The sequence below is a fragment of the Mesorhizobium sp. SP-1A genome, assembly GCF_032460275.1.
In the GTDB taxonomy this organism is placed as follows: Bacteria; Pseudomonadota; Alphaproteobacteria; order Rhizobiales; family Rhizobiaceae; genus Mesorhizobium.
The window spans coordinates 1,464,801-1,519,182 of sequence record NZ_JAVXZD010000001.1 but is presented as its reverse complement, the minus strand read 5'-3'; the positions used below and the strand labels follow the sequence as shown (position 1 = coordinate 1,519,182).

58 protein-coding genes, 3 tRNA genes and 1 pseudogene (1 of these 62 running past the window's edge) are annotated in these 54,382 nt (G+C 63.1%); 21 read left to right on the top strand and 41 right to left on the bottom strand.

The window, feature by feature from the left end:
- Positions 1 to 123: the 5' end (the start) of a metal-dependent hydrolase gene (locus QU595_RS07410; protein WP_315920216.1), read on the bottom strand. It extends 585 nt beyond the left edge of the window; 123 of the gene's 708 nt are visible here — the first part of the coding sequence; the start codon lies at positions 121 to 123; its stop codon lies beyond the left edge, outside the window.
- A 63-nt stretch (positions 124 to 186) separates the two neighbouring features.
- Here QU595_RS07410 and ruvX point away from each other — a divergent pair, with 63 nt between their 5' ends.
- The gene (gene ruvX / locus QU595_RS07405; protein WP_315920215.1) at positions 187 to 675 is read left to right on the top strand and encodes a Holliday junction resolvase RuvX; all 489 of its coding nucleotides are present in this window, start codon (positions 187 to 189) and stop codon (positions 673 to 675) included.
- On the opposite strand, the gene QU595_RS07400 is transcribed toward ruvX, so the two are convergent.
- Positions 611 to 934: a DUF6105 family protein gene (locus QU595_RS07400; protein ID WP_315920756.1), complete on the bottom strand. Its 324-nt coding sequence runs from the start codon at positions 932 to 934 to the stop codon at positions 611 to 613. The two genes, ruvX and QU595_RS07400, sit on opposite strands and share 65 nt — an antisense overlap.
- A 215-nt stretch (positions 935 to 1,149) precedes the next feature.
- Positions 1,150 to 2,781 (bottom strand): DNA alkylation response protein, encoded by a 1,632-nt coding sequence (locus tag QU595_RS07395; protein WP_315920213.1) that lies wholly within the window; start codon positions 2,779 to 2,781, stop codon positions 1,150 to 1,152.
- 161 nt (positions 2,782 to 2,942) lie between these two features.
- Here QU595_RS07395 and QU595_RS07390 point away from each other — a divergent pair, with 161 nt between their 5' ends.
- From QU595_RS07390 to dprA, 4 genes are read left to right on the top strand one after another with little or no spacing between them, the layout of a single operon-like run.
- Entirely contained in the window at positions 2,943 to 3,908 is a 966-nt protein-coding gene (locus tag QU595_RS07390) for an aspartate carbamoyltransferase catalytic subunit (RefSeq protein WP_315920211.1), read from the top strand.
- Complete coding sequence (locus QU595_RS07385; protein WP_315920210.1) at positions 3,905 to 5,191, top strand: dihydroorotase; 1,287 nt, start codon at positions 3,905 to 3,907, stop codon at positions 5,189 to 5,191. Before QU595_RS07390 ends, QU595_RS07385 begins: the two co-directional genes overlap by 4 nt.
- A 34-nt stretch (positions 5,192 to 5,225) precedes the next feature.
- The gene (gene plsY / locus QU595_RS07380) at positions 5,226 to 5,813 is read left to right on the top strand and encodes a glycerol-3-phosphate 1-O-acyltransferase PlsY (RefSeq protein ID WP_315920208.1); all 588 of its coding nucleotides are present in this window, start codon (positions 5,226 to 5,228) and stop codon (positions 5,811 to 5,813) included.
- Entirely contained in the window at positions 5,810 to 6,940 is a 1,131-nt protein-coding gene (gene dprA, locus QU595_RS07375; protein ID WP_315920206.1) for a DNA-processing protein DprA, read from the top strand. The genes plsY and dprA overlap by 4 nt, the downstream gene beginning before the upstream one ends.
- A gap of 14 nt (positions 6,941 to 6,954) precedes the next feature.
- On the opposite strand, the gene QU595_RS07370 is transcribed toward dprA, so the two are convergent.
- A tRNA-Lys gene (locus QU595_RS07370) sits at positions 6,955 to 7,029 on the bottom strand.
- A gap of 14 nt (positions 7,030 to 7,043) precedes the next feature.
- Here QU595_RS07370 and QU595_RS07365 point away from each other — a divergent pair.
- Both QU595_RS07365 and QU595_RS07360 read left to right on the top strand, forming a co-directional pair.
- Positions 7,044 to 7,367: a hypothetical protein gene (locus QU595_RS07365; RefSeq protein ID WP_315920205.1), complete on the top strand. Its 324-nt coding sequence runs from the start codon at positions 7,044 to 7,046 to the stop codon at positions 7,365 to 7,367.
- Positions 7,364 to 7,810 (top strand): BA14K family protein, encoded by a 447-nt coding sequence (locus tag QU595_RS07360; RefSeq protein ID WP_315920204.1) that lies wholly within the window; start codon positions 7,364 to 7,366, stop codon positions 7,808 to 7,810. The genes QU595_RS07365 and QU595_RS07360 overlap by 4 nt, the downstream gene beginning before the upstream one ends.
- A gap of 60 nt (positions 7,811 to 7,870) precedes the next feature.
- On the opposite strand, the gene glpK is transcribed toward QU595_RS07360, so the two are convergent.
- The 6 genes from glpK to queA form a co-directional block, all read right to left on the bottom strand.
- Positions 7,871 to 9,361: a glycerol kinase GlpK gene (gene glpK, locus QU595_RS07355; RefSeq protein ID WP_315920203.1), complete on the bottom strand. Its 1,491-nt coding sequence runs from the start codon at positions 9,359 to 9,361 to the stop codon at positions 7,871 to 7,873.
- Between the two features lie 101 nt (positions 9,362 to 9,462).
- The gene (gene glpD, locus QU595_RS07350) at positions 9,463 to 10,989 is read right to left on the bottom strand and encodes a glycerol-3-phosphate dehydrogenase (RefSeq protein WP_315920202.1); all 1,527 of its coding nucleotides are present in this window, start codon (positions 10,987 to 10,989) and stop codon (positions 9,463 to 9,465) included.
- 123 nt (positions 10,990 to 11,112) lie between these two features.
- Positions 11,113 to 11,880: a DeoR/GlpR family DNA-binding transcription regulator gene (locus QU595_RS07345; RefSeq protein WP_315920201.1), complete on the bottom strand. Its 768-nt coding sequence runs from the start codon at positions 11,878 to 11,880 to the stop codon at positions 11,113 to 11,115.
- Between the two features lie 110 nt (positions 11,881 to 11,990).
- Positions 11,991 to 12,227 (bottom strand): Lrp/AsnC ligand binding domain-containing protein, encoded by a 237-nt coding sequence (locus QU595_RS07340; protein WP_315920199.1) that lies wholly within the window; start codon positions 12,225 to 12,227, stop codon positions 11,991 to 11,993.
- 88 nt (positions 12,228 to 12,315) lie between these two features.
- Positions 12,316 to 13,446, bottom strand: coding sequence for a tRNA guanosine(34) transglycosylase Tgt (gene tgt / locus QU595_RS07335; protein ID WP_315920198.1), 1,131 nt, complete (start codon positions 13,444 to 13,446; stop codon positions 12,316 to 12,318).
- Positions 13,443 to 14,519, bottom strand: a complete 1,077-nt coding sequence (queA, locus tag QU595_RS07330) for a tRNA preQ1(34) S-adenosylmethionine ribosyltransferase-isomerase QueA (RefSeq protein WP_315920197.1) — start codon at positions 14,517 to 14,519, stop codon at positions 13,443 to 13,445. The genes tgt and queA overlap by 4 nt, the downstream gene beginning before the upstream one ends.
- 145 nt (positions 14,520 to 14,664) lie before the next feature.
- Between queA and QU595_RS07325 the strand changes: the two genes are divergently transcribed.
- Positions 14,665 to 15,309, top strand: a complete 645-nt coding sequence (locus QU595_RS07325) for a dihydrofolate reductase family protein (RefSeq protein ID WP_315920196.1) — start codon at positions 14,665 to 14,667, stop codon at positions 15,307 to 15,309.
- 12 nt (positions 15,310 to 15,321) lie between these two features.
- Here QU595_RS07325 and QU595_RS07320 read toward each other — a convergent pair whose 3' ends face one another.
- The 4 genes from QU595_RS07320 to coaD are packed head-to-tail and all read right to left on the bottom strand — an operon-like array spanning position 15,322 to position 17,429.
- On the bottom strand, positions 15,322 to 15,771 hold the full coding sequence (locus QU595_RS07320; protein WP_315920195.1) for a DMT family transporter: 450 nt from the start codon (positions 15,769 to 15,771) through the stop codon (positions 15,322 to 15,324).
- 14 nt (positions 15,772 to 15,785) lie between these two features.
- Positions 15,786 to 16,301 (bottom strand): peptidylprolyl isomerase, encoded by a 516-nt coding sequence (locus tag QU595_RS07315; RefSeq protein WP_315920194.1) that lies wholly within the window; start codon positions 16,299 to 16,301, stop codon positions 15,786 to 15,788.
- A 24-nt stretch (positions 16,302 to 16,325) separates the two neighbouring features.
- On the bottom strand, positions 16,326 to 16,913 hold the full coding sequence (locus tag QU595_RS07310; protein WP_315920193.1) for a peptidylprolyl isomerase: 588 nt from the start codon (positions 16,911 to 16,913) through the stop codon (positions 16,326 to 16,328).
- A gap of 15 nt (positions 16,914 to 16,928) precedes the next feature.
- On the bottom strand, positions 16,929 to 17,429 hold the full coding sequence (coaD, locus tag QU595_RS07305; protein WP_315920192.1) for a pantetheine-phosphate adenylyltransferase: 501 nt from the start codon (positions 17,427 to 17,429) through the stop codon (positions 16,929 to 16,931).
- A 191-nt stretch (positions 17,430 to 17,620) separates the two neighbouring features.
- On the opposite strand from coaD, the gene QU595_RS07300 reads away from it, so the two are divergent.
- Entirely contained in the window at positions 17,621 to 17,755 is a 135-nt protein-coding gene (locus QU595_RS07300; protein WP_315920191.1) for a hypothetical protein, read from the top strand.
- 61 nt (positions 17,756 to 17,816) lie between these two features.
- Here QU595_RS07300 and QU595_RS07295 read toward each other — a convergent pair whose 3' ends face one another.
- The gene (locus QU595_RS07295) at positions 17,817 to 18,284 is read right to left on the bottom strand and encodes a GNAT family N-acetyltransferase (RefSeq protein WP_315920189.1); all 468 of its coding nucleotides are present in this window, start codon (positions 18,282 to 18,284) and stop codon (positions 17,817 to 17,819) included.
- A 249-nt stretch (positions 18,285 to 18,533) separates the two neighbouring features.
- Between QU595_RS07295 and QU595_RS07290 the strand changes: the two genes are divergently transcribed.
- Positions 18,534 to 20,156 carry a GMC family oxidoreductase gene (locus tag QU595_RS07290; protein ID WP_315920188.1) on the top strand — a complete coding sequence of 541 codons (1,623 nt, stop codon included), beginning with the start codon at positions 18,534 to 18,536 and terminating at the stop codon, positions 20,154 to 20,156.
- Between the two features lie 163 nt (positions 20,157 to 20,319).
- Here the strand turns inward: QU595_RS07290 and gyrA are convergent, their stop codons facing one another.
- Positions 20,320 to 23,112 (bottom strand): DNA gyrase subunit A, encoded by a 2,793-nt coding sequence (gyrA, locus tag QU595_RS07285; protein WP_315920186.1) that lies wholly within the window; start codon positions 23,110 to 23,112, stop codon positions 20,320 to 20,322.
- A 309-nt stretch (positions 23,113 to 23,421) separates the two neighbouring features.
- On the opposite strand from gyrA, the gene QU595_RS07280 reads away from it, so the two are divergent.
- Positions 23,422 to 24,051, top strand: coding sequence for a MarC family protein (locus tag QU595_RS07280; protein WP_315920184.1), 630 nt, complete (start codon positions 23,422 to 23,424; stop codon positions 24,049 to 24,051).
- A gap of 145 nt (positions 24,052 to 24,196) precedes the next feature.
- Here QU595_RS07280 and QU595_RS07275 read toward each other — a convergent pair whose 3' ends face one another.
- Together QU595_RS07275 and ssb are read right to left on the bottom strand one after the other, a co-directional pair.
- Positions 24,197 to 24,616, bottom strand: a complete 420-nt coding sequence (locus QU595_RS07275) for an OsmC family protein (protein ID WP_315920183.1) — start codon at positions 24,614 to 24,616, stop codon at positions 24,197 to 24,199.
- A 97-nt stretch (positions 24,617 to 24,713) separates the two neighbouring features.
- Positions 24,714 to 25,217: a single-stranded DNA-binding protein gene (ssb, locus tag QU595_RS07270; RefSeq protein WP_315920181.1), complete on the bottom strand. Its 504-nt coding sequence runs from the start codon at positions 25,215 to 25,217 to the stop codon at positions 24,714 to 24,716.
- A 180-nt stretch (positions 25,218 to 25,397) separates the two neighbouring features.
- On the opposite strand from ssb, the gene QU595_RS07265 reads away from it, so the two are divergent.
- Entirely contained in the window at positions 25,398 to 25,676 is a 279-nt protein-coding gene (locus tag QU595_RS07265) for a hypothetical protein (RefSeq protein WP_315920180.1), read from the top strand.
- A 475-nt stretch (positions 25,677 to 26,151) separates the two neighbouring features.
- Here the strand turns inward: QU595_RS07265 and QU595_RS07260 are convergent, their stop codons facing one another.
- Both QU595_RS07260 and opgC read right to left on the bottom strand, forming a co-directional pair.
- Complete coding sequence (locus QU595_RS07260; protein WP_315920178.1) at positions 26,152 to 27,018, bottom strand: OpgC family protein; 867 nt, start codon at positions 27,016 to 27,018, stop codon at positions 26,152 to 26,154.
- Positions 27,019 to 27,151: 133 nt separating this feature from the next.
- Positions 27,152 to 27,280, bottom strand: a pseudogene (opgC, locus tag QU595_RS30185) (OpgC domain-containing protein); the annotation flags it as partial.
- A 192-nt stretch (positions 27,281 to 27,472) separates the two neighbouring features.
- Between opgC and QU595_RS07250 the strand changes: the two are divergent.
- The 3 genes from QU595_RS07250 (at position 27,473) to QU595_RS07240 (ending at position 32,435) form a co-directional block, all read left to right on the top strand.
- Positions 27,473 to 28,132 carry an alpha/beta hydrolase gene (locus QU595_RS07250; protein WP_315920175.1) on the top strand — a complete coding sequence of 220 codons (660 nt, stop codon included), beginning with the start codon at positions 27,473 to 27,475 and terminating at the stop codon, positions 28,130 to 28,132.
- A 184-nt stretch (positions 28,133 to 28,316) separates the two neighbouring features.
- Positions 28,317 to 31,241, top strand: a complete 2,925-nt coding sequence (uvrA, locus tag QU595_RS07245) for an excinuclease ABC subunit UvrA (RefSeq protein ID WP_315920174.1) — start codon at positions 28,317 to 28,319, stop codon at positions 31,239 to 31,241.
- 381 nt (positions 31,242 to 31,622) lie between these two features.
- On the top strand, positions 31,623 to 32,435 hold the full coding sequence (locus QU595_RS07240) for a DUF72 domain-containing protein (protein WP_315920173.1): 813 nt from the start codon (positions 31,623 to 31,625) through the stop codon (positions 32,433 to 32,435).
- Positions 32,436 to 32,525: 90 nt separating this feature from the next.
- Here the strand turns inward: QU595_RS07240 and QU595_RS07235 are convergent, their stop codons facing one another.
- From QU595_RS07235 to QU595_RS07215, 5 genes are all read right to left on the bottom strand, one after another.
- Positions 32,526 to 33,341: a PopZ family protein gene (locus QU595_RS07235; RefSeq protein WP_315920171.1), complete on the bottom strand. Its 816-nt coding sequence runs from the start codon at positions 33,339 to 33,341 to the stop codon at positions 32,526 to 32,528.
- 279 nt (positions 33,342 to 33,620) lie between these two features.
- The gene (locus QU595_RS07230; protein ID WP_315920170.1) at positions 33,621 to 35,003 is read right to left on the bottom strand and encodes a TolC family outer membrane protein; all 1,383 of its coding nucleotides are present in this window, start codon (positions 35,001 to 35,003) and stop codon (positions 33,621 to 33,623) included.
- Between the two features lie 176 nt (positions 35,004 to 35,179).
- Positions 35,180 to 35,848: a protein-L-isoaspartate O-methyltransferase gene (locus QU595_RS07225; protein WP_315920168.1), complete on the bottom strand. Its 669-nt coding sequence runs from the start codon at positions 35,846 to 35,848 to the stop codon at positions 35,180 to 35,182.
- Positions 35,849 to 35,930: 82 nt separating this feature from the next.
- Positions 35,931 to 36,004: transfer RNA gene (locus QU595_RS07220), tRNA-Cys, on the bottom strand.
- Between the two features lie 123 nt (positions 36,005 to 36,127).
- Positions 36,128 to 36,397: a hypothetical protein gene (locus tag QU595_RS07215; protein ID WP_315920166.1), complete on the bottom strand. Its 270-nt coding sequence runs from the start codon at positions 36,395 to 36,397 to the stop codon at positions 36,128 to 36,130.
- Between the two features lie 258 nt (positions 36,398 to 36,655).
- On the opposite strand from QU595_RS07215, the gene QU595_RS07210 reads away from it, so the two are divergent.
- Both QU595_RS07210 and QU595_RS07205 read left to right on the top strand, forming a co-directional pair.
- Positions 36,656 to 36,730, top strand: a tRNA-Asn gene (locus tag QU595_RS07210).
- Between the two features lie 147 nt (positions 36,731 to 36,877).
- Positions 36,878 to 37,315, top strand: coding sequence for a hypothetical protein (locus QU595_RS07205; protein ID WP_315920164.1), 438 nt, complete (start codon positions 36,878 to 36,880; stop codon positions 37,313 to 37,315).
- Between the two features lie 893 nt (positions 37,316 to 38,208).
- On the opposite strand, the gene QU595_RS07200 is transcribed toward QU595_RS07205, so the two are convergent.
- The 11 genes from QU595_RS07200 to QU595_RS07150 form a co-directional block, all read right to left on the bottom strand.
- A complete protein-coding gene (locus QU595_RS07200; protein ID WP_315920163.1) occupies positions 38,209 to 38,712 on the bottom strand; it encodes a DUF4760 domain-containing protein in 504 nt (167 codons plus the stop codon).
- Positions 38,713 to 39,195: 483 nt separating this feature from the next.
- Positions 39,196 to 40,326, bottom strand: a complete 1,131-nt coding sequence (locus tag QU595_RS07195; protein WP_315920162.1) for a phage major capsid protein — start codon at positions 40,324 to 40,326, stop codon at positions 39,196 to 39,198.
- Complete coding sequence (locus tag QU595_RS07190; protein WP_315920160.1) at positions 40,326 to 40,658, bottom strand: hypothetical protein; 333 nt, start codon at positions 40,656 to 40,658, stop codon at positions 40,326 to 40,328. Before QU595_RS07190 ends, QU595_RS07195 begins: the two co-directional genes overlap by 1 nt.
- A complete protein-coding gene (locus tag QU595_RS07185; RefSeq protein WP_315920158.1) occupies positions 40,655 to 41,146 on the bottom strand; it encodes a hypothetical protein in 492 nt (163 codons plus the stop codon). The genes QU595_RS07190 and QU595_RS07185 overlap by 4 nt, the downstream gene beginning before the upstream one ends.
- A gap of 163 nt (positions 41,147 to 41,309) precedes the next feature.
- Positions 41,310 to 42,218, bottom strand: coding sequence for a hypothetical protein (locus tag QU595_RS07180; protein WP_315920156.1), 909 nt, complete (start codon positions 42,216 to 42,218; stop codon positions 41,310 to 41,312).
- 435 nt (positions 42,219 to 42,653) lie between these two features.
- Positions 42,654 to 42,938, bottom strand: a complete 285-nt coding sequence (locus QU595_RS07175) for a hypothetical protein (RefSeq protein ID WP_315920155.1) — start codon at positions 42,936 to 42,938, stop codon at positions 42,654 to 42,656.
- Between the two features lie 119 nt (positions 42,939 to 43,057).
- Positions 43,058 to 44,224, bottom strand: a complete 1,167-nt coding sequence (locus QU595_RS07170; RefSeq protein WP_315920154.1) for an AAA family ATPase — start codon at positions 44,222 to 44,224, stop codon at positions 43,058 to 43,060.
- Positions 44,221 to 44,940: a toprim domain-containing protein gene (locus QU595_RS07165; RefSeq protein ID WP_315920153.1), complete on the bottom strand. Its 720-nt coding sequence runs from the start codon at positions 44,938 to 44,940 to the stop codon at positions 44,221 to 44,223. Before QU595_RS07165 ends, QU595_RS07170 begins: the two co-directional genes overlap by 4 nt.
- A 92-nt stretch (positions 44,941 to 45,032) precedes the next feature.
- A complete protein-coding gene (locus QU595_RS07160; protein ID WP_315920152.1) occupies positions 45,033 to 45,254 on the bottom strand; it encodes a helix-turn-helix transcriptional regulator in 222 nt (73 codons plus the stop codon).
- Between the two features lie 145 nt (positions 45,255 to 45,399).
- Positions 45,400 to 46,572 (bottom strand): tyrosine-type recombinase/integrase, encoded by a 1,173-nt coding sequence (locus tag QU595_RS07155; RefSeq protein ID WP_315920150.1) that lies wholly within the window; start codon positions 46,570 to 46,572, stop codon positions 45,400 to 45,402.
- A 267-nt stretch (positions 46,573 to 46,839) separates the two neighbouring features.
- Positions 46,840 to 47,682, bottom strand: a complete 843-nt coding sequence (locus tag QU595_RS07150; RefSeq protein ID WP_315920148.1) for an arginase family protein — start codon at positions 47,680 to 47,682, stop codon at positions 46,840 to 46,842.
- A 325-nt stretch (positions 47,683 to 48,007) separates the two neighbouring features.
- Here QU595_RS07150 and QU595_RS07145 point away from each other — a divergent pair, with 325 nt between their 5' ends.
- Both QU595_RS07145 and QU595_RS07140 read left to right on the top strand, forming a co-directional pair.
- The gene (locus QU595_RS07145; RefSeq protein ID WP_315920147.1) at positions 48,008 to 48,952 is read left to right on the top strand and encodes a DMT family transporter; all 945 of its coding nucleotides are present in this window, start codon (positions 48,008 to 48,010) and stop codon (positions 48,950 to 48,952) included.
- Positions 48,953 to 49,045: 93 nt separating this feature from the next.
- The gene (locus QU595_RS07140; RefSeq protein ID WP_315920146.1) at positions 49,046 to 49,369 is read left to right on the top strand and encodes a protamine-2 (modular protein); all 324 of its coding nucleotides are present in this window, start codon (positions 49,046 to 49,048) and stop codon (positions 49,367 to 49,369) included.
- Between the two features lie 107 nt (positions 49,370 to 49,476).
- On the opposite strand, the gene QU595_RS07135 is transcribed toward QU595_RS07140, so the two are convergent.
- Both QU595_RS07135 and QU595_RS07130 read right to left on the bottom strand, forming a co-directional pair.
- Positions 49,477 to 49,767, bottom strand: a complete 291-nt coding sequence (locus QU595_RS07135; RefSeq protein WP_315920145.1) for a Dabb family protein — start codon at positions 49,765 to 49,767, stop codon at positions 49,477 to 49,479.
- Positions 49,768 to 49,907: 140 nt separating this feature from the next.
- Positions 49,908 to 50,036: a hypothetical protein gene (locus tag QU595_RS07130; protein WP_315920144.1), complete on the bottom strand. Its 129-nt coding sequence runs from the start codon at positions 50,034 to 50,036 to the stop codon at positions 49,908 to 49,910.
- Between the two features lie 200 nt (positions 50,037 to 50,236).
- Between QU595_RS07130 and QU595_RS07125 the strand changes: the two genes are divergently transcribed.
- Positions 50,237 to 50,833: a 5-formyltetrahydrofolate cyclo-ligase gene (locus tag QU595_RS07125; protein ID WP_315920142.1), complete on the top strand. Its 597-nt coding sequence runs from the start codon at positions 50,237 to 50,239 to the stop codon at positions 50,831 to 50,833.
- 6 nt (positions 50,834 to 50,839) lie between these two features.
- Here the strand turns inward: QU595_RS07125 and QU595_RS07120 are convergent, their stop codons facing one another.
- A complete protein-coding gene (locus QU595_RS07120; protein ID WP_315920141.1) occupies positions 50,840 to 51,313 on the bottom strand; it encodes an Lrp/AsnC family transcriptional regulator in 474 nt (157 codons plus the stop codon).
- A gap of 154 nt (positions 51,314 to 51,467) precedes the next feature.
- On the opposite strand from QU595_RS07120, the gene ald reads away from it, so the two are divergent.
- A complete protein-coding gene (ald, locus tag QU595_RS07115) occupies positions 51,468 to 52,583 on the top strand; it encodes an alanine dehydrogenase (RefSeq protein ID WP_315920140.1) in 1,116 nt (371 codons plus the stop codon).
- Between the two features lie 241 nt (positions 52,584 to 52,824).
- Here the strand turns inward: ald and dapB are convergent, their stop codons facing one another.
- Positions 52,825 to 53,631 (bottom strand): 4-hydroxy-tetrahydrodipicolinate reductase, encoded by an 807-nt coding sequence (dapB, locus tag QU595_RS07110; RefSeq protein WP_315920138.1) that lies wholly within the window; start codon positions 53,629 to 53,631, stop codon positions 52,825 to 52,827.
- 103 nt (positions 53,632 to 53,734) lie between these two features.
- Entirely contained in the window at positions 53,735 to 54,292 is a 558-nt protein-coding gene (locus QU595_RS07105) for an OmpA family protein (RefSeq protein WP_315920137.1), read from the bottom strand.
- Between the last annotated feature and the right edge of the window lie 90 nt (positions 54,293 to 54,382).

Genomic DNA, 54,382 nt, shown 5'->3' with positions numbered 1-54,382 from the left:
TTCGGCCGGGCCTTCCCAGCCCCCGCTCCAGGAGGGATTGCCGACGAGGTACGGGTCGATCAGGATGGTTGCGTCTTGCGTCTCGACGCGGAACGCGGAATGACCGTACCAGGTGAGTTTCATCGTCGTTTCTCCATATGCCGGCAGGGAAAATAGACCGCCGGCGAGTCAAGTCAAAGGAAAGCCGTGGCTGTCGCTGCAATAGAAGACCTGCCCTCCCTCCTTGCCGGCGGCAAGGCGCTGGCGGGACTGGACCTCGGCGACAAGACGCTCGGCGTCGCCGTTTCCGACCGCGGCCTTTCCTTCGCGCATCCGCGTCCGGTCATCCCGCGCAAGAAGTTCTCGCTCGACGCGCAGGCCCTGCTGGCCCTGCTCGAAAAAGAAAATGTCGGCGCCGCCGTCATCGGCCTGCCGGTCAACATGGATGGGTCGGAAGGGCCGCGCGCGCAGAAATCACGCGCCTTCGTGCGTAACATGGCGCCGCTCACCGACCTGCCGTTCGTCTTCTGGGACGAACGGCTTTCGACCGTGGCCGCGGAGCGGACATTGATCGAAATGGATTTCTCGCGCCGCAAGCGCGCGGAAAAGATCGATTCGGCGGCGGCCGCCTTTATTCTGCAGGGAGTGCTGGATCGTCTCCATGCATTGCGGAGCGACGGTCCGCCATACGCCTGATCCAGCCGGCGATGGCGCGCCGGCGCCGGAACGCCCAGATGGCCAGCACCAGCACGGAATCGAAGGCGCAGGCCCTGGCGATCATGCCGGGGATGATGGCCGGGTCGATGCCCAGCATCTCGCCATAGAGCTGGAAAACGAGGTCGTGCAGCGGGCGGCTCAGCATGACGTAGCCGAAATTGATGTCGTTCAGCGACAGGAAGAACCAGCCCCAGAACAGAACGAGCGGTGCGGCCCAAAGCAAGAGCAACGTGCGCATCATGGCAGCGTCCTCGGGCGGTGCCGTGTCCGACGTGGAATCGGGAAATATGTAGATGGCTGCCGCATGGCGTTCCTGCTTCGGTGGAACGACAGTGGGCCTTACCGCTGCGCGCCGCAACGGAAACCATTTGTTAAGGTTAACAGCCGTTCATACGCGCAAGTCGAACCGGTGCCGCCCCCCAGGACAGGCGAACCGGCGCTTGCCGCGGCGGCTCAGTTCGTCGCCGGATAGAGGGTGTCCAGGATCATGCGCGCGTCGTGGCGCGAATCGAGCATTCCGTAAGTTGTGCGCCACTGGCCGCCGAGCCGCGTCTCCACGAAGGCGTCGGCGATGCGCCCTGCCCCCAGGCGCCGCAGTTCCGCCGCCGCGGCCGCAAGCGCCAACTGTTCGGTGAGCAGCCGGGCCGATCCCTCGTCGGCCGACGCGACCTGCATGGCCGCCTTGAGAACGCTCATCGTGCCGCGCCCGCCGGTGCCGAGATCGCGGTCGATGCCGGCCAGCACGTCCTCGAACAGGTTCGGCGCGCGCGAAAGCACGCGCAGCACGTCCAGCGCCATGACGTTGCCGGACCCTTCCCAGATCGCATTGACCGGCGCCTCGCGATAGTAGCGGGCGAGCGGCGCCTCCTCGACATAGCCGTTGCCACCCAGGCACTCCATCGCCTCGTAGATCAGCGGCGGCGCGAGCTTGCACACCCAATATTTGACCACCGGCGTCATGGCGCGCGCAAACGCCGCTTCGCCGCGGTCGCTCGCCGCCTCGTCGAAGGAACGCGCCAGCCGGAACGACAAGGCGGTTGCCGCTGCCACGTCAAGCGCCATATCGGCCAGCACGCGCTGCATCAGGGGCTGGTCGACCAGATTGGTCCCGAACACCTTGCGGAACCGCGTGTGGTGCACGGCCTCCGCAAGCGCGGCGCGCATGAGAGCCGAAGAGGCCACCGCGCAGTCCAGCCGGGTCAGTGTCACCATATCCATGATGGTGCGGACGCCGGCGCCGGGATCGCCGATCATCTCGCCGATGGCGTTGTCGAACTCGACCTCGGAGGACGCGTTGGAACGGTTGCCGAGCTTGTCCTTCAGGCGCTGGAAGCGGAAACCGTTGCCGGTGCCGTCGCCCAGCACACGCGGCACGAGGAAGCACGAAAGCCCTTCCGGCACCTGCGCGAGCACCAGGAAGGCGTCCGACATCGGCGCCGACATGAACCATTTATGGCCCGAGAGCCGGTAGAAGCCGCTGGAGCCGGCGCGCTCGGCCTTCGTGACGTTGGCGCGCACGTCGGTGCCGCCCTGCTTCTCGGTCATGCCCATGCCGAGCGTCAGTCCGGCCTTCTCGACCGGCGGCTTCTGCGAGTGGTCGTATTTGCGCGTGGTCACGCGCGGCGCCCATTCGCGGAACAGCTTCGGATTGGCCATCAACGCGGCCAGGGACGCGCTGGTCATGGTGATGGGGCACAGGTGCCCCGTCTCGAGTTGCGCCGTCAGGAAGAAGCGGGCGGCGCGCACCTGATGGCGGCGGCCGATCTCGGCCTCGCCGTTTTCCCAGACGGACGAATGCAGACCGCTCGCCACCGCGCGCCGCATCAGGGCATGATAGGCCGGATGGTATTCCACCAGGTCGATACGGCGGCCCTGCCGGTCGAAGGGCCTCAGCTTCGGCGTCTCGATATTGGCGAGGCGCGCAAGGTCCTGGGCCTCCTGCGTCAGCACGAAGCGGCCGAGCCCGTCCAGATCCTTGCGCACCGGTTCGGAAAAGCGTTCCGCGAGCTGGATCAGCAGCGGATCGCTCCGCCACGCATTGCCGCCCGTCAGCGGCGGGGACTGGTTCGCTACCTCTTCTGTCACGCCTCTTCCTTCACATCGGCGGCACTACGAATCCGCCATCGTCGCCCGGTTTATAACGAAGGCCGGCCCCGCGCGCGATGAAGAAAATGCAGGGGAAAAACCGCCGATCCGATGCGGGCGCTTGCGGCATACGCCCCCCGGCCCTATAGCAGCGGCTTGAGATGACCGATCCCGCCCCCCTGCCGATCTTTCCCCACCGCCACCTGCTCGGCATCCGCGATCTTTCCCCCGAAGACATCGGGTTGCTGCTGGAGCGCGCCGACCGCGCCGTGGCCATTTCGCGCCAGCCGCAGAAGAAGACCTCGACACTGCGCGGGCGCACCCAGATCAACCTTTTCTACGAAGCGTCCACCCGCACGCAATCGTCGTTCGAGCTGGCCGGCAAGCGCCTCGGCGCCGACGTCATGAACATGTCGGTGGCCAGTTCTTCGGTGAAGAAAGGCGAGACGCTGATCGACACGGCGATCACGCTCAACGCCATGCGGCCGGACATCCTCATCATCCGCCACCAGTCGGCGGGCGCGGCAGCGCTTCTGGCGCAGAAAGTGGGCTGCTCGGTGGTCAATGCCGGTGACGGCACGCACGAACATCCCACGCAGGCGCTGCTGGACGCGCTGACCATCCGCCGCGCGAAAGGCGACATTTCCAAGCTGATCGTCACGATCTGCGGCGATATCCTGCATTCGCGCGTGGCGCGCTCCAACATCATCCTGCTCAACGCGCTCGGCGCGCAGGTGCGCGTCGTCGCGCCCTCCACGCTGCTGCCCACGGGCATAGAGCAGATGGGCGTGATCGTGCACCGCTCCATGGCGGAGGGCCTGAAGGACGCCGACGTGGTGATGATGCTGCGGCTGCAACGCGAGCGCATGGAAGGCGCCTTCGTGCCTTCGGTGCGGGAGTATTTCCGCTATTTCGGCCTCGATGCCGACAAGCTGAAGGCGGCCAAGCCCGACGCGCTGGTGATGCATCCCGGCCCGATGAACCGCGGCGTGGAGATCGCATCGTCGATCGCGGATGGGCCGCAGAGCGTCATCCAGGAACAGGTGGAGATGGGCGTGGCCGTGCGCATGGCGGTTATGGAAGCGCTGCTCGACCCGCGCCGCAACCCGGAGGGGCACGGCGCATGACCATCACCGTCTTCAACCGGGCCCGCATCGTCGATCCCTCGCGCGGCAAGGACGAGATCGGCTCCGTCGTCGTTGACGGGCGCAAGGTCGCCGCGGCCGGAGCGGAAGCGCTGAACCAGGGCGTGCCGGAGGGCGCGACCGTCATCGATTGCGCCGGCAAGGTCATAATCCCGGGACTGGTCGATTCCCGGGTGTTCATCGGCGAGCCGGGTGGCGAACATCGCGAAACCATCGCCTCGGCCAGCGTCGCAGCCGCCGCCGGGGGCGTCACCTCCCTGGTGATGATGCCGGACACCGACCCGGCCATCGACAATGTGGCACTGGTGGAATTCGTGCTGCGCACCGCGCGCGACACCGCCATAGTCAACGTCTTTCCCGCTGCCGCGATCACCAAGGGTCTGGACGGCCGGGAGATGACCGAGTTCGGCCTGCTGCGCGAGGCCGGCGCCGTTGCCTTCACGGACGGGCGGCACACGGTTTCCAACTCGCTGGTGATGCGCCGGGCGCTGACCTATGCGCGCGACTTCGGCGCAGTGATCGCCCATGAGACGCAGGACGCGGACCTCGCGGCGTCCGGCGTGATGAACGAGGGGCTTTATGCAAGCTGGCTAGGCCTTCCCGGCATTCCGCGCGAGGCCGAGACCATTCCGCTGGAACGCGACCTGGCGCTCGCACGGCTGACAGGCGGCGCCTATCACGCAGCCAAGATCTCCACCGAAATGTCGGCGCAGGCGATCCGCCGCGCCAAGCAGGACGGAGCGCAGGTGACGGCCGGCGTGGCGATCCACAATCTCGCGCTGAACGAGAACGACGTCGGCGAATACCGCACCTTCTTCCGGCTCACCCCGCCGCTGCGCGCGGAGCAGGACCGGCTGGCGATGATCGAGGCGCTGCGCGACGGCACGATCGACCTCATCGCCTCCTCGCACGATCCGCAGGACGTGGACACCAAGCGCCTGCCCTTCGCGGACGCGGCGGCCGGCGCAATCGGGCTGGAAACGCTGCTTTCGGTGGCGCTCAGGCTTTTCCACAACGGCGAAATTTCGCTATCCAGGCTGGTGGAGGTGCTTTCCACCGCCCCTGCCCGGCTGTTCGGCCTGCCCGGCGGCACGCTGAAGCCCGGCGCCCCGGCCGATCTCGCCCTGGTTGATCTCGACGAGCCCTGGATCGTCAGCGAGGACGGCATCCGTTCGCGCTCGAAAAACACCTGTTTCGAAGGCGCGCGCCTGCAGGGCAAGGTCTTGCAAACCATGGTGGCGGGCCGCACAGTGTTTACCGCCTAGCCGCCACCCAGAAGCCGCAGGCGACGGGGGACATATGACGCTTTCCATGCTTTATGCGCTGATCGCCGGCTATCTGTGCGGCTCGATTCCGTTCGGCCTGATTTTGACGCGCGCCGCCGGGCTCGGGGACGTGCGGCAGATCGGCTCCGGAAATATCGGCGCGACCAACGTGCTGCGCACCGGCAACAAGGGCCTCGCCGCCGCGACGCTGATCCTGGATGCCCTGAAAGGCTTTCTGCCGGCCTTCCTAGCCGCCCGCCATGCCCCGGAACTCGGCGCGCTCGCGGGTTTAGGCGCTTTCGTCGGCCATATTTTCCCTGTTTGGCTCGGCTTCAGGGGTGGCAAGGGCGTCGCCACCTATATCGGCGTGCTGATCGGGCTGGCCTGGAACGTCGCGCTGATCTTCGCCGCCGTGTGGCTGCTGATGGCGCTGCTGTTCCGCTATTCCTCGCTCGCGGCCCTGACGGCCTGCGTTGCGGTGCCGGTCGCGCTGGTCGCGTTCGGGCGTTATGAATACGCGGTCACCTTTGCCGTGATGAGCCTCATCGTCTTCTTCAAGCACGGCGCCAACATCTCACGACTGCGCGCGGGCACGGAAAGCAAGATCGGAGCCAAGGGTTGAGCGGCCCGGCCGCCGGCCGGCAGCTGACAGATCGGCAGCGGCTCAACTGGCTGCGCCTGATCCGCACGCCCAATGTCGGGCCGATCACCTTTCGCCACCTCATCAACCGGTACGGCTCGGCCGAGAACGCTATCGGCATGCTGCCGGAACTGCGGCTGAACGGCGGCGCCATGCAGCGCGTCCGCATTCCGTCGGTCGACGAGACGGAAACCGAGATGGATGTCGCCGCGCGGCACGGGGCGCGTTTCGTCTGCATCGGCGAGCCGGACTACCCGCCGATCCTCAAGACGGTCGACCACCCGCCGCCGGTGCTCGCCGTCAAAGGCAACGCCAAGGTGTTCGGCCTGCCGGCCCTGTCCATCGTCGGCGCCCGCAACGCCTCGCTGGCCGGCATCAAGCTGGCACGAAGCTTCGCCACCGAACTCGGCCGAGACGGATATTGCGTCGTTTCGGGACTTGCGCGCGGCATCGACACCGCCGCGCACCAGGGCAGTCTCGCGACAGGCACCGTCGCCGTTCTGGCCGGTGGGCTGGACAGGCCCTACCCGCCGGAAAATACCGCCCTGATAGAGGAGATCGCCGAGCGCGGCGCCGTCGTCTCCGAAATGCCGTTCGGGTGGCAGCCGCGCGCACAGGATTTCCCGCGCCGCAACCGCATCGTCGCCGGCCTCGGCCTGGGGCTGCTGGTCGTCGAAGCGGCGAAACGCTCCGGCTCGTTGATCAGCGCGCGGCTGGCCGGCGAAATGGGCCGCCTGGTCTTTGCCGTGCCCGGCTCGCCGCTCGACCCGCGCGCCGGCGGCACCAATGCGTTGCTGAAGGACGGCGCCATATTGACCACCGAGCCGGCGGATATCGTCCAGGCCCTCACACCGCTTACCGGCGCGGTGATGCCGTCGCCGCGGACGTTCGAGGAGCCGGCGGATTTCGCGGCGACGCCGCCGCCCGGCGACGACGAAAGGGCGCGCGTGATCGAGGCGCTGGGCCCGGTGCCTGTGGGCGTGGACGAGATCATCCGCCATACGGACATGCATCCCGCGCAGGTTTTCATGGTGCTTCTGGAACTCGACCTCGCCGGCAGGCTCGAGCGCCACGCCGGCGGGCATGTCTCCCTGCTTTTTCCGGATTGAGGATCAAGCAGGGATGGTGAGCCGGGAGGGGATCGAACCCTCGACCACATGATTAAAAGTCACGTGCTCTACCGCTGAGCTACCGGCCCATCCTGGCGTCTGGTTGCAAGCCAGCAACCATGACCTTGCGGCAAGGCCGCTTTCCACCGCGCCCGATGTGGCTCTGGCCGTGGCATTCCGGGACGCCAAACGCCCCGAAATTGCGGCGGAACATAGGGAGAGCGCCCTCCCCGGTCAACCGGAAAAACCGCCTTGCGACAAGAGTTTCGACCCCATGCCCATTGCCGGAGTTTGGGCGACAAAGGCGCTGGAGAAACGTTTCGAATATTACAAAGCGGTAAGCTGTGGTTTCCTTTGGAACAAACTACAACCTTTCGTCGTTGCCGCCCCAAGGGACACGTTGTTTGCATTAAGGAGAAGATCATGAAAAAGCTCATGTCCGGTCTGTTGGCGGCCGCTGTGGGCCTTTCCATCGTCGGCGGCGAAGTCGTCGCCGCCAACGCGCAGCCTCTTTATGTGCCGCAGAAGCCGCTGGTTTCCACGGATATCCAGAACGTCCAGTATCGCGGGCGGGAACGGGTGATGTATCGCCACGGCGGCTATTATTGGCGCGGTCATCGTGGTTATCGTCACTACAGGCCCGGATATCGTCGGCATGGCGACTACTGGTTCCCGCTGGCGGCCTTTGCCGCCGGGGCGATAATTTCCGGGGCGATCGCCAACGACCGTCCGCCGCCCCCGCCTCCGGCAGCCTATGGCAATTCCCATGTGCGCTGGTGTTCGGAGCGGTATCGCAGCTACAGGGCCTACGACAACAGCTGGCAGCCTTATAACGGGCCGCGTCGCCAGTGCGTGTCGCCTTACGGCTAAGGTTCTTCGGGCTCCGTCCCAGGCAAACGGAGGCCGCGCCAGCAATGGCGCGGCTCTTTGCTATGCGCTCAAGGTCCGGCGCACGGCATCGCGCCAGCCTTTGAGCCTGGCGTCACGGGTGGCGGCATCCATTGTCGGTTCGAAGCGCCGGTCCAGCGCCCAGCTTCGGGCGAATTCGGCGGCCTGGGGCCACGCGCCCGCCCTGGACCCGGCGAGCCACGCAGCGCCCAGCGCTGTCGTTTCCAGGATCGTCGGCCGATCCACGGGGGCATCCAGAATGTCGGCAAGGCGCTGCATGGTCCAGTCCGACGCCACCATGCCGCCATCGACGCGCAAGACCGTTTGCGCCGAAGCGCCCTTCCAGTCCTTCTTCATCGCGTCCAGCAGATCGCGGCTCTGATAGGCGACCGATTCCAGCGCGGCGCGGGCGAACTCCGCCGGTCCTGAATTCCTGGTGAGCCCGAAGATGGCGCCGCGCGCGTCGGCGTCCCAATGCGGCGCGCCCAGTCCGACGAAGGCCGGCACCAGATAGACATTCTGCGTTTCGTCCGCCTTGGCCGCCAGTTCGCCGCTGTGCGCGGCCTTGCCGATGATCTTCAGACCGTCGCGCAGCCATTGCACGGCCGCGCCCGCCACGAAGATCGAGCCCTCCAGCGCATAGGTGGTCTTGCCGTCGAGCCGGTAGGCGATGGTGGTGAGAAGGCGGTTTTTCGAGCGCACCATGTCGGCGCCGGTGTTGAGCAGAGCGAAGCAGCCGGTGCCGTAGGTTGATTTCATCATGCCCGGCTCGAAACAGGCCTGGCCGATGGTCGCGGCCTGCTGGTCGCCCGCTACACCGAGGATTCTTATCTCCGACCCGAACAGCTTTTTTTCAGTGATTCCAAAATCGTCCGAGCAATCCTTGACCTCAGGCAACAGCCGGGCGGGAATGCCCAATATGCCGAGCAGTTCCTCGTCCCAGGCGTTCCTGGCAATGTCGTAAACCAATGTGCGGGAGGCGTTGGTGGCATCCGTCGCGTGGACCTTGCCGCCCGTCAGTCGCCAGATCAGGAAACTGTCGATGGTTCCAGCCAGAAGTTCGCCGCGTTCGGCGCGTTTGCGGGCGCCTTTCACCTTGTCCAATATCCAGGCGATCTTGGTGCCGGAGAAATAGGGGTCGAGCAGCAGGCCCGTCTTGCGGGTGAATTTCGGCTCCAGGCCCTGCTTCTTGAGCCTTGCGCAAAGCGGCGCCGTGCGGCGATCCTGCCAGACGATGGCATTGTGGATCGGCTTGCCGGTCTGCCTGTCCCACACGACGACGGTTTCGCGCTGGTTGGTGATGCCGATGGCGGCCACTTCGGCGGCCGTGCGCCCCGCTTTCCGCAGCGCGGTCCTTGCCGTCGAAACCACGCTCGACCAGATCTCCTCCGGGTCATGCTCGACCCAGCCGGAAGCCGGATAATATTGCGCGAATTCCTTCTGGCCCGTTCCCACCACCTTCATGGCGCCGTCGAACAGGATCGCGCGGCTGGAGGTGGTACCCTGGTCTATGGCCAGGACCAGACCGGTCATGTCGCCTCCCGTTCCATGCAGATCCGGCAGCACACGGCCGCGGATGCCCCTTCGCAATTCCTAACCGAGCGATCCGGCTTGCGCCAGTCTCTGGCGGGCAACTACGCCGTGGCCGTCTTGCGGCCGTCCCCCGGCGATTGCAGATAGGCTTCGAGCCGGGCGACCTGCTCCTTGCCGAAATGCAGACCGCGCTTGGTCCGGCGCCAAAGAATGTCGGCCGCGGTCTGCGCCCATTCATGCTCGACCAGATAGCGCACTTCGGCCTCATAAAGATCGGCGCCGAAATCGAGGCCAAGATCGGCGCAGGATTTCGCGGACCCGAGCAGGATACGGGCACGGGTGCCATAGAGCCGCGTCAGCCGCCAGGCATGGCGTCGTTCGAGAAAGGGATAGTCAGCCCTGAGCCGCGCCACCTCGGCGTCGAAACCCGTGGCCGGAAAATCGCCGCCGGGCAGCGGCGCATCGGCCGTCCACGGCTTGCCGCGCGCGCCGAGAAACCCCTCGATCTTCTCCAGCATGGCCTCGGAAAGACGCCGGTAGGTGGTGATCTTGCCGCCGAACGCGTTGACCAGCGGCGCCCGCCCCTCGCCGCCATCGGCCTTCAGCACGTAATCGCGCGTCGCCTCCTGCGCCTTCGACGCGCCGTCGTCGAACAGCGGCCGTACCGCAGAGTAGGTCCAGACGATGTCGTCGCGCCTCACGGGCTCGGCGAAATACTCGCTTGCCGCAGCGCACAGATAGTCGATCTCGTCCTCGCTGATTCTCACATCATGGGGGTCGCCCGGAAAATCGCGGTCGGTGGTGCCGATCAGCGTGAACTCTTCCTCGTAAGGGATGGCGAAGATGATGCGGCCATCCCGATTCTGGAAGAAATAGGCGCGCGGGTCGTCGAATTTCTTGCGTACGACGATGTGGCTGCCTTGCACGAGCCGGACATTGTGCGCCTTGGGGTGATCGATCGCGGTCGCCAGCACATGATCCACCCACGGCCCGGCGGCATTGACCAGCAGCCGCGCGCGAACCTGATCGCGCTGGCCGGTGCGCATGTCCTGAAGCGTGACTGTCCACAGGCCCTCTTCCCGCAGCGCCGAAACGACTTTCGTGCGCGTGCGGATGACAGCACCGCGATCGGCTGCGTCACGGGCGTTGAGCGCGACGAGGCGCGCATCGTTCACCCAGCCGTCGGAATATTCGAATGCCTTTGAAAACAAAGGCTTCAATGGCTTTCCTGCCGGATCGCGCCGCATGTTCAGCGTGCGGGTGGGCGGCAGCAGCTTGCGGCCGCCGATATGGTCGTAGAGGAACAGGCCGAGCCTGAGCAGCCAGGCGGGGCGAAGGCCCTTGGCGTAGGGCAGCACGAAGCGCATCGGCCAGATGATGTGAGGCGCGTTTCTCCACAGCACCTCGCGTTCCATCAGCGCCTCGCGCACCAGGCGGAACTCGTAGAACTCCAGATAGCGCAACCCGCCATGGATCAGCTTGGTGGAACCGGACGAGGTGCCGCTCGCCAGGTCGTCCATCTCGGCCAGAAAGACCGAAAAGCCGCGTCCCGCCGCATCGCGCGCGATGCCGCAGCCATTTATGCCGCCGCCGATGACGAAAACGTCGTAGATCGGGGTTGAGTCCAACAAGCCCTCCCGCGATCTGGAACCGCGACGTTGCAAGATCCGCTTTGCGCCCGAGAGGAATTATTTCGAACTGATAACGAATGTCAAACGAAAAGCGGGCGATGTTCCAGTGCCAGATGCGGTTCAGGACGCCGTGGTTTCAATGAGTTGCACGTCCGATTCCTGGCAGATGCGCCGGACGGAGGGAATGTCGCAGCGGTCGGTGATGAAGGTATCGACCTGGCTGAGATGGCCGATGCGCACCGGCGCGGTTCGCTCGAACTTGGTCCGGTCCGAAACGAGGATGACGTGGCGCGTATTGGCGATGATCGCCTGGGCCACCTTGACCTCGCGGAAATCGAAATCGAGCAGCGCGCCGTCGTGGTCGATGGCCGAAGCGCCGATCACCGCGTAGTCGACCTTGAACTGCTTGATGAAATCGACCGCCGCCTCGCCCACCACGCCGCCGTCGGACCCGCGCACCACACCGCCCGCGATCACAACCTCTATGGAAGGATAGACGCGCATCCTGTTGGCAACATTGATGTTGTTGGTGATGACCATCAACCCCGTATGGTCGAGGAGCGCATTGCTGACGGCTTCGGTCGTGGTGCCGATATTGATGAACAGCGAGGCGTTGTCGGGGATGATGCGCGCCGCGGCCCGCCCGATCGCCTCCTTCTCCTCGGCGGCAATCTTGCGCCGCGCCTCGTACTCCATGTTTTCGATGCCAGACGGGAACAGCGCGCCGCCGTGGATGCGCGTCAGCAGGCGCTGGTCGCAGAGATCGTTGAGGTCCTTGCGGATGGTCTGGGGCGTGACGTTGAAATGCGCCGCCAATTCGTCCACGAGCACGCGGCCATGGTCCTTTGCCATCTGCACGATTTCGGAATGGCGCGGAGAGAGATACATCAACTGCTCCCGTTTTCGTTTCACTGAGGCATAAACGAAAACGAAAGCGCTGGAAAGTCAGCAGAAGGAGCGATGCGCCGGCTTCCTGCCGCCAGCGCCGCGATGCGGGATCAGAAAGCCCGGAACGTCACGGTGGTGAAGGTGTCCTTGATACCGGGAATCACCTGCACCTTCTCGTTGACGAAGTGGCCGATATCCTGCGTGTCATCGACGTAGAACTTGGCCATCAGGTCGTAATTGCCGGCGGTGGAATAGATTTCGGAGGCGATTTCGGCGTCCGCCAGCGCGCTGGCAACCTCGTAGGACTTGCCGAGTTCGCATTTGATCTGCACGAAAAACGTCCGCATGGCTCAATCCTGTCCATCTGCCGTGGTGCGGCCCTTGTCGCAGACCTGCGCCTGCCTTTCAAGCAACGGACGCAGTTGGGACCCGGTCCTAAAGCGCCGGAATGTCCCCGCGCGCCCATCCTTCAGATATCTCCGCCGCGCTTTCGGCGAAATTACCGGCCTCGATCGACGCCCGGATATCCTGCATCAGCTTCTGGTAATAGGAAAGATTGTTCCAGGTCAGCAGCATGGCGCCCAGCGCCTCCTGCGACCGCACCAGATGGTGCAGATAGGCGCGGCTGTAGTCGCGCGCGGCCGGGCAGTCGCTTTCCTCGTCCAGCGGCCGGTGATCGTCCGCATGGCGGGCGTTGCGCAGGTTGACCTTGCCGCGGCGCGTATAGGCGAGGCCGTGCCGCCCCGCCCGAGTCGGCATCACGCAATCGAACATGTCGATGCCGCGCGCCACGGATTTGAGGATGTCGTCGGGCGTACCGACGCCCATCAGGTAACGGGGCTTGTCGGCCGGCAGTTCGGGACAGGTGACGTCGAGCATGTCCAGCATCACCGCCTGCGGCTCGCCGACCGCGAGACCGCCGACCGCGTACCCCTTCAGTCCCATCGCGGCCAGCGCCTGCGCCGACCTCACGCGCAGGTCCGCCGCGTCGCCACCCTGCACGATGCCGAACATGGCCTTGCCGGGCTGGTCGCCGAAAGCCGCCTTGCAGCGCTCGGCCCAGCGCAGCGACAGGTCCATTGCCCGCTCGATCTCCTTGCGCGGCGCCGGCAGCGCCGTGCACTCGTCGAGCTGCATCTGGATGTCGGAATCGAGCAGGCCCTGTATTTCGATGGAGCGTTCCGGCGTCATCTCGTAAGGCGCGCCATCGATATGGGAGCGGAAGGTGACGCCCTTTTCGGTGAGCTTTCTCAGCTTCGACAAGGACATGACCTGGAAACCGCCGCTGTCGGTCAGGATCGGCCAGGGCCAGCGGGCGAATTCGTGCAGGCCGCCGAGCTTCGCCACCCGCTCGGCGCCCGGCCGCAGCATCAGATGATAGGTGTTGCCGAGGATGATGTCGGCACCCAGCTCGCGCACCTGGTCCATATACATGGTCTTGACCGTGCCGCCTGTGCCCACCGGCATGAAGGCAGGCGTGCGGATGGTGCCGCGCGGCATGGAAACTTCGCCGCGCCGCGCCTTTCCGTCGGTGGCCAGGATTTTGAAGGAAAATTCCGCGGTCATTCTTCGGTCCTGAAAAGCAGACTGGCATCGCCGTAGGAGTAGAACCGATAGCGGTTCTCGATGGCGTGCGCATAGGCCGCGCGCATCGTCTCGAGGCCGGAAAAGGCGGAAACCAGCATGAACAGCGTCGAGCGCGGCAGGTGGAAGTTGGTCATCAGCATGTCGGCGGTCCTGAAGCGATAGCCGGGCGTGATGAAGATATCGGTCGCGCCCGACCATGCCGCAATCGTGCCGTCTTCGCGGGCCGCGCTTTCCAGAAGCCGTAGCGAGGTGGTGCCGACGCAGACGATGCGCCCGCCCCTCGCCCTGGCAGCGTTCAGCGCATCCGCCACATCTTGCGGTACATGGCCGATCTCGGCATGCATCTTGTGGTCGGCGGTATCGTCGGCCTTGACCGGCAGGAAGGTGCCTGCGCCGACATGCAGCGTCACGAAACGGCGCTCGATGCCGGCACTATCCAGCGCGTCGAACAGTTCCGGCGTAAAATGCAGGCCTGCGGTGGGGGCCGCCACCGCGCCGTCCTCGCGCGCATAGACGGTCTGGTAGTCGGCACGGTCGCGCTCGTCGTCGTCGCGCTTGGAGCCGATATAGGGCGGCAGCGGGATATGGCCGACCTCCCGCAACGCCTCGTCCAGAAACGGGCCGGAAAGGTCGAAGCCGAGCAGCACCTCGCCGCCCTCGCGCTTCTCCAGCACGGTTGCGTCGAGCCGCCCGAGAAAGCAGGCGTTCTGGTCGTGCCCGAACTGGATGCGGTCGCCTTTTGCGATGCGCTTTCCAGGCCGCATGAACGCCAGCCAGCTGTCGGGCGACACGCGCATGTGCAGCGTCGCCTCGACCTGGGCCGCTGCCTCGCCGCGATGGCGGATGCCCCGGAGTTGCGCCGGAATGACCCTGGTATCGTTGAACACCATGACGTCGCCGGCGCGAAGCAGGGACGGCAGGTCGCGGACCGTGCGATCCTGCGGTTCCTCGCCGGGATGAACGACCAGCAGGCGCGCGGCGTCGCGCGGTTCGGCAGGACGCAGGGCGATGCGATCCTCCGGCAGGTCGAAATCGAACAAATCCACTTTCATGCCTGCGCAATAGCCTGATCTGGCGCGTACCGCTACAGCCCATTCGGTCGCGTCCGAGCTGCTCTTCAATTCTGCTTGCATTTCACAATCAGTTTAATTATGCAAATTGTCGGCTCCCGAAAACAAGCCGGTCAAGGAGGCTCTTATGCCGAAGGTCAGAGTACGTGGCTTCTCGATCTCGCTCGACGGCTTCGGCGCCGGTCCGGAGCAGACCCTCCAGGATCCGCTCGGAAAGCGCGGCAGGGAACTGCACCAATGGTTCTTCGGCACGAAGACATTTCGCGCCATGATCGGCCAGGAAGGCGGATCGTCGGGCACCGACGAGCAATTTGCCGCCGCGGCGATGGACGGGTTCGGCGCCTTCATCCTCGGTCGAAACATGTTCGGACCGATCCGCGGCGAATGGCCGGACGACAAATGGAAGGGCTGGTGGGGCGACAACCCGCCCTATCACGCGCCCACTTTCGTGCTGACACACTATCCGCGCGCGCCGATCGAGATGGAAGGCGGCACGACCTTCCATTTCGTCACCGGCGGGATAGAGGCGGCGTTGGAGCAGGCCAAGGCCGCCGCAGGCGACCTCGACGTCAAGATCGGCGGTGGGGTTTCAACCGTGCGCCAATATCTTCTCGCCGGCCACATCGACGAGATGCACCTGGCGGTCGCGCCCGTGGTGCTGGGACGGGGCGAGGCACTGTTCGCCGGGATCGACCTCCCGGCGCTGGGCTTCAAGGTGAAGGAAAAAGCGGCAACCGACTTCGCCACGCATGTGGTGCTGACGAAAGATTGAGGGCTCGGCGCCTCAGTAGAAGCGGACCAGCAGCGCGCCGACCAGCAAAAGCGCCGCGCCGGCAACACGGCCGAGCGACAGTTCCCGCACGGCCACGCCGAGGAAGCCGATGCGGTCGAGCAGCATGCCCATGACAAGCTGTCCCGCGACGAGGAAGGCCATGAGCGCGGCGGCCCCGATGCGCGGGGTGAGGATGGTGGAAAGCGTGACATAGAACGCGCCCAGCATGCCGCCCACGATGAACATCCACGGCGCTGGCGCCTTCCAGTCGAGCGAAACGCCGTCCAGCCGCATCACGACGACCGTCACGATGCCGAGGATGATCGCGCCCGACAGGAACGAGAAGGCCGCCGCGGCAACGGGCAGACCCAGCCCTTTCGCCAATTGCGCGTTGATCGGCGCCTGTATGGCGATGAAAGCGCCGGAAAGAATGCCGAGCAGCGACCAGACAAGCCCCATCATCGCCAGAAGACCGGTCAGGCCGGAACGTCGGCCGCGACCTTCAGCGACACGATCTTGTCCGGGTCCTGGACAGGTTCGCCGCGCTTGATCTTGTCGACGTTCTCCATGCCCTCGATGACCTGGCCCCAGACCGAGTACTGGCGATTAAGGAAGGAGGCGTCGTCGAAGCAGATGAAGAACTGCGAATTCGCCGAGTTCGGGTTCTGGGCACGCGCCATGGAGCAGGTGCCGCGGCCGTGATTGGCGTTGGAGAACTCGGCCTTGAGGTCGGGCTTGTCGGAGCCGCCCATGCCGGCGCGGGACGGCGCGAAAGTGGGCTTGGAGGAATTGCCGAACTTCACGTCGCCGGTCTGCGCCATGAAGCCGTCGATGACGCGGTGGAAGACCACGCCGTCATAAGCGCCCTCGCGCGCCAGTTCCTTGATGCGGGCGACGTGGCCAGGCGCCAGGTCGGGGAGCATTTCGATGACCACCCTGCCCTTGGTGGTTTCCATGATGAGCGCGTTCTCGCGGTCCTTGATCTCAGCCATGTCCTTGTCCTTCTCTCCAGGAAATCACTTCTTGTCGGCGGCGACGCGCACCTTGATCATGCGGTCCGGATCGTCGACCGAGCCGTTCTGCGCCTCGTCGCCCTTCTTGATCTTATCGACCAGTTCCATGCCCTTCTCGACATTGCCGACGATCGTATATTGCCCGTCCAGCGAAGGGGCCGGCGCGAACATGATGAAGAATTGCGAGTTCGCCGAGTTCGGGTCCTGCGAGCGGGCCATGCCGACCACGCCGCGCACGAAATGCTCCTTGGAGAATTCGGCCGGCAGGTCGGGAAGCTTCGAGCCGCCGGTGCCCACGGCGTTGGGGTCATAGCCCTTTTTGGCGTTACCGTACTGCACATCGCCGGTCTGCGCCATGAAGCCGTCGATGACGCGGTGGAAGACGACGTTGTCATAGGCGCCTTCGCGCACGAGCTTCTTGATCTGCGCGACATGCTTGGGCGCAAGGTCGGGGCGCAGCGCGACCGTGACGTCGCCGTCCTTCAACGTGATGACCATCGTGTTCTCGGGATCGGCGGCGGATGCCGGCAGGGATCCGGCGAACAATGCCGCGAGCACCACGAAAAAGGCGGCGAGCTTGCTGAACTGCATGGATTGTCTCCGAAACTATTTCGCGAATTTGGCAGCGAGCGCGCCCGCAACCGATGCCGGCACGAAAGGACGGATGTCGCCGCCCATCGAAGCGATCTGGCGCACAAGTGTGGCGGTTATGGTGCGCACGGAAGGACTGGCCGGCAGGAACACCGTTTGCAATTCGGGCGCCATGGTCTCGTTCATGCCGGCCATCTGCATTTCATAGTCCAGATCGGTGCCGTCGCGCAGGCCGCGGATCATGATCGAGGCGCCGTTCTCGCGGGCGGCGTCGATGACGAGCCCGTCGAAGGCGACGACCTTGATGCGCGCGCCCTCCGCGCCCAGTTCTTCCGCCGCGGCCTGTTCTATCAAACGCACCCGCTCCTCGAAGGAAAACAGCGGCTTCTTGCCCGGATGAACGCCGATGGCCGCGTAGACGACGTCCGCGACCGCGAGCGACGCCTTCAGAACGTCGAGATGGCCGTTGGTCAGCGGATCGAAGGAGCCGGCATAAATGGCGACGCGTTGTGTCATGGCTTCCAGCTTCTAGCGGCGGCGCCTTCGGAACGCAAATGCCGTCTTCCGCAAGCCGTGAACCAATCGGAAACCATGAACAGCAAATGAACCCAACGGTCAGGACCGGTTAAATCCCGTTCACGTAGAGATGATGGCGTGGGTGAAACCAATTCGCGGCCCGTTCGTTTTCGGACCAGGAGGACCAAGCCATGATGATCTTCATGCTCGCCGCCGCAATGACAATCGCCATGCTGATCGCCACCGTGTTCGGTTTGCATCAGGAGGCCGAGAGGGTGCGTCTGGATACGCGCGACCGCCGCTATCATTTCGGCCGCCGCAATTAACCTCGCCCGGTGCGGCTCTTGGTTCAGCGCTCGTTTTCGAGCAGATGGCCTTAGCTGCCGGTCAAAGACGTTTTTCCATAAAGACCACGGTCCAACCGTCCCGTTTCGGATGAAAACGCCGCTCCACTTCCTCGTAACCGTATGATGAATAGAGCGAGATGTTGCGCACCAGCTTTTCGTTGGTGAAGAGGCGTAGCCGGTCCAGCCCTGCGTCGAGCGCCCTCTGCTCCGCCCAATCCAGAAGCCTGATTCCCAGCCTGCGTCCCTGAAAGGCCGGCGCGACGACCACGCTGTAGATCAGCATGTGGTCGGCATGGGTTTCCAGCACGATCAGGCCCGCCGGCTCGCCTGCCAATTGCAACAACCAGACCTCGCCGCCAGCGATGCGCGGTGCGTAATCTTCGCCGACCGGCAGCGGCGCGGCTCCCAGCAGTTCCACATAAGGCAGGTAGGCCTCCTCGGTCAGCCGGACGACCGTGGCCAGATCATCGGCTTGCGCCAGACGCAAAATCGGTTCGGTTCCGCTCATCGACACCCGCCGGCTTGTCTGTCCATCCTGGAAAAAAGATAGCGCGTTCAACCTTCGCGTCCTTCGACCAGTTCGGATATCGCGCAAGGCCAACGCCGATGTAAAACAAGTATAACTAATTTAACAGTTCATAAGTTTAGAACGTTTTGTTCCTGACAGACAGTTAAAACAATTTACTAAGGCAATATTAAAATGACAGAATCAACATAAATACATATTCACCTGACCTGTAGCGGGAAGGTGTATATTATGTATGACTATATTATAGTTGGCGCAGGAACCGCAGGATGTATTCTAGCTAACAAACTAAGTGCAAATCCTGCGAACCGGATTTTACTTCTAGAATCCGGCTACCCGGACAACTCACCGCTGATCCGAATTCCCGGTGAGGCCGGCAAGATCATGCGCAGCAAGCTGATTCGGGTTCACCAGACGGTCGCCCAGCGGGAACTTAACGGCCGGCATTGCCCGATTCCCCAGGCCAACGTCGTGGGCGGCGGAAGTTCCGTGAACGGAATGATCTATATTCGCGGCAATCCCGAAGACTATCGCCGCTGGCATGCCCTGGGCAACGAAGGCTGGGACTGGCCCGACGTGCTCGCCTATTTCATCGCCGAAGAGAACAACGCCGTCCATGGCGCGCCCTATCACGGAAAAAGCGGGGCGGTGCATGTGCGGGATATTCCTAGCCCTAATCCCCTGACGCGGATTTTCGTCCGCGCCGCAGCTGAATGCGGCATCGCGCCCAATCCCGATTTCAACGGATCGCATCAGGACGGCGCGGGCATCTTCCAGGTCACCAATTTCGGCGGATATCGCTGGAGCGCGGCGAACGCCTATCTGCGGCCGGCCGAATCGCGAAGGAACCTCGAAATCATAACGCAGGCACAAGTGCTTGGAATTATTGTCAAGGATCGTCGCGCCGAAGCCGTCGAAGTGCAGCTTGCCGATGGAACAAGACGGTCTTTCCACGCCAAACGGGAAATCATCCTGTCCGCCGGAGCGGTCAGTTCGCCGTCACTGCTCCTGCGCTCGGGCATCGGACCCGGCGACGAGCTACGAGCCATCGGCATCGACATCGTTCACGACCTGCCGGGCGTGGGCAAGAACTTTCACGACCATCTTCATGTCAGCGTCGCCGGCCGGTGCAGCCGTCCTCTCTCCTATGACGGCATGGACAAGTGGTGGCCTTCTTTTCGGCACAAGCTGGAAATGGCCGTGACCGGCCGGGGACCCGCGACATCGACCTGGTGCGAGGCGAGCGCCTACATGCGGACCCGCCCCTCCAAGCCGCAACCGGACCTCGCCGTGCATTTCCTGCCCGTCTACGCGATGAGCAATATGGACGACTGGCCGAAAGGGCATGGCGTGACCCTGAACGCGACCTTCCTCCAGCCGAAAAGCCGGGGCGAAATCCGGTTGGCGTCGCCGGATCCGGCGGACGCGCCGCTGATCGATCCGAATTATCTCGGCGCCTCGGAAGACATGCCGATGATGTTCGAGGCGGCGAAACTGGCGAGGCGCATCCTGCAAGCGGAAGCCTTCCGGCCTTATTGCAGCGAGGAGTTTTCGCCAGGATCCGGCGTCCGGAGCGACGCCGATCTCGAGCGATTCGTTCGCGCCCATGCCGTCACCGACTTCCATCCCGTCGGCTCGTGCAAGATGGGCAAGGATGCAATGGCCGTGGTCGATGACAGGCTGCGGGTGCGTGGCCTGGAAGGGCTACGGGTGATCGACGCGTCGATCATGCCCGTCGTGGTCAGCGGCAACACCAACGCGCCGACGATGATGATCGCCGCCAAGGGTGCGGACATGATCCTGTCAGGCGAAAACCGGCAAGGCCTCGTGGAGAAGGCGTCGGCCCTCGGCTAGAACTCGCCGGCCGAGAGCGGGGCCGTCGAGCAATGACGTAAAAACAAGGACTTAAGGCGTCGTCTCAATCCGCCTGTTCGCCAACCGCCTCAGGTCAAGCGGGGCGGCCGAGGTCGCCTCCCCGCATGTCCGGCGGCTTCAACGAGCCCTCGAAGCGGCCGGCTCAGGTCTCCTGGCCGGGCGCATCGGTGACGTCGGAACCGTCACCGTTTTCGACGGAAGCTTCGTTGTCGGCATCCTCCTCGCCCTGCGGCTCGGAGATACGTTCGACGGACACGACCTTCTCGCCCTCGGCCGTGTTGAAGATGGTGACGCCCTTGGTGGCGCGGCTGGCGAAGCGGATGCCATGGACGGGAACGCGGATCACCGTGCCGCCATCCGACACCAGCATGATCTGGTCCTCATTGTCGATCGGGAACGCCGCCACCAGCCTGCCGATCTCGTCCACTTTGGACACGTCGGTGGCGCGGATGCCCTTGCCGCCGCGGCCGGTGAGCCGGAAATCATAGGACGAGGACCGCTTGCCATAGCCGAACTCCGTCACCGTCAGCACGAATTGCTCGTGCTGCCTGAGGAATTCATAGCGCTCGTCGGAAAGCTGGGCTTCCTCGCCCACTTCCTCGTTGGTCAGGACGATCTCGTCCTCCTCGCCCGCACCCGAAAGCAGCCGGCGCTCGGCGGTCGAGCGCTTGAGATAGGCGGCGCGTTCGGCAGGATCGGCCTCGACATGCTCCATGATGGTCATGGAGATGGCGCGGTCGCTCTCGGCCATGGATATGCCGCGCACGCCGACGGAATTGCGGCCGGCAAAGACGCGCACGTCCGAGACCCGGAAGCGGATGCACTGGCCCGACGCCACGGTCAGCAGCACGTCGTCGTTTTCGGTGCAAGTCTCGACGCCGAGGATCTCGTCGTTCTCCTCCAGCTTCATGGCGATCTTGCCGTTGCGGTTGACCTGCACGAAGTCGGACAGCTTGTTGCGGCGCACGGTGCCGCGCGTGGTGGCGAACATCACGTCCAGTTCGCCCCAGTTGCCTTCATCTTCCGGCAGGGGCATGATGGTGGTGATGCGCTCGCCCTGCTCCAGCGGAAGCATGTTGATGAGCGCCTTGCCGCGCGACTGCGGCGTGCCGATGGGCAGGCGCCACACCTTCTCCTTGTAGACGATGCCGCGCGAGGAGAAGAACAGCACCGGCGTGTGCGTGTTGGCCACGAACAGCCGGGTGACGAAATCCTCGTCCTTGGTGGACATGCCGGAGCGGCCTTTGCCGCCGCGGCGCTGCGCCCGGTAGAGCGACAGCGGCACGCGCTTGATGTAGCCGGAATGGCTGACGGTGACGACCATGTCCTCGCGCTGGATGAGGTCCTCGTCCTCCATGTCCGCGCCGCCTTCGGCAAGCTCGGTGCGGCGCGGTGTGGAAAACTCGTCGCGAACGGCGGCCAGTTCGTCCTTGACGATCTGCTGGATACGCGCGCGCGACGACAGGATATCGAGATAATCCGCGATCTCGACGCCGATCTTGTTCAATTCGTCGTCGATCTCGTCGCGTCCCAGTGCGGTCAGCCGCTGGAGCCGCAGCTCGAGAATGGCACGGGCCTGCTCTTCCGACAGATTGTAGGTGCCGTCTTCGTTGATGCGGTGGCGCGGGTCGTCGATCAGCTTGATCAGGGCCTCGACATCGGCAGCCGGCCAGCGGCGCTCCATCAACTGGTCGCGCGCCGTCTGCGGGTCGGGCGCGTTGCGGATCAGCCGGATGACCTCGTCGATGTTGGCGACGGCGATCGCCAGGCCGACCAAGACATGGGCGCGGTCGCGAGCCTTGCGCAGCAGGAACTTCGTGCGGCGGCTGATGACCTCCTCGCGAAACGCCGCGAAGGCCTTCAGCATGTCGATCAGCGTCATCACTTCGGGCTTGCCGCCGTTCAGCGCCACCATATTGGCGCCGAAGGAAGTTTGCAGCGGCGTGAAGCGATAGAGCTGGTTGAGGATGACTTCGGCGTTGGCGTCGCGCTTCAGTTCGATGACGACGCGGTAGCCCTGGCGGTCGCTCTCGTCACGAATGTCGGAGATGCCCTCGATGCGCTTGTCGCGCACCAGTTCGGCCATCTTCTCGATCATCGAAGCCTTGTTCACCTGATAGGGAACCTCGGTGACGACGATGGCCTCGCGATCGCCGCGGATCTCCTCGACATGCACCTTGCCGCGCATGATGATGGAGCCGCGCCCGGTGGAATAGGCGCTGTGGATGCCGGAGCGGCCGAGAACGATGCCGCCGGTCGGGAAATCAGGCCCTGGCACTATCTCCATCAGTTCCGACAGGTCGATGGCCGGATTGTCGATGATGGCAATGGCGCCGTCGCAGACCTCGCCCAGATTGTGCGGCGGGATGTTGGTGGCCATGCCGACCGCGATGCCGCCCGAACCGTTGACAAGAAGGTTCGGAAAGCGGGCCGGCAATACGCGCGGTTCCTGCGAGGACGCATCGTAGGTGTCCTGCCAGTCGACGGTTTCCTTGTCGATGTCCTCCAGCAGTTCATGCGCAACCTTGGTCAGGCGCGATTCGGTGTAGCGCATGGCCGCCGGCGGATCGCCGTCGATGGAGCCGAAATTGCCCTGCCCGTCGATGAGCGGCACGCGCATGGACCAGTCCTGCGCCATGCGCACCAGCGCGTCGTAGATCGAGGCGTCGCCGTGAGGGTGGTACTTACCCATGACGTCGGCCACGGGGCGCGCCGACTTCACATATTTGCGGTTCCAGTGATAGCCGCTCTCATGCGAGGCATAGAGGATGCGCCGATGCACGGGCTTCAGGCCGTCGCGCACATCGGGAAGCGCGCGCGAGACGATCACGCTCATGGCGTAATCGAGATAGGAGCGCTGCATCTCCTCGATGATGGAAACCGGTTCGATGTCGGATGGGCCGTCCGGCCCGCGCGGTGTCTTCTGGTCGGTCAAAACAGGTCACACGAATATGGGAATCATTGACCTTTTATATAGGAACGCGCACGGATTCTCCAACGAAACCAGGCATTTTCCAGCGCTGATTTCATCCGAAAATTCAAACAGATGGACGAATGATACGTCTTGCCGCAAGCGGTTCGGGGCCGTGGCCCCTTCCTGGTCGGCACAGCCTTTCCTGCATGAGGCACGGCCAAGAATCCGGCACCAACGCAGGAGACGGCCGTTCCGCGAAAAGGGACCAGAAAATCGCTTCGCACTTTCGTCCGGCCGGGTTAGCCTGCCGGCCTGCGGGGGAATGCGGCCATGCCCAGTTTCGACAGCATCTTCAATGCCTTCGTGACGATTCTCGTGACCATCGATCCGCCGGGACTGGCGCCGATCTTCCTGGCCGTTACGCGCGGCATGAACCGCGAGGAACGGCAGCAGGTCTCGGTGCGCGCAAGCGTCATCGGTTTCCTGATCATGGCGCTGTTCGCGGTCGCCGGTGCTTCGATCCTGTCCGTGTTCGGCATCACCCTGCCGGCTTTCCGGGTCGCCGGCGGGTTCCTGCTGTTCTTCATCGCGTTCGAAATGGTGTTCGAGCGGCGTCAGGACCGGAAGGAGAAGATCTCGGACGTCGCCGTCACCCGCGACCACATCCACAACATCGCGGCCTTTCCACTGGCGATCCCGCTGATCGCCGGGCCCGGCGCGATCTCGGCGACGGTGCTCCTGTCCGGCTCCTTCCAGGGCATCGGCGCACGGATTGCGCTGGTCGGCATCATCCTCGCGTGCCTTGCCATCACCTATCTGGTGTTCGTGCTGTCGGAACACATAGACCGCTTCCTTGGCCAGACCGGCCGCTCGATCCTGACGCGGCTTCTGGGCGTGATCCTGGCGGCGCTGGCCGTCCAGTTCGTCGCCGACGGCATCAAGGCGCTGGCTGCAGGCTGATATCCCGTCGGCCTCGAAGCCTCAGCCGCCGCAGACAACCGCGTGCGTGGCGCGGCCCGGCGGCAGCGTGCACAGCGCGACGACCAGCGCCGGCGCCCGAAGCAGCCCGCGCCTCAGGAAGGCTCGACCGGCATCCGCCACAGCGTCATTGCGTATCGACGATTTCGAAATCGTGGGTGATGGTCGCGGTCTTGGCCATCATCGCGGAAGCCGAGCAATATTTGCCGAGCGAAAGCTCTATCGCGCGCTTGACCTTGTCACTGGAAAGCGAACGGCCCTTGACGATGAAATGCATGTGGATGCGCGTGAACACCTTGGGTTCGGTGTCCGCGCGATCGGCGTCGAGCTCGACCACGCAATCCTCGACCGCTTCGCGGCCCTTTTCAAGGATGTGGACCACGTCGTAGGCCGAGCAACCACCGGTTCCCATCAGCACCAGTTCCATCGGACTCGGTCCCGGCGTCTTGCCTTCGGGAGCGGACGAGGTGCCCAGGACCAGCTTGTGACCGCTTCCGGATTCGCCGACGAAGGTGCGCTCCTCGACCCACTTGATGCGTGCCTTCACCGAATTCGTCCCTCTTGCAGATGTTCCGACAGATTCGCAGGCGAAACGCTGGCGGCAGCGCCGCTACGCGTCCGCACAAACGGCGTCCCAGCCCGGATCAGAACGGGATCTCGTCGTCCAGTTCGCGCGACGCGCCACCGCCGCCCGCGCTGCCACGGTTGCCGCCGCCGCGTCCATAGTCGCTCGTGCCGGATTGGCCGAAGCTGTCACGTCCGCCCGAATAGCCGACCTGACCGCCCTCGCCCTGTCCGCGCGCATCGAGCATCTGAAGCTCGCCACGGAATTTCTGCAGCACGATCTCGGTGGTGTAGCGGTCCTGGCCGTTCTGGTCCTGCCACTTGCGGGTCTGGAGCTGGCCCTCGACATAGACCTTCATGCCCTTCTTCAGGTACTGCTCGGCGACCTTGGCCAGATTGTCGTTGAAGATCACGACATTGTGCCACTCGGTCTTTTCCTTGCGCTCGCCGGAATTCTTGTCGCGCCAAGTTTCCGAGGTGGCCACGCGGATGTTGACGACCGGGTCGCCGGAATTCAGCCGGCGGATCTCCGGGTCCGCCCCCAGATTGCCGACCAGAATAACCTTGTTGACGCTACCAGCCATGACGCTTCTCCGCGCTCGTCCGAAACCATATCTGCCGCACCATATAGGGCTCGGGCGCGGCGCGCCCGCATGCAAACGGCTCTTTCCCCACTATTTTCGTTCTCTTTATGTTCTAATCCCGCACCGACAGGGCTGTCAAGAAGGCTGGCCGCATGGCGTGGGCGGCTGTATGTTCGGCCAATGACATGGAAGATCTTGCCCTCCAAAGGCTGCATCGCGGCAATCATCATCGCCAGCGCTCCCGGCGTCGCTTTTGCGGGAAATAGCCAGCAGCCTCGTTCGTCCGGGTCGCTTCCCGGCGTCGACGGCAGCTACCGCATAGTAAAGCCACTCCCGGAGCCGGACGAGCCCGACGCAGCGACGGGCAATCGGTTCCGTATCGGCAACATGGATGTCCGCGTTTCCGGTTCCGTGATCGTCGACGTGGGTGCCGGATCGCTCGGCTCTCCCAAGCGTTGAAGCCGCCGCACCGGCCGTAAAAGAGTTGGCCCCGCCGCTGCGTCAAGCAAACCGGCCGGGGCCTGATGATCAATCTAACCATTTTTGCCGGGAGGGTTTTACCGGCTTCTGGTTTCGGATGCGCCTCGGCATTCCGCCGATGATCCGACTGCAGTCTCTGATTGTAGGGGATACGGCAGGACGGTTTGCCGGTAAGCCAAAGGCGAACTGGCGCCTATACCAGCCGCGGCTCCACAACATGGTGGAGCCTATTGGGACTGTCCGGTGGGGTCATGCCTCCGCTCCTCTGTCCATTGCTCCTTTTGCCATCCGGAACTCTCATTCGTTGGCCTGCGGCGCCTCGCAAGCCGCCTAATCGGCTCGGCGATCGCCCTCGGGCGACCGGTTCCGGGGACATCTGAAGTCTGCTCCCGCCCCGTGCCGACGTCAACCTTTGCCTGGCCACAAAGGGCAAAATGTGATCGCCGGCAGCGCGTCAGGCGCTCCGGGAAGGCGCGAACCGGCCGGAGGGAACCCCCTGCCGCTTGCTCATCGACGCCTGCCATTCCAGGAAATATGCAATGACGAACTGCGCGCAGACGCCTGTCGCGACAAGCAGGAAATCGCGCATCGGCGTCGCGGCGTATTGCAGCTTGAGCACCTGCGCGAGCATCGCGATGATCGTGCCGGACACGAAAACCGGCAGGGAATGCTTGCCGAGGATCGCAAGCGCGTTGGTCGGCGCGACCCTCAGCAGGTTGGCGATCGCCGGCACCGACGTCACCAGATAGGCCAGCGCCAGTATGTCGAGCAAGCGGGACAGGGACAGGAACGTCTTGTCGAACCCGCCGAGCACGGTCGGCAGGCCGAACCAGCTCACCTGCCCCCACAAGGGCGAGCGTATCCACAGGAACGCCCAGACCAGATAGAGCACCGAAAGCCAGGTCAGCACAGGATTTGCCGGCAGGCGGCCGCCGGCTCGCACATGCATCATGCCGGCAATGCCGATGACGAACAGGAACTGCCAGGACAGCGGATTGAGAAACCAGAAGCCGCCCGTGGGATAGTTTATCGGCGCGAGCTGCCAGATGCCGGCAACGAGCCAGACCAGGAAAGAGCCGACGAGGGTCCATCGCAGGCTGCGGTTCAGGCACCAGACCATGAGCGGCGCGAACAACAGCAGCACCGCATACATGGACAGGATGTTGTTGTAGCCCAGCTGGTGGCCGAGCAGCCCCACGCCGACGAAAGCCTCGGCGGAATCGTCGATCAGGGCGGGAATGTTGTTCTGCTGGAGGAATATCGTGTTCTTGGTCAGGATGGCGGCGCCGCAGAATATGGTCAGGGTGGCCACCGTCGTCATGATATGCGCGCAGTACAGGGTCCCCGCGCGCCTCCACATCTTCCAGGCGGTCAAAAAACGCTGGCCCGGGCGAAAATTTGGGAACATAGGCGAGGCCGACCGCCGCGCCGGAAATCAGCACGAAAGCCTCCGCGGCGTCCGCGAAGCCGAAATTGCGGATCGTGAACCGCTCGTAGACCGTGCCCGGTATGTGGTCGATGAAGATCGTCAGCAGTGCCAGGGCCCGCAGGACGTCGATCCGGGTGTCTCTTCGTTTTTCCATGGAGGCGGCCGCATGAATTGGTTTGCGGGCCGCATTGTGTGACGCCCACATAACAGCAGGATGAAAGTCTCGTGTCGTTCGATTCGAGCATCTTTTGAACAGAGATAGCGGCGAAATTGCATTCGCACCGCCGCCGGCATTCGGTGTGCGGCGATATGCCGAACGCAAAAGGCATCACAAGATGGAGAGCAAATGACCGAAAGCCAGTTGGTGACGACAGCGCCGTTCGCCTACCAGCGCGTGGCCAAGGGCGCCGATGATGCTCCCACCATCGTCGCCCTGCATGGATCGGGCGCCGACGAGATGTCGATGCTGCCGCTGGCCCAGGCCATAATGCCGAATGCCGGCGTGATCGCCCCCAGGGGCAGGATCGACCAGAACGGCGAACGGCGCTGGTTCCGGAAAGTCACGCCGACGAGGTTCGTCCAATCCAGCATCCGCAGCGAGGCGGCGGCCTTTGCCGGCTTTCTTCGCGACCTTTCCCGTGACGGCATCCTCGACCTGCGAAGCACGGTCTTTCTTGGCTATTCGAACGGCGGAAACCTGGTCCATGCGCTGATGCTGCTGCATCCCGGGCTGGTTCGGCGCGCCATCCTGCTCCGCTGCATGCCTGTGCTGTTCTGGCCGCCCAGGCCCGACCTGTCGGGGGCCGAAGCCCTGATTGTCGCGGGAGAAGACGACCAGACCTATGGCCGTTTCACGCCGAAGCTTGCCCGGCTGCTGGAGCGTCGCGGCGCCGCCGTGGCAGTCTGCTCGGTGCCGGCCGGACATATGTTCGGAGAAGATGATATCGAACTGGCGCGTAAATGGTGCCGAAGCAGAGCTCTCGAAAACGACCGTGTGTCCGCCTAGTCCCTGCGCTTGCAGTTGTCAGGAGTGCGTTCAGCCTTTGTTCTTTTCGCTTGCCGGGCCATGAAAAAGGCGGTTAAACCGCTGGACGTGCGTTTCTCGACGCGGCGGTAAAAACACCTATATGTGGAGCGGCCGGGGATGCCCCGCCAATCCGAAATTCCACTTCTGAGGCGGCGGACCGGCTATGGCCGACCACAAATTCATTTCCATTCGCGGCGCGCGCGAGCACAACCTCAAGAACGTCGATCTCGACCTTCCGCGCGATTCCCTGATCGTGATGACCGGCCTGTCCGGATCGGGCAAGTCGTCGCTTGCCTTCGACACCATCTATGCGGAAGGCCAGCGGCGTTATGTCGAGAGCCTGTCGGCCTATGCGCGGCAATTCCTCGAAATGATGCAGAAGCCGGACGTCGATCAGATCGACGGCCTGTCGCCGGCCATCTCGATCGAGCAGAAGACGACGTCGCGCAATCCGCGCTCGACGGTGGGCACCGTCACCGAGATCTACGACTACATGCGCCTTCTGTTCGCGCGCGTGGGCGTGCCCTATTCGCCGGCGACCGGGCTGCCGATCGAGAGCCAGACGGTGAGCCAGATGGTCGACCGCGTGCTGGCGCTGGACGAAGGCACCCGCCTCTACATCCTTGCGCCCCTGGTGCGCGGCCGCAAGGGCGAGTACCGCAAGGAACTGGTCGAACTGCAGAAGAAGGGTTTCCAGCGCGTGAAGGTGGACGGCACCTTCTACGAAATCGCCGACGTGCCGGCGCTGGACAAGAAGTACAAGCACGACATCGATGTCGTCGTGGACCGTATCGTCGTGCGTCCGGACCTGGCGACCCGTCTCGCCGATTCCATGGAAACCTCGCTCAAGCTGGCCGAGGGCCTGGTGGTGGCCGAATTCGCCGACCGGCCGCTTCCGCCCGAGGAAACGGCGGAAGGCGGCGCGGCCAACAAGTCGGCCAACGACACGCATGAACGCATCCTGTTCTCGGAAAAGTTCGCCTGTCCGGTGTCGGGCTTCACCATTCCGGAGATCGAGCCGCGGCTGTTCTCGTTCAACAATCCGTTCGGCGCCTGCCCGACTTGCGACGGCCTGGGCAGCCAGCGCGCCATCGATGCCAGCCTGATCGTGCCGGACGACAACGTCTCGCTGCGCAACGGCGCGGTAAGCCCATGGGCAAAATCGACCTCGCCCTATTATTCGCAGACGCTGGAAGCCCTTGGCAAGGTCTACGGCTTCCAGCTCGGCGACAAGTTCAAGGACCTTTCGGCAGAAGCGCAGAAGGCCGTGCTTTACGGTACCGGCGAACGCGAGATCACGTTCAACTACGATGACGGCTTGCGCTCCTACAAGACGACCAAGACCTTCGAGGGCGTGATCCCGAACCTCGAGCGGCGCTGGAAGGAGACGGAATCGGCCTGGATGCGCGAGGAGATCGAGCGCTTCATGTCGGCCACGCCCTGCCCCGCCTGCAATGGCTATCGCCTCAAGCCCGAAGCGCTGGCGGTGAAGATCGGCGGCAAGCATATCGGCGAGGTGACGGAACAGTCGATCCGCAAGGCCAACGCCTGGTTCGAGGCATTGCCCGCGCAGCTCAACGAGAAGCAGAACGAGATCGCGGTGCGCATCCTCAAGGAGATCCGCGAACGTCTGCGCTTCCTCAACGATGTCGGCCTCGATTATCTGACGCTGGCGCGCAACTCGGGAACGCTGTCGGGCGGCGAGAGCCAGCGCATTCGCCTGGCCTCGCAGATCGGCTCGGGGCTGACCGGCGTGCTCTATGTGCTGGACGAGCCCTCCATCGGCCTGCACCAGCGCGACAACGCCCGCCTGCTCGATACGCTCAAGCACCTGCGGGACCTCGGCAATACGGTGATCGTGGTCGAACACGACGAGGACGCGATCCTCCACGCCGACTATGTGGTGGATATCGGGCCGGCCGCCGGCATCCATGGCGGGCGCGTGATCGCACAGGGAATCCCGGCCGAGATCATGGCCAATCCGGCTTCCATCACCGGCAAGTATCTGTCCGGCGAGTTGCAGATCGCGGCTCCTTCCGAACGCCGCGCCGGCAAGAAGGGCAAGCGCATCAAGGTGGTCGGCGCGCGCGGCAACAATCTGAAGAACGTGACGGCGGAGATTCCGCTCGGCACCTTCACCTGCGTGACCGGCGTTTCCGGGGGCGGCAAGTCCACCTTCCTGATCGAGACGCTGTTCAAGGCCGCGTCACGGCGCATCATGGGTTCGCGCGAGCACCCGGCCGAGCACGACCGCATCGAGGGGCTCGAGTTTCTCGACAAGGTGATCGACATCGACCAGTCGCCGATCGGTCGCACGCCGCGCTCCAATCCCGCCACCTATACCGGCGCCTTCACGCCAATCCGCGACTGGTTCGCCGGGCTGCCGGAGGCCAAGGCGCGCGGCTACCAGCCCGGCCGCTTCTCCTTCAACGTCAAGGGCGGACGCTGCGAGGCGTGCCAAGGCGACGGCGTCATCAAGATCGAGATGCATTTCCTGCCCGATGTCTACGTCACCTGCGACGTCTGCCACGGCAAGCGCTACAATCGCGAGACGCTGGACGTCACGTTCAAGGGCAAATCCATCGCCGACGTGCTCGACATGACGGTGGAGGAAGGCGTCGAGTTCTTCTCGGCAGTGCCGGCCGTGCGCGACAAGCTGGAAACGCTGAAGCAGGTCGGCCTCGGCTACATTCATATCGGCCAGCAGGCCACCACGCTTTCGGGCGGCGAGGCGCAGCGCATCAAGCTCGCCAAGGAACTGTCGCGCAAGGCGACCGGCAAGACGCTGTACATTCTCGACGAACCGACGACCGGCCTGCATTTCCATGACGTCGCCAAGCTGCTCGAAGTGCTGCATGAACTGGTCGAGCAAGGCAACACGGTGGTCGTCATCGAGCACAATCTGGAGGTCATCAAGACCGCCGACTGGATACTCGACCTTGGCCCCGAGGGCGGCGACGGCGGCGGCGAACTCGTCGCGTCCGGGACGCCGGAAGACATCGCAGCCGAGCCGCGCAGCTACACCGGCCAGTTCCTGAAGGAATTGCTGGAACGCCGGCCGAAACGCGAGCAGGAAGCGGCCGAGTAGCAACTGGTCTTCAGTGCCGGCAACAAAAAAGGGCAGACGAACCTTTCGGCTCGCCCGCCCTACCCCCAGCGTATGGCCGCAACGCGGCCGTTGGCACCGCGTGCTGCCCCCGAGCCAAAGAACCGGGAGATCGCAGGATCTTCGTTTCCAGCCATAAGCCATCTCGGTTGAGAGCACATACCCCATTTGGGGGGGGCTGGCGGTTGCCGTGCCCGCGACATCTGCACGCGTCCGCTTTTGGCAGGAGAGTTGAGCGGAATTCCGGTTTCGGATGGCGGGAACACCGAAGGCGTGTTTTGACTGTTTTCCGAAGCTGCCGGCCCGCCAAGCTGGCAAGAGCGGCCGCTTCAGGCATAACGTAGGTCGACACGGAGGAAAGGCATGGGCAAGGCAGGTAGAATCCGCGCAGGCATGGGCGGCTGGACCTTCGAGCCGTGGGACAAGGCCTTTTATCCCGACAAGCTCGCCAAGGCCAAGCAGCTGCACTTCGCATCGAGGCAGGTCCCGACCATAGAGGTCAACGGCACCTATTATTCCAGCTTCAAGGAGCCGACCTTCGTGAAATGGGCCGCGGAATCGCCGGACGACTTCGTGTTTTCGCTGAAGGGCAACCGCTTCATCACCAATCGACGGGTCCTGGCCGAAGCCGGCGAATCGATGATGCGCTTTCTCGAATCCGGGGTGGCCGCCCTTGGCGAAAAGCTCGGGCCGATCCTGTGGCAGTTCGCGCCGACCAAGAAGTTCGATGCCGGGGATTTCGAGGGTTTCCTGAAACTACTGCCCGAAAAACAGGATGGCGTGAGGCTTCGCCACGCGCTCGAGGTGCGCAATCCCACGTTCGTCGTGCCGGAATTCGTGGCTCTGGCGCGCGAATACAACGCCGCGATCGTCTATGCCGATCACGCCACCTATCCGGCGATCGCGGATGTGACCTCGGACTTCGTCTATGCGCGCCTGCAGACGGGCAAGGACGAGAACCCCGATTGCTACACCGACCGCGCACTGGACCAATGGGCCGAGCGCGCCGGAACATGGGCGGAAGGCAAAACGCCCGCCGACCTGCCGCGCGCCGATCCCGCCACCGAAGCGCCGGTCGAGCCGCGTGACGTGTTCGTCTATTTCATCACCGAGGGCAAGGTGCGCGCGCCTTTCGGCGCAATGGCGCTGATGCGACGCGTCAATTCAAAGGCTTGAGGGGTCACGGGGCCTGCAAGGCAACAATCGGGCCCGCAGAGGCAAGGATTGAAGGGCGATCAACCGTTTCCGGCCACTTCACCCGTCATCTCATGTCCCGCGCGCGACCCGTTCGATTTCCTCGCGCACAAGTCGTTCGACCAATGTCGGCAGGTTGTTGTCGAGCCAATCCTGCAACATCGGCCGCAGCATCTCCTCTGCCATCTCGTCGAAGCTCTTGCGGCTGCGGTTGGCGAACGCTTCGGACAGTTCCCCGAAGGCCGCCGCCACCTGGCGGCTGGTCTGCTCCGAAACGAGAGCGGGCTTTGCCGGCTGCTTTTCCAGGCCCGCAGGCTCGGGATGCGCAGCCTCGGGCTGCTTCGTCACATCAGAAGCACCCGCGACAACGTCCGGTGCCGCCGTTTCGGTCTCCCGCGGCGTCGCTTGCGCCTTATGCGAAATTCCCGAAAACTCCGGCGAAACGGTTTCGGTTTTCGCCGCATCGACGTCGGTGGTCGCGTCCGCGCCCCGGTCCGGCGACGAACCGATAGCGGACAGGTTTGAAGGGACCGGCTTCGAACCGCCCTCGCCCGTCACGCGAGCCCCCACTTCGGCCAGGGTCATCATAGGACGCGATCCCGTCTCCGCAGCCTCCGTGACGGGCTGCTTCTCCGAATCGATTCGGGCCTGAACCTCGGAGAGCGTGACCGGCTTTACGACCTGCGGCTCGCCGCGAAACTCAGCGCGGAATGCAGCGATTTCGGGAGCGGCCGACTCGCTCTCCTGTTCCAGCTCGCCATCCTGCGTCGGCCCGTCGATGTCGATGGGCGGGCGGCGCCCGGTATCGCTGTCTTCGATGATCCTCCTGATGGAGGCCAGAATCTCCTCCATCGAAGGTTCGCGTTGTGCAGTGCTCGCCGTGGCCATCGTCACATCCGCCACCCTTGTGACCCGTTGCAGCTCTCGATTCGGGCGGCAAGTCGCCATCGAATCATTGGCAAAAGCGTATCCGACCCGGAGTCATCCGAGAATCCCCAATCTCGGGCGCTTCGGGATTTCAACAGGATTGAAAGTCGGATCGCCGTTCCGGGCCCGGAAAAGCAAGGAGAAACAACATTATAGCACTTGAGGTCGTGCGCATGCGGCGACAGCAAAAAGCCCGGACGAGACCGCCCGGGCTTTGCATGACATGATCATCCGAAAAGATCAGCGGCCGTCTGGCGTGCGCAAGCCGTACCACTTGTCCTTGACGGCGTTGTAGTGCTCCTGCGGCTGGTACTTCGCCACGCGCAGCCCAAGTCTGTCCGTGGACAGGCGGCCCATGGCCTGGAGAATCGCGTAGCTGGCCAGCACCACGTCGCGCTCGGAACTCGCAAGGTTGATCTGCGCGTTGACCACGTCGTTCTGGGCGTTGAGCACGTCCAGCGTGGTGCGCTGGCCGACATTGCGCTCCTCGATGACGCCATTGAGCGCGAGCTGCGCTGCCGAGACCAGCGCGCGGTTTGCGTCGACGCCTTCGCGCGCCGCCGTGTAGGACGTCCAGGCCGCCGCGACGGCGTTACGGACCTGGTCGCGGCTGACGTCAACCTGGATGCGCGCCTGGCCGAGCTGTTCCTTCGACTGGCGGATCTGCGCCGAAGTGCGGCCACCGGAATAGATCGGAATGGTCAGCGTCGCGCCGATGTTCGCCGAGGTCGAATCACCGGTATTGAGCCGGTCGGCGCCGACGCCGGAAGCGGAGCCGTATTGCTGCGAGACGCCGGCCGAGGCCGTCACCTGCGGCAGCAAGGCGCCTTCCGCGGACTTGACGGTGAAGCCGGCGGCATCGACCAGATGCTGCGTGGCCAAAATCGCCGGATGCTCGTTCTGGGCGATGGCGAAGGCGGAATCAAGGCTCGACGGCAGGAGCTTCGCAAGCGGAGAGGCCGCTTTCAGCGTGCCGGGCTCCTCGCCGACGATCTGGTGATAGGTGGCCTCGCTGGCCTTGGCCTGGGCGCGCGCCGCGCTGAGCTGCGCAATGGCGCCCGAGCGCGAAGCGTCGGCCTGTGCGACGTCGGTGCGGGTGCCCTCGCCCACTTCGAAGCGCGAACGGGCGGCGCGTGCCTGCTCGGTCAGGAATTTGAGATTCTGTTCCGTCAGCTTGGCGACCTGCCGGTCGTGTATGACGTTCATATAGGCCTGGGCCGCCGTGAAGAGCGTGTTTTCTTCCGAGTTGCGCAGGCTTTCCTGCGAGGCGAACACATTCGCCTCGGCTGCCGCGACGTTGTTCTTGGTTTGAAAGCCGTCGAACAGGGTCTGGTTGATCTGAACGCCGAAATTGCCCTGCGTGAGGCGGGTCGTGCCGTTCTGCTTGGTAACCGAATAGTCGATGCTGGCAGAGCCGGCGATGGTCGGGCGATAGCCGGACTTGGCGATGGCGACGCTCTCGTCGGTAACGCGGACGCCGGCGCGGGCTGCATTGACGGTGGAATTGTTCTTGTAGGCCTTGGCCAGGGCCCCCTGGATAGTTTCGGCCGAAACCGGGCCGGTATGAAACGCCGCCACGGTTACAAACAGGGCGGCAAGGAGGCTTTTGTTCACAGACTGCACAACAGATCCCTCATCCGTTCATGGGAACCGCGCCGTGGCGTCCGCTCGAACATGGCAGACTTCAAGGCGTTCTCAAGTTCCCTATTGTCGGGTAAAGCCCCCAGCCGACCCGCCCGACAATATTATTCAAATGCAATAGCCAACATGACAAGGCGTCGGCCGCAAGGAAAAAACGCTCAGAATTCAAAGGCGCGCGCGCGTTCGAATCCCGGTAGTGGCTTTATTGCCGCATTAAATGCACGCCGGCCGGTCGCAACACCATTAGTCTTCAAAAACAGACGGGCTATGCCGGCATTGCCCCGGCCTTCGACCGCCACCAGCCTTCCGCCTTCACGCAATTGCACAAGCAATGCTTCGGGGACCTCGTCGACGCTGCCCTCGATGAGAATCACATCGTAGGGCGCTTTCGCCGCGTAACCGGCATTCATCGGGCCGGTCACGACCTCCACATTGTCATATCCAAGCTGGGGAATCACCGAACGCGCGACGTCCGCGAGGGCAGAATCAGCTTCCAGCCCCACGACGGAACGAGCCAGCCTGGACAGGACGGCGGCGCTGTAGCCCGTGGCGCAGCCGATATCGAGCACGTTGTCCTGCGTGTCGACCTGCGCGAGTTGAATGAGCCTGGCCAGGGACGCCGGCTCCATCAGATAGCGCGGACCGTGCGCACCGTCCGCGACGCGGATGTCCTCGTCGATATAGGCGAGATCGCGCACATCCGCCGGGGTGAAACGCTCGCGCGGCACGGTGAGCAGCGCCGCCAGCAAGGGCGCGCTGGTGACATCGACGGTCCGGATCTGGCCGTCCACCATCTTGACCCGCTGCGCAGCGAAATCAGCATCCATATCCCAACAGTCCCGCTCGTGGCGCCAGCCGGCGCCCATCCTTGATCAGGAACCACCGGCACCAGCGCCAGTTCTGGGATGTTGGAGGCCTCGCCCGGAATCGAACCGGGGTGCAAGGATTTGCAGTCCTCTGCGTAACCACTCCGCCACGAGGCCTCGAATGCTCCCGGCGTTCCGAGCGCTTCAATAGGTTGCGGGCAAAATGCCGTCAAGCGCCAGTCGTCACTTGCAGACGGTTTATGGTGAAAGGACGCAGCAAGCGTCCGGAAAACGCCGAAACTACGCTTGCGGCCGGCGCCGGCGCTCCCACCACACGACGAAACGCCGCCGATGCCGGCGCACCCAGGCGATCTCATAGGAGAGCACCAGCAGCCCGAGGGGAATCATCCAGAAGCCGAGTATCGGCAAAAACCCGAAAAACCCGAGCACCACCAGCACGCCACCCATGGTGATTCGCAGCCGGCGCGAGCGCGGCATCGGGAACTCCCGTCCGAAAATGGAAATCTTGCGTTGCGCAGGGGGGCCGGTTGTATCGCTTTCCGTCGTCATGCCTCGGTCCGACTCATTGGTCCAAAGGATCGCCTCCCCTCGGCCGCTCGCGGTTCCATGCTCGCGGACTCCCAGCCCTTCGCGACGCCCGGTCGCCTCAGTAGTCCCGCCAGCCGGCGATGCAGACCCCATATGATGCCTGCTTTTTGCAATTGCCAGACCCGCTTTCTGCAAAAACCGGCAAAAAGGCGAAATGCTTCTTTGCAAACCCGAAAAGTGTTTGCTATAGGCAGCGCCGTTCGCTTGAGAAGCATCCGTTCCCCGGTAGCTCAGCGGTAGAGCAACCGGCTGTTAACCGGTTGGTCGCTGGTTCGAATCCGGCCCGGGGAGCCATTTTGCTTGTCTAAAATATTGTTTTCCTTGCAAAATTAGCTTTTACTAAAGCGGTTTCCCCGCTTCCCCTCCCCGCTTTTAGTGGCCGTTGCCGTGCCATCGTCTGTAAGGCATGTTTGTGCCCAAGGGGAACGAGCGGGTGAGATTATGACAGATTCTGCTAGTGCGACTGAGTGGGCCATCAACCTGAGAAAGGAATTGGCGCTTGCCGCCCAGCAGAAGCAATTCGACTATGGAAAGTGGGTCTTAGCGTCGCTTCTAACTGTCCACTTGGGCGCCCTGCTGCTAATTTCGCAGGCTGGAAGTTCATCTGCTAAGCTTTTTCAGGCGTCTGGAACTTGGCTGATCTATGGTGTTATCGCGGCCCTTTTCACTGGTGGCCTCGCCTGGATCAACTTCACCTTGGCCGCGATCTCGCACTGGAAAGTCATTGACTCTTACCTCAATGGCAAGGAATTCAAACCGTCCAAAAGGCTTTCCTTTGGTGTCAACGCTACGTTCATAATCTCGCCAATCTTAGCTATTGTTTCCCTTGTTTTATTTTTAGTAGCCGCACAAAGCGCCTTGAGTGTGCTGAACACCTGACGTAGCCCCGGTGGCGAGAAAACCCCGCCTCCTTTCGGAAGCGGGGCCGCGGTACTAGCCGCGACGCACGCCGTCTAGCACGGCATCAACCGATAAGTTCCGACCCATTCCTTGCCATCCTTCTCGCGCCAGTGGACTAGCCAGCGGCCTTCGCCATCGAAGATGGCGCGTATTGCGGAACGCCCCTTAATGTTGTCGCGCATCCTGCATGGCACGCCCTCAGTGTTACGCTCACCCAAACCCGCCGCGCACAGGCACGGCTGCCCTTTTCGTTTCATGGATTTGGTGGCGGGCTTTGCAAGAGCAGTCATACCGACACCTCGCAAAGATCAATGCGAACCTGGCTAGCGCTCGCCCGACGCCGCGCAAGATAAGCGAGCCGCGAGTCGGTAGCTTCGACTTTTACACACTCTGCCTTGTCATGATTTTGCACGCGCATGTGCTTTCCTCCTGCTGTTCACAAGAGGGTTTATACATCGATTCCCTCGCGGAGTCAATGTATAGGTGCAAATCGCTTAATGTGCATTGCAGTTATCGCACTTAGTCAACTCAGTTGTCAACGCTTAGTTTGCAGATAACGTACTTTTTATGCTTGTGCGCTTGCCAATTATTGCCACGCCGTAATTACCGCAAGTGCGCTTAATCTCTTATCCGTAATGCGCTTAGCCATGCGCGCTATTGTTATCTTATGTGCGCTTGTGTTGTTGCGCTTAAGTGCGCGCTGTCTTGTGCGTTTAGTTGCGCTGCGCCCGCGCTGTAATTGCGTAGACTCTTGCGTGCCCGCGCATTCAAAGACGCTCAAGCGTGCCGCGCACATATATTAAAAGCCCCAGGCAGTTCGACGCATAGGGTTTGCGTTATGCGCAAGGGATGTTCGCTAGAAGCAAAATTAGTTACAAATTGGGGCGCTCTTTGTCAGTGGCCCAACGCTTTGCCATTAACTCGAATTCCGCGAATATCTTATGCCCATATCGGAGCTGATATTCAGAGACAAATTCCTTAACGGCGATCCAATCTAGGACTACCGTAGTACGGCAATAGTCCCTATAAATGGCCTCGTCGTAGGCGGATTTCTTTATCCCAATAGCCACGACTTCATACATATTAAGAATGAAGCGAATTGTGGTGGCTTGTTCACCGGAACGGCTCGCCTCATCCGCCCATTGCAGAAGATTGCCGTCTTTCTTCAAGTTTACAAAATCTTTGCGGGCAGCGATCATATCGCTGTCAGTTTGTTCCTTAACTATCAGATCAAGAATCGCGCGCTGGCGTGCTATCGCGCGATTCCATTGTATCATTAAGGCGACGCCACCCGCAGATACTAAAATGGCCCCCGCTTGGAGCAAGGGGCCAATCCAGTGTACATATGAGGCAGAGGCCGCGACCTCTTCAGGCATTCGCCCTTATCCTCCGAAACCTTCTCTCTTCATTTCAGCCTCCTAAAATGAGATTGCTGGATATTCGTTGAAATTTCTCCAAAAGGCAATGCCTTTTCGATTCGAACCTACCAGCGCGTACCCTGAAAATAAGCAGCACGCCCTTAAGATTCAACCTCCCTCCGCTAGGCATAGCTCATCGCACCACCCTTATCCGCGCGATTTTGGCTGCTGATCGTCGCTGATGAAACCAAAACCGCGATCGTCAAACCATTTTGTAATTCGCCCATAGGGCATTGCTTGCCATCCTGTTTTTGAAACGAAAAGGCCGATGCCCGAAGGCACTGGCCGTGAAACTGTCCCGGCGGTGCATGTCCTAAGACAAGGGGAACCACCGCCGGGCTGCCCGTGGTGCAGGAGCGACAGAAGGAGAAAGGCCGGCGAGGCGCTGCCTGCACCTGACGACAGGGCTTGCCGTCCACTCAACCCAGCCGGCCTAACTGCTTAACCGCTTACCGCGGCAAACTCGCCGTGGACAAACGCAGTCGGTTCATAAACCGCAAGCGCGAGGCGTTCCTCGATGCGCAGCATGATGAGGTTGCGGGCGAAATAATCAGCGTGCTCGGAACTGATTTCCACAGTAGCCTGCTGGCGATCAAACACCTGCGCAGCCGTCCAATCCGCAACGATAAACTCGTCTTCGTCGATGATGGTAGACTGCACAATCGGCAAGCGCCACGCGACACCGGAAGCGCCGGCATCGGGAGCAAACCAGTATTGGCCGCTATCGTCACGCCGCAGAAGATCCATGTCGGCAACCACATTAGGATGCAGAAGGATACCGTTTGCGCGGCGCTCCGTCAGTCGTACCTGCTGGATAGCACGCCTCAAACGCGCATACGGGTCCGAGCCGTCGCTCGCCTTCACAAGCGCGGTGTTGAACGCCGTAGACTGCGGAATGACACCGTGCAGATTCGGGTTGGTTCCATTGCCCGAAAGCAGCTGCGCTTCCTCAACGCGCTTCAGGCCCGCCACGCCGCGGTTGCCAATGTAAGCGGCCAATGCTGGCGCGTCGTCGACGATCTGTTTCGAGGCCGTGAAGGTGTGAGCGAGCGTCTGCACGCGGGCCGAACGAAGCTCGAATTTCAGGTCGGAAGAACCTTTCGTCTCGCCTTCCGTCTGCGGCGCGGCGCCATTCGTGAAGGTCGTCTCCTCGGCCCATTCGATGGCGCTGCTGATGGTGGTGCCTGACGCCATCAAATCGCGAAGCGTAAGCTCACGCTCTGGCGCGTAGACGATACCCGGCAGACGATGCGCGGGAACCAAACTGGTGCCTGGCGATGTATTGTTGCCAACCGTAGCCGGCGCGGAGGTGATCGACGCCATCGCCTCCGAAAGGCCGCCCTGAAGCTCAATACGCTGGTGGCGGCGCGACTCGACGTCGAACTTGCCGAAATCGCGGTTCGCCAGCAGTGCAGCACAAACCGGGTTGTCATTCGCAGCGACGAGATAGTTGCCGCCTTCGCTACGTGCGGCGCGCTTTTCAAGTTCGCCGATACGGGTAGAAAGTTCGTCGGCGGTGGTGCGAAACTGTGTGCCGACGCGCTCGACGGCGGCCATAAGATCAGTAGACATTAATAGGTAACTCCGAGTTCGCTGCGGATCCATGCCGGCAGCGGATGATTGGTTGCATTGGTTTTGTTGATGCGCCGAAACGTCTCGGCGCCGGCCTCCGCGCGCTGTCGAGTAGCGATTGCCTCGACGTTGGCAGGGATATTTGCCGACCGGCCCGCAAGTCGGACGGCGTTTGCCGCCTTCGCGGCAATCTCGAATTCGCCGCCCGCTACAAGCGCGGAAACGAAACGCTGCGGATGCATCGCCACCGTTCCGGTTTCAGCAAGCGGCGGTTCGGCCTCACGGGCCTCGATTGCGCCAGCCAATGCTGCGAGCGCGTCGTTATCTGTCACGTTAAAATCCTTTCAAGTTGACGTACGACGTCCGCCCGATGCGGCGGTGCGCCGTTCCATTCCGCGACGATTGCCGCGCAAGTTGCAGTGGTTAGAAACCGGCCAAAACCGTCTTCCGCTGGTGCGCCAAATACGACATGTTCGCCGTTCACGGTCGCCGACACGCCGCCCTCGCGCACGATGAAGCTGCCTGGCGGGATTTGTCCGCGCATAATGGCCGTTATAGTTTCACCGAGCCGGTAGCCCTCCGGGCTTGTCTTGGCCGCATATTCGGCTGCACGGGCTGCAGCATCACCCACGCCCTGCTCGGCCAATATCGCTATGAGTAGCAGCGCGGCGTCGTCGGGCGTCAGTTCTGGCGGCGTGCGTTTGGCGTCCGCCAACGGCAACATTCCCGCATGTTGCAACCGGTTTGCGATTGCAGCCGTGCGGCCGCGATTCACACCGCAGCGGCGCGCAAGAATTTCAATGCAGTCCGAAAGTCTCACGGCTGCCTCCATGATTTTGCAAGATGAATAAAAAAGAGCCGCCTCCCAAAAAGAGAGGCGGCCCAGTGAAGGAATGCAGGATTTGAGCTAACTGCCTTCCTATAATGGTATAGTAGCAAAAACTGGCATCACCCCTTGCGCGAAGCCAGAAACATTAACGAAATCAAGCGGCGATGCGTTGCGGAATATTGTCATTCGCCGGAATCAACACGCGCATCCTTCGCGTTGCTTCGAGCCTCGTGCATTCGGCACACGCAGCGCGCGTCACCTCCAGCACCTCCCACAAAGGCAGCCTGTCGACGTCACGCTCTGCCATCCTGGCGCACAATTCGAGTCCGGCGCGCAATCGGATGCGCCCAGCCTCGGCTTTGTGACGTTGTGGAAACTGCCATGCCGGCGCAAGCTCGGCCATGTCGGCGCCGTTCAATGCCCGCCAGACAATTCGCGCGAGCGGGCCGAGCGTGCGGAATCTGTGGCGAAGCCGGATAGCCGTATCCGCCGCAGCCTCCGCCGGCCACAGCGCCAAAGGATCCCGACTTCCGCACGGCACCATTGCGCCAGAAGATGTGCGCATACGCACGCCTGAAGCCCGAGCGCTGGCCGTCGCGTGAATGTCCGTCGCAAACCAATCGGCGGCATTGATGTGCCTTCCGCTGATGCGGCCCGCGGTGTGCTCCTCGGCAAGCGGATTCCGCCTTGCGGCGGGCGCCTTCACAAGGGCATCTGGCACGGCCACAGCCGCGAGCGCGGTGCGTGCAAAGCTGGTAGCCGACAATGGGCGCAGGAGTGCCTGTAGCGGCCTGCTGGCGGCCTCTGCGGCCTTCGACGGCCAGCCCTTCCAGAACCTTGTGTGGTCGGTGTAGCGGCGCGGGAAACGACGCTCGCGGCCAAGCCAATATGAGGGTTGCGGACGCGGTTCGGGCCGCGGCCTGTTTATCTTCGGCCGAATATACGCGCCGGGCGGAATTGGCCTATCCGTAAGCTGGGCAAACGCCTGCCAGCTTATCCGCTTGCCCAACGTGGCGCCGAAATAGCCGGCCGGGCGGCCTGTGAGATCAAGAATTGGCTGCATGAGCGCCCTTCGCATTGTCATTGTCAGGCCGCAAATCGGGGCGTAGGGCGTAAAATTCGCGCCAGCTAAGTCGCCTGCCGCGATGCGCACCGTCATGGCATGCAGGGCGGCCGGAGGCATCCAAAACGACGCTATCTTCGTTTTCCGCTAAGCTATTAATTCTATTCATGAATCTCTCCAAAACATTCAAAGAATCGAGATTTAGTTGCGAATGCGTGGAACGCGGGTATTACCGGGCGGCGAGGCTAGACTTGCGATAGGCCCTATGGGTGCCTCAAAAGTGACAACGCCTGGGCGTGGGACCGGCGCCCCTAGCCGCTTTTTCGTATGGCCAAAATGAAGGACAAAAGTTCTCCCATTTTGCACGCACGTTTGTCTGCCTGTGGGCGCCGGTCCTAGGTGGATGGCTGGACACTTCTGGATAGGCCCGCCCCATCATGGCACAACCAGCGCCCCGCCCTTCAGTCGCAAGCCCTCAAAGGCCCGCTCGAAGAACCGGATAACGTCGCCGGGAAAATCCGGCACCGCTTCATCAACCGCGAAGACAAGATCCTCGAAGTCGTCGTCGGTAATTCTCGGTGCGACCTTCTCCGCCCATTCGCGATATGGACGCGTGCCATACGCCAGTTGGCCAACCTTGCCGGCCGCCCAACGCCGCTCACGCTCTGCCCGCGCTAAGGTGATTGCCTCGGCAAGAATGCCGTTCAGTGCTTTGCGCATATCAGACTCCTGTCGGAGCCGTCACAGCGTCACAGGGACTATATGTTTGTGCCTTTGTGCCGGTATTTTGTGACCGGCACAGCGTCACAGATATATAGTATCTGTGCTTTGTGACGGCCTCAGTCGACTTTCTCGTGTTGGCGGTTGGCAAGCCAGATTACGGCTTCTTTGTTCGCGCCTATTTCACCTCGGACGAGGTATTCGTCTTTAAGGAGGTAATCGAGATTTCGGCCAAAAGCCGTCTTCTTGGCGTGTTGATTTCCTTCCTTCCGCTCATAGAACTTCGGCCGAACGTCCTCGACGGCAACTATCTTGACGCGCGGCCCGTCGACGCCGAACGGCATGTGGTGGCGCTCAGATTCCATGATTGCCGTTTGTACAATGCTGAAAAGAATTTTCTTGTCGCCCTTCATGCGCACGGCTTCGGCCTTCACAGCCGCGTCGGCGCTGGCTTCCGTGATGGATTCGATTACCGCCGCTTCGGAGCCATCATCATTCGCCTTCGACGTGAAGCGAACATTCGCCATGAGGAAGTGCGCCTTGCCGTTGCGGTTCTTTCCCACCCACAATTGCAGGGAGCCATCGCCTGCCTTCTCATCCTCGATAAGCAGGAACTCCATCGCGACGAGAGACTCCAAGGTTTCGCCCTTGGTGTTCTTCGGATTGTCACGGTTAGTGTGATTCAGGATGACGATGACGGCGCCTTCATCTTCTGCCAATCCGCGCAAGGCGTTCAGCGGAGGCGATGTGTGGCGGTCATCCAGCACAGATTGCCCTTCCAGCGCAGCGCGGAGTGTATCGACAATGATAACCGGCACCCTGTCCGCGTGCGCCTCCTTCATATGCTGAAGGAGTTTGCGCGCACTCTCGACGGAAGCCTTCCAGTTGCCGCCAAGAGAAAAACCGCCCTCAAACACAGCAATCTTAATCGCCTTGGACTCTATCGCGTGAAGACGGTTGGCGACGTCATTGCCGTCCTCTACGGGTATATAAACAACGTTGCAGGACATCGTCTCGCGGCCAAGGAAGCGCGACGCGCTCGATAGCAAATCCGCTATCAGGACGGCCAAGCCAGTCTTGCCCTTCGACGGCCTGGCATTGATGGAGATAAGCGTGCCGACGCGAACCAGCCCGAAGATAACCATCTGCGTGGTGTCGTAGCTGCGGCTAGCCTTGTATTCGGCATAGTCCATCAACTGGAACGGCGGCGCATTATCATTTGCCGCTTCGCGCTTCGGTGCATCCTGGCCCGGCTCAAACTTCCATGTCTTCTCAGCGGCGCTCATGCGGCCTCCCTCAAATCTGCATAGTCTTTGCCGACTTCCGCCGGCATCCTGATTTCAACTTCCCTGCCCGATGCGTGCCATCGCTCCGCGCAGGTGAAGGCGTCCCGTTCTCCCGTTCCGCTCTTGTCGTTATCGGCAAAAATCGTCAGCGCCCCGATGCCGCCAAGCACAGGAAAGCGCGCAAGGTTGCCCGCCGACAGGCAAGCCCACGCGGGCCGAAACGGCGCCGCCAAGGCGGTTTCGATACCCTCGGCGATGGCCAGGCCGTACTCAACGTCAGCGTCGTCGGTGAGCCGTACAACACCGCCGCCTGCCGGCCCCAGCATCTTCTTTTCGGTGCGGTTGCCATCGGGGTCGAGGAACGTGCGGTGCACGCCCATCGGTTCACCCGTCACGGCATCCGTTATCTGCGCAACCATCGCCCGGATGCCGGCATGGTAGCGGAGCGCATCGCCATCATAGGACAAGCCGCGGCTTGCCAAGTATCGTTCGGCCAAAGTGCCAGCTATCGGCACGCTGCGCGCCCATATGTCGGCCGCTGTCGCCTTCTTGCGCAGTACGCCGATGTCGATAACGGGCGCAACCGGCCGTGTCGGGCGCGGCTTATCATCCGATAGCCCAAGCACCGCCTTCACCTGGTCCCGGCAGTCCCGAAAATCGTCGCCGGCATAGCTGCGGACAACGAAACTGCCGTCGCTATTGAAGGTGACTTCCATCGAACGGTCGCGTCGGGAATGGCCAGGCCCCGGACAGCGTATTGAACGGCCGGAAACTTCGCCGCCCAAGGCGACGGCAGCTTCTCGGAGGTTCATGCGGCCCTCGCTGCAATGCGCTCGGATATCCATTCGGCGACTTCGGTTCGCACAAAAGCAATGCGCCTTTCACCAAGCGAAACAGCGACCGGGAAACGGCCCTGTTCCCTGTACCGGTTCAACATGCTGCGGCTTAGTGAAGTCATGCGCGCGGCCTCGTTGAGGCTTACAAGCGTCGGCCCGTTGTCGTTATCGGCAATCAACAAATTTCCCTCCATTGAATTTTTCGCTTGACACCTTTTGGCGATTCTGCGAAAACATTGACATTATCCCCAAAAGGGGAATTGTGCCTGTATGATAGATACAGGTATGTTAGATATAGGCCGCTTGGTCGAAAATGCCAACCATATTATTCGGCTGGCCCTATGTCTTTGTGCTCTTGGCACAATAGGCAGCCCAATCCGACATAAGCGCCCTCCTCCGCTCCAAGGCGTCAGAACGCGCATAGCTGCGCTCGACGGCATCGCCAACCGCATGGGATAGGGCCGCCTCTGCAATCTCCCGCGGCGACTGAGCGATCTCCGTTGCCCAGTCGCGGAACGTCGATCTAAACCCATGCACGGTGAAGTCACCGCCGCCAGCCGATTTCAACGCCTTCGCGAGAGACATATCCGAAAGGGGTTTCTTGTCGCGAATGCCGGGAAATACAATGTCATTGAGGCGCTTCGCCTTCATGTCGGCGAGGACGGCCAAGGCAGCGCCCGAAAGCGGTACACGATGTTGTTTGCCACCCTTCATCCTGCCGGCGGGAATTGTCCAAACGGCGCTATCTAGATCAACTTCGTCCCAAGTTGCCCCGCGCGCTTCGCCGCTACGGCAGGCCGTCAAGATGGTAAACTCCAGCGCCCTCGCCCCGATGCCGTCGACAGCGGCCAGCTTCTTCATGAAATCGGCAACCGCGGAATGAGGCATGGCAGCATGGTGAGTTGTGCGGGACAGCGCGTCGGGCTTGTGCAGGACGTGCTCCAGATTGCCTTTCCACGCGGCAGGATTCTCGCCGCTGCGCAGCCCTTCGACACGCGCCGAGTCAAGCACGCGCTCGATGGATTCGCGCAGTTTCTCAGCCGTCTCTTGCTTTTCGCCCCATAGCGGCCGAAGGACGGAAAGCACCTGCGTAACGTCGATCGCGTCCAGCGCTTTATCCCGCATCGGAGCGGCATGGTTCGTCAGCATGTTGCGCCAACGCGCCTCCGTCTTTGCACCCCGCCACCTGCCAGCCTTCACCGCAGCGTCAATATAGTCATCAGCGTATTGGCCGAACGTCTTCACATTAGCAGCGAGGCGCGCAACTTCGATTGTCTCGACGGCGCGGTGCTCGATAGGGTCAATACCCTGCCGCAATAGCTGCCGCGCGGCCTCGGCCTTCTGGCGCGCTTCGGCAAGCCCGATGGTATGCAGCGGCCCGATGCCCATTTCGCGACGCTTGCCGCCATGGCGATAGTCCAGAATCCAGTACCTCCCCTGCCCTTTCGTCACCAGCCACAGGCCGCCACCGTCGCGCAACTTCCTTGCCTTGCTGGCCGCGATAGACTTCACTGTCAGGACGTTCCGAGTATGGCTCCCCATCGTGTCTTTCCCCGCTTTTTCCCCGCTATTGAGTAATGCGCTAGCTGTAGACACTATGGACGAAATGGACAAGAGGAATGTTTATTTTCAGTCAGTTACAGGCAATATGGTGAACGTTATGAAACGTCATGGACGTTAAAAAATATCCGGCCCGGGGAGCCATTTATTCCAAAGTTTTGCCAGTTTCGGAGATCGCCCGGCAAGGCGTTCTTCAAATTCGTCCGGCTCTCCGTGAATTCAAGCGGTGCGGGTTTGCCGCGCGAGATGGCCCAGAACATGGCACACCAGCCGGCCGACGACGGTCGCGCTCATGTCGTTCACGTCGGCCTTGGGCTGAAACTCCACGATGGAGAAGCCGGCCAACCGCCGCTTGCGCATCGCGGCCTCGAGCAGCGCCGTCATCTCATGGAAAGCCAGCCCGCCAGGCGACAACGCATTCACGCCGGGGCAGACGCCCGGATCGATCGCGTCGCAATCGATGTGGATGAGCAGCGGCAGGTCGGCGGGAATCGTGTCTGCCACGGTAACGATTCCTTCCCGGCGCACATCGGCGACGGTCACGATCCGCGAGCCCCAAGCAAGTGCTGTCTCGACCTCCTGCCGCCGGGCGCTGCCGACGGCGCGTATGCCGACCTGGGTCATGGATGCGGTGCAGCCGAGCTCGGAAGCGCGCCGCATGGTGCTGGAATAGCCGAAACGCTCGCCCGCGATCTCGTCGCGCCAATCGATATGCGCGTCGACCTGCAGGACATGCAGGCTCTCGCCTCCTTCGAAGGCTTTCATGAACGGAACGGCAACCGAATCGTCGCCTCCAACCAAAATGGGGACGGCCCCGGCCGACAGGATGCCACGGGTGACGGCTTCGATCCTGCGCCGATTGCCGGCGCCGTCGTCGGGCGCGGTCGCAACGTTTCCAAGGTCAAAGGCTTGCAGCGCCCCGCCGTTCAGGAGCGGTCCGCCGAAATCGAAATCCCAGTGATCGATATGCACCGACGCCGCCGTGATAGCACGCCGCACTGCATCCGGCCCGCTCTCCGCAGCACCGTCGCCGTCCAAGGGGCCATAGGGCGTGCCGTGCACCGCTCCAAAAATGGCCGCGGACCTTGCGGGAGGCACTTCGGCAGCCGGTATTCCCAGGAATGTCTTCGCGCGGGGGACGAGGAAGCCGGTGTCGATGCTGTTCATCGGCGCAGCTAAGGGCGCGCGACAGGCGCTGTCAACGCAGGCGCGGCTCGTCGGGGCTGTGATTTCGGCAACGGCCGGACGGAATCGGCAACAGACGGCGGCCCGGTCGCGGTCAGCGAATCTTCCGACGCAAGTCGAGGTTGAGCCGGAGCCTCATTCGGCATAGTGGAGGTTCGCCCGGCGCCGCCGGCCGCATGCTTTCTGCAAGGACATATCGGTAATGGCCGTCTCCATCGAGGATTCACACCCCGCGAACCGGGCCTTCTGGCCGGCTTTCGCCGCCCTTCTCGGCGGCGCGCTCGCCATGGGCATTTCGCCGATCTTCGTGCGGCTGTCGGACGTCGGTCCCTTCGCGAGCGCATTCTACCGCGTATTCCTTGCGCTGCCCGTGCTCTACGCCTGGATGCGGATCGAGCAGAAGCGGCTGGGGAGCGGCAGGCCGGCAAGACGCTTCTCGCCGGCCGTCGTCGCGACCGGCCTGGCCTTCGCGGGAGACCTGTTCTTCTGGCATCTCGCCATCCTCAACACCAGCATTGCGAATTCCACCTTCTTCGCAACCACCGCTCCGGTCTGGGTCGGCCTGATCGGCTGGGTCGCGCTTGGCCGCCGCGTCGCGCCGATGACGATCGTCGGCCTGCTCCTCTGCCTCGCCGGCGGCGGCGCGCTGGTCTGGCAATCGCTCGCGCTGTCGCCCGGCCATCTGGTCGGCGACCTCTATGCCGAGCTTACCGCCGTGTTCTTCGGCATCTATTTCCTGACCGTCGAATGGGCGCGCCGGACCGAGGGAGCGGCAACGATCACTTTCCACATGAGCCTGATCACGGCGGCCCTGCTGGCCATCGTGGCGATCGGTGCCCAGCTGTTCTATGGCCAGCGCCTGTTTCCATCGAGCGCCACGGGCTGGCTGGTGCTGCTCTGCCTGGCCACGATCAGCCATGCCGGCGGCCAGGGCCTGCTTTCCCTCGCGCTCGGCTCGCTGCCCTCCATGTTCTCCTCGCTGGTGATATTTCTCGAAGCGGTGGCGGCCGCGGCCCTTGCCTGGCTCATCCTCGGCGAGGAGGTCACGCAGTTGCAGGGACTTGGCGGGCTCGCGATCCTGTTCGGCATCTGGCTGGCACGGCCGCGCGCCGCACGATCCGATACCGTCGCGCCGGCGAACGCCTGACCCCGTCCGAGGAACTTTCCTACTTCTCTGCAGGAACCAATCGGCGCCATGCCGGTTGGATTGTCATGTTTCCAACAGATCTGGAGGGTTCCGATGGATCGAAGATTGTTCCTGAGCGGAATGCTTGGGCTTGCCGGGTCGGCCGCTCTGTTGAGTCTTGCCAAGCCGGGCCAGGCGCTCGCAGGCGTTCACCCTGGCGGAATTCTGGACGAACTCGACGACCGGCCGCTCGCCGATGGCAGCGACTCGGCCACGGTTGAAGAGGCCCAGTACGACCCCTACTACCGTCGCCGCCGGCCACCGCCACGGCGGCGCCGCAGGCGCCGGGTGTGGAGAACCGTCTGCCGCCGCTACTGGCGCCACGGCCGCTGGCGCAGGCGCTGCTACCGCCGCCCCGTCTGGGTCTGGTATTATTGATAGCGCTCGATGACGAAACCCCGGCCTGGTGCCGGGGTTTTTCTTAGCCTTGGATGCGTCAGGACGAAGCCAGGCGACCGCAACCTGCACGGCATAGCGGCCGGCAATCAGCGCCCGGACACCACGTCGGCCGAGAATCTCAGTTCGCGCAGCGGGCGAACCTTGCGGGTCGTGTCGTCGTAGAGCGGATGGGCCTTGTAGGCCGCCAGCGCAGCCTGATCCTCGAACTCGGCATAGACGACGAGGTCGATTTCGTCCGAAAGCGGATCGACCCTGGTGTTCGGGACGACCTCGAAGAAGCTTGAGTGTGGAATCTCACCCAGGGCCAGCAGTTTCTGGCGGACCTCCTCGACATCCTGCTTGCGCTTGACGCTGAAGAAAACGATGTGCCGGATCAAGCCAGCCTCCTTGCCGCGCCAGGTTTTGCCAGGCGCGCAGATTCGAAAAATCGCTGTCAGGGCCGGTTTCTTGACCGCCGAAGGCGTGCGCGTCAACCGTTACGCGGGAGCGTGAGAGGGATCATGCGCGCGGAATTCGCTCAGCCCGTCACATATGAGACGATATGTCTCGTGCTTCGCACGCCGGCATCCAGATAGCGGCCCTGATTGTAGAGACCGTCCCAGATCAGGAAAAAGGCAATGCCAACAATGACGATGACGTAGCGCATGGCCTAGCGCTACCGCACTTTTTCGATCAAGGCTACCGGCACCGTGCTTGCGCCATGCAGGCCCGGCCGATTTTCGCGCAAATTGCCGTGCCCCGGCTGCTTCATTGCGGCATCATGCGTCCGAGTCGCCTTCGCGTGTCGGTATTCGGCAAGCGATTGCGCCTCGGCGGGAGCAGTCTGCGAAAATCGAGGTGCCGGAAATGAACGCAAGCCAAATCGGCGGAGCCGAAAAAGACCTGGACTGGAGCGAGATCAGGCTCTGGCGCAAGAGCGAACGCGAACGGCTGATCGCCGCCCGGCTGGCCGTGTCTGCCGACGCGCGCGCGAACATGTCGGCCCGGATCGCCGAACGGCTCGATGCCGAGATCGGCGACGTCAAGGGCCGGCTGGTCAGCCTCTACTGGCCGTTCCGGGGCGAACCGGACCTGCGGCCCTGGCTCGCCTCGGTCAACGAGCGCGGTGGCCGTACGGCGCTGCCGCTCGTGGTCGAGAAGGGCCGACCGCTGGTGTTCCGCGCCTATGCGCCCGGAGACAGGCTGGAAAAGGGCGTCTGGAACATACCGATCCCGGCCGCGGGGGAGCCGGTATTTCCCGATATCGTGATTTCGCCGATCGTCGGCATCGACAGGCGGAACTACCGCCTCGGCTACGGCGGCGGCTTCTACGACCGCACTTTGGCTTCGATGCCGACCAAGCCGCTCGTCATCGGCGTCGGCTACGGCCTGCAACACATAGACACCATCCACCCGCAGGCACACGACATTCCGATGGACCGCGTGGTGACCGTCACTGAGTGAGCCTGTTCACGCCATCTCCGGCTTCAGACCCATGGCCGTGCGATCGATGATCTCGCGCAGCGCGAAGGACGAATTGATCTTCGTCACATGCGGCATGGCCGACAGCCACTCCTTGTGGATGCGTTCGTAGTCGGCCAGATCCTTGGCTGCGATGCGCAATATGTAGTCGTATTCGCCTGACATCAGGTGGCACGACAGCACGTTGGGGCAGCGTTTGATCGCGGTCTCGAAGTCCGAAAGCGTCTTTTCGAACTGTCCCGACAGCGATATGTGCACGATCACCGTCATCTGGTGCCCGAGCGCCGTGTTCGACAACCGGGCGTGATAGCCCCGGATCGTTCCCGATTTCTCCAGATTGTCCAGGCGCCGCGAACAGGCCGATTGCGACAACCCCACCTTCTCCGCCAGGGCCGCATTCGGGATACGGCCATCCTTCTGAAGCGTATCCAGAATGGCGATATCGATCCTGTCCAGCGGCATTTTTCGTGATTCCTGCGAAGATTTGTTCATTTTGCGCAAAAAATATCGACCGACGCATCTGCGCGCAAGCGTATTCGCAAACACTTTCCGGCGGTTCCGTGCTTGAATTCTTTCCCCGCAAATTCACGCCGGCGATGCCGGGAGGAGAATGAGAATGCGTGTCGGGTGCCCCAAGGAAATCAAGAACCACGAATACCGCGTCGGCCTGACCCCCGGCTCGGTACGGGAATATGTCGCCCACGGCCACGAGGTGCTGGTTGAGACCGGCGCGGGCGCAGGCATCAGCGCTGACGACAATGCCTACCGCGCCGCCGGCGCCGTCATCGCCAAGACGGCGGCCGAGGTATTTGCAAAGTCGGACATGATCGTCAAGGTCAAGGAGCCGCAGCCGCAGGAGTGGGCGCAGCTGCGCGAAGGCCAGATCCTGTACACCTATCTCCATTTGGCGCCCGACCCGGAACAGACCCGCGGCCTGCTCGCTTCCGGCGTCACCGCGGTCGCCTATGAGACCGTCACCGACGAGCGCGGCGGCCTGCCCCTTCTGGCGCCCATGTCGGAAGTTGCGGGACGGCTTTCCATCCAGGCGGGCGCCACGGCGTTGCAGAAGCCGAATGGCGGACGCGGCGTGCTGCTCGGCGGCGTGCCGGGCGTGCCGCCAGGCAAGGTGACGGTGCTGGGCGGCGGCGTCGTCGGCCTGCATGCCGCGCGGATGGCGGCAGGCCTCGGCGCAGACGTCACCATCATCGACCGCTCGATCCCGCGCCTGCGCCAGCTCGACGACATTTTCGGCGGCCGCGTCAACACGCGCTACTCGACCGTCGAAGCGCTGGAGGAGGAGTGCTTTTCCGCCGACGTGGTCGTCGGAGCCGTCCTCATTCCCGGTGCGGCCGCGCCGAAGCTGGTGACGCGCGAAATGCTGTCCGGCATGAAGAAGGGCGCGGTGCTGGTGGACGTCGCCATCGACCAGGGCGGCTGCTTCGAGACCTCGCATCCCACCACGCATGCCGACCCGACCTATGAGGTGGACGGCATCATCCATTATTGCGTGGCCAACATGCCGGGCGCCGTGCCGATCACATCGGCTCACGCGCTGAACAACGCGACATTGCATTACGGCCTGCAGCTTGCCGACAAGGGCCTGAAGGCCCTGACGGACGATCCGCACTTGCGCAACGGCCTGAACGTCCACAAGGGACGGATCACCAACCGCGCGGTGGCCGAGGCGCTCGGCTACGAGATGGCGGAGCCGAAGGCCGTGCTCGCCGCCTGATTTCGCGCCGCCCGTCGAAGCGTACCTGCCGCTTGCCGGCAGCGGCGGCCCGCTGAAATCAGGACAACAAAAAAGCGGGGTTTTTACCCCGCTTCCTCGTCTGTCGGGACCGTCGCCGGTACATCCGCGGTCGATCAATCCTTCGACATGTCCGTGCTACCATTCGAATGTTACGGCAGCACGACAATCGCCAATTATCTTGCGCCGCGTTTGGTTAACCAATCGTTAACGGCAACTCGATCTATTCCATCAACGCATCGAGGCCGCGCACCAGTCCCTTGAATTCCCCGACACGGCGGATGGCGAGCAAGGTACCGGCCACATAGGGCGCGGCCGAAGAGCCGGCGTCGTGGCGGATGGTCAAACGCTCGTCGGGCAGGCCGAACAGGGCCTCACAGGACAGGATGAAGGACGGCAGGCGGATGGCATGTACCTGCACCCCCTCGCCCGCCCCGACCGCAGCGCCGCGCGTTCCCGGCACGCCGGAAACCTCTGCCACCGGACGGGCGGTCGAAGGCTTGCGCGTCTCGGCCAGTGCCTCGGCGAGTTCCCGCGCCGTGCCTGAAGGTGCGTCGGGCTTCTTGGCGCTGGCATAGTCGACGACCTCGACGTCGGGCACATATTTCGCGGCCATCAGCGCGAAACGCTTCAGCAGCGTGGCCGTGATCGAGAAATTGCCCGCAGCGAGCACGCCGACGCCGTTGGCCCTCGCGGCAGCGTCGATCTCGGCATAGTCGCCCGCGCCGAGGCCGGACGTGCCGATCACCATATTCCGGCCGCTGGAAACGGCCAGCAGCGCATGTTCCTTGACCGCGCCGGGCTTGGTGTAGTCGACCACCACGCCGGACGGCGCCGCCAGCGCCTCGGCCAATGTGGCGGAAACGGCGACGCCAACCGCCTGCCCGCCCGTGACGGTGCCGGCATCCTGCCCCGCAGCGCTGCGCGACACCGCGCCGGCAAGCGCCATGTCCTCTTGCGCAACGATCGACGGAATCAATGCCTTGCCGACCCAGCCGGTCGCTCCGGCCATCACCACGCGTATCGTCATTTCACGGCTCCTTCGTTTCCGACCTACGGGAAACGAAGATGGCCCGGCTCGTCAAGACTGGACGGCCGGGCCGCAGGACCGATGCTTGATGCAACCCGGCGCGTCAGCGGATGAAACCGTCCAGCCGGCGCAGGGTGACGCGGCGGTTGCGCCAATTTTCGTTCTGCGTCGGCACCAGCAGGAACTCCTCGCCGTAGCCTACAGTCTCCAGAGCCCGCGGCGGGATGCCGAACTCGCGCACCAGAACGTGCTTCAGCGAGCCGGCACGACGCTCCGACAATATCTGGTTGGAGCCGGCCGAGCCCACGGCGTCGGTATGGCCCTCGATCAGGACCTGTGCGCGCGGGTTGCGCCGCAGCACGCGGCGCAGGCCGTCGGCGATGTTCTCCACCTTGTCGTACTGGGACGGCAGCACTTCCGCCGAACCGAAGGCGAAGTTGATCGACTGGATGTCGATGGACGGCGCGGCGCGGCGCAGGTCCGGGCGCCGCTTGAATTCGCGGATGGTCACGCGCTCGTTGGGCCTCAACCGCATGCGCGGCGCGGCGTCGAGCTGGCGTTCGATCTGCGCGCCCGAGGGCGTCGTCGCCTGCGCCAGGGCCGCGCCCGGCATGACGAGCGCCGCGATCAGGCCGGCGGTGACGATACGACGATTCAGCATTCCTTCTCTCCTTCATCGACGGCTGTGCGCCGGGTTGATGTCGGAGCGGACCATTGCAGAGGCGAGGTGAAGGCGGAATGAACGGCGCGT

What these genes read in the sequence shown, in the direction of transcription:
- QU595_RS07290 (WP_315920188.1), top strand. Translation starts at nt 18,534, where the DNA reads ATGTATGACTATATTATAGTTGGCGCAGGAACCGCAGGATGTATTCTA.
- coaD (WP_315920192.1), bottom strand. Translation starts at nt 17,429, where the DNA reads ATGACACAACGCGTCGCCATTTATGCCGGCTCCTTCGATCCGCTGACC.
- QU595_RS07140 (WP_315920146.1), top strand. Translation starts at nt 49,046, where the DNA reads ATGGATCGAAGATTGTTCCTGAGCGGAATGCTTGGGCTTGCCGGGTCG.
- QU595_RS07250 (WP_315920175.1), top strand. Translation starts at nt 27,473, where the DNA reads ATGACCGAAAGCCAGTTGGTGACGACAGCGCCGTTCGCCTACCAGCGC.
- QU595_RS07120 (WP_315920141.1), bottom strand. Translation starts at nt 51,313, where the DNA reads ATGCCGCTGGACAGGATCGATATCGCCATTCTGGATACGCTTCAGAAG.
- QU595_RS07130 (WP_315920144.1), bottom strand. Translation starts at nt 50,036, where the DNA reads ATGCGCTACGTCATCGTCATTGTTGGCATTGCCTTTTTCCTGATCTGG.
- QU595_RS07390 (WP_315920211.1), top strand. Translation starts at nt 2,943, where the DNA reads ATGACCGATCCCGCCCCCCTGCCGATCTTTCCCCACCGCCACCTGCTC.
- QU595_RS07240 (WP_315920173.1), top strand. Translation starts at nt 31,623, where the DNA reads ATGGGCAAGGCAGGTAGAATCCGCGCAGGCATGGGCGGCTGGACCTTC.
- QU595_RS07320 (WP_315920195.1), bottom strand. Translation starts at nt 15,771, where the DNA reads ATGATGGGGCTTGTCTGGTCGCTGCTCGGCATTCTTTCCGGCGCTTTC.
- QU595_RS07215 (WP_315920166.1), bottom strand. Translation starts at nt 36,397, where the DNA reads ATGACGACGGAAAGCGATACAACCGGCCCCCCTGCGCAACGCAAGATT.
- QU595_RS07125 (WP_315920142.1), top strand. Translation starts at nt 50,237, where the DNA reads ATGAACGCAAGCCAAATCGGCGGAGCCGAAAAAGACCTGGACTGGAGC.
- plsY (WP_315920208.1), top strand. Translation starts at nt 5,226, where the DNA reads ATGACGCTTTCCATGCTTTATGCGCTGATCGCCGGCTATCTGTGCGGC.
- QU595_RS07105 (WP_315920137.1), bottom strand. Translation starts at nt 54,292, where the DNA reads ATGCTGAATCGTCGTATCGTCACCGCCGGCCTGATCGCGGCGCTCGTC.
- glpK (WP_315920203.1), bottom strand. Translation starts at nt 9,361, where the DNA reads ATGACCGGTCTGGTCCTGGCCATAGACCAGGGTACCACCTCCAGCCGC.
- QU595_RS07260 (WP_315920178.1), bottom strand. Translation starts at nt 27,018, where the DNA reads ATGACGACGGTGGCCACCCTGACCATATTCTGCGGCGCCGCCATCCTG.
- dapB (WP_315920138.1), bottom strand. Translation starts at nt 53,631, where the DNA reads ATGACGATACGCGTGGTGATGGCCGGAGCGACCGGCTGGGTCGGCAAG.
- QU595_RS07200 (WP_315920163.1), bottom strand. Translation starts at nt 38,712, where the DNA reads ATGCCTGAAGAGGTCGCGGCCTCTGCCTCATATGTACACTGGATTGGC.
- QU595_RS07145 (WP_315920147.1), top strand. Translation starts at nt 48,008, where the DNA reads ATGGCCGTCTCCATCGAGGATTCACACCCCGCGAACCGGGCCTTCTGG.
- QU595_RS07385 (WP_315920210.1), top strand. Translation starts at nt 3,905, where the DNA reads ATGACCATCACCGTCTTCAACCGGGCCCGCATCGTCGATCCCTCGCGC.
- QU595_RS07300 (WP_315920191.1), top strand. Translation starts at nt 17,621, where the DNA reads ATGATGATCTTCATGCTCGCCGCCGCAATGACAATCGCCATGCTGATC.
- QU595_RS07315 (WP_315920194.1), bottom strand. Translation starts at nt 16,301, where the DNA reads ATGGCTGAGATCAAGGACCGCGAGAACGCGCTCATCATGGAAACCACC.
- QU595_RS07325 (WP_315920196.1), top strand. Translation starts at nt 14,665, where the DNA reads ATGCCGAAGGTCAGAGTACGTGGCTTCTCGATCTCGCTCGACGGCTTC.
- QU595_RS07175 (WP_315920155.1), bottom strand. Translation starts at nt 42,938, where the DNA reads ATGCGCAAAGCACTGAACGGCATTCTTGCCGAGGCAATCACCTTAGCG.
- QU595_RS07195 (WP_315920162.1), bottom strand. Translation starts at nt 40,326, where the DNA reads ATGTCTACTGATCTTATGGCCGCCGTCGAGCGCGTCGGCACACAGTTT.
- tgt (WP_315920198.1), bottom strand. Translation starts at nt 13,446, where the DNA reads ATGACCGCGGAATTTTCCTTCAAAATCCTGGCCACCGACGGAAAGGCG.
- QU595_RS07265 (WP_315920180.1), top strand. Translation starts at nt 25,398, where the DNA reads ATGACATGGAAGATCTTGCCCTCCAAAGGCTGCATCGCGGCAATCATC.
- QU595_RS07345 (WP_315920201.1), bottom strand. Translation starts at nt 11,880, where the DNA reads ATGTATCTCTCTCCGCGCCATTCCGAAATCGTGCAGATGGCAAAGGAC.
- QU595_RS07310 (WP_315920193.1), bottom strand. Translation starts at nt 16,913, where the DNA reads ATGCAGTTCAGCAAGCTCGCCGCCTTTTTCGTGGTGCTCGCGGCATTG.
- queA (WP_315920197.1), bottom strand. Translation starts at nt 14,519, where the DNA reads ATGAAAGTGGATTTGTTCGATTTCGACCTGCCGGAGGATCGCATCGCC.
- ald (WP_315920140.1), top strand. Translation starts at nt 51,468, where the DNA reads ATGCGTGTCGGGTGCCCCAAGGAAATCAAGAACCACGAATACCGCGTC.
- QU595_RS07295 (WP_315920189.1), bottom strand. Translation starts at nt 18,284, where the DNA reads ATGAGCGGAACCGAACCGATTTTGCGTCTGGCGCAAGCCGATGATCTG.
- QU595_RS07170 (WP_315920154.1), bottom strand. Translation starts at nt 44,224, where the DNA reads ATGAGCGCCGCTGAGAAGACATGGAAGTTTGAGCCGGGCCAGGATGCA.
- QU595_RS07165 (WP_315920153.1), bottom strand. Translation starts at nt 44,940, where the DNA reads ATGGAAGTCACCTTCAATAGCGACGGCAGTTTCGTTGTCCGCAGCTAT.
- QU595_RS07400 (WP_315920756.1), bottom strand. Translation starts at nt 934, where the DNA reads ATGCGCACGTTGCTCTTGCTTTGGGCCGCACCGCTCGTTCTGTTCTGG.
- uvrA (WP_315920174.1), top strand. Translation starts at nt 28,317, where the DNA reads ATGGCCGACCACAAATTCATTTCCATTCGCGGCGCGCGCGAGCACAAC.
- QU595_RS07160 (WP_315920152.1), bottom strand. Translation starts at nt 45,254, where the DNA reads ATGGAGGGAAATTTGTTGATTGCCGATAACGACAACGGGCCGACGCTT.
- ssb (WP_315920181.1), bottom strand. Translation starts at nt 25,217, where the DNA reads ATGGCTGGTAGCGTCAACAAGGTTATTCTGGTCGGCAATCTGGGGGCG.
- QU595_RS07225 (WP_315920168.1), bottom strand. Translation starts at nt 35,848, where the DNA reads ATGGATGCTGATTTCGCTGCGCAGCGGGTCAAGATGGTGGACGGCCAG.
- QU595_RS07235 (WP_315920171.1), bottom strand. Translation starts at nt 33,341, where the DNA reads ATGGCCACGGCGAGCACTGCACAACGCGAACCTTCGATGGAGGAGATT.
- QU595_RS07280 (WP_315920184.1), top strand. Translation starts at nt 23,422, where the DNA reads ATGCCCAGTTTCGACAGCATCTTCAATGCCTTCGTGACGATTCTCGTG.
- QU595_RS07340 (WP_315920199.1), bottom strand. Translation starts at nt 12,227, where the DNA reads ATGCGGACGTTTTTCGTGCAGATCAAATGCGAACTCGGCAAGTCCTAC.
- QU595_RS07360 (WP_315920204.1), top strand. Translation starts at nt 7,364, where the DNA reads ATGAAAAAGCTCATGTCCGGTCTGTTGGCGGCCGCTGTGGGCCTTTCC.
- QU595_RS07205 (WP_315920164.1), top strand. Translation starts at nt 36,878, where the DNA reads ATGACAGATTCTGCTAGTGCGACTGAGTGGGCCATCAACCTGAGAAAG.
- QU595_RS07180 (WP_315920156.1), bottom strand. Translation starts at nt 42,218, where the DNA reads ATGCAGCCAATTCTTGATCTCACAGGCCGCCCGGCCGGCTATTTCGGC.